Below are 57671 nucleotides of genomic sequence, written 5' to 3' on the forward strand. Positions count from 1 at the left end.
ATTCGTGTTGCGGAGGAATGTTAGAAAATCCTATTCCCTAACCTTTATTCACGTATCCCGCACCTTTAAAAAACATATGGAAAACCAATAAGTCATTTATTGTTAAATATTGAATGGCGGAGAGAGAGGGATTCGAACCCTCGATATGGTTTCCCATATACACGCGTTCCAGGCGTGCGCCTTCAACCACTCGGCCACCTCTCCAGAAGCTTGCACTATACCCAGAAAGAAATAACGTGCAAGCTTAAACTCATACTCAAAATTCAAAAAACAACTTTATTTATCAAAACGAGGCAAGATAATTACTAAATAACAGGTAATTTCTCTACTTTTAAAAAGTAACTTTTTCGTGGATAGGCAACATACCACGAACCTCTATCCATATTTATATCTAATAATCGGCAGGATAAGCAATTACATGAGCCTTTTGGTCAACCAACATTACACCATATTTCACGAGGATAATAAAATTGATGTTAACAAAATTATTTATAATGTGATTTCTCTTTAGCAAATTACAGAATGTAATCATTATCCTTGCCTTAAAGTTTCTACATCATTTTATATCATTGCTAAGAGCGCGGACAGCTCGTGCAGTTTCACACTGTAATGCCTTTCTTGCTAAAATTTTCATATCTGCAAAACTATGAGTTTGCAAACGTGCTTTTACTGAAGAAATATCACTGGAGATCATAGAAAGTTCGTTAATTCCCAAACCAGTTAAAATCATCGCTGCAAAAGGATCTCCAGCCATATCACCACACACACTAACCCAACAATTATGTTTTTCTGCACCCTGGATAGTATAATGAATCATGCGTAAAATTGCTGGATCAAGACTATCAGCTTCAGAGACAAGATAAGGATTTTGGCGATCAACAGCCATTGTATACTGCGTTAAGTCGTTCGTTCCAATCGAGAAAAAATCAACATAAGCACTCAAAATATCTGCCATAATAGCGGCAGCTGGGACCTCTACCATAATCCCAAGCTTTAATTTTGGTGCACTAATATCATTGCGAATTTCTTCCATGATTTTTTTCATAGCAAAAATCTCTGAAACAGACATAACCATCGGAAACAGAATCCATAAATCTCCGCCTTCTTTTGCGGCTCGATACAAAGCACGTAATTGAGGAACCAAAAGATCTCGCCGACGTAATAAAAGCCGCATTCCTCGAACACCTAAAAAAGGATTGTTCTCTTTAGATAAATGTAAATGTGTAACCTGTTTATCTCCACCAATATCCAGCGCACGGATAATCAATGGCTTATCCCCAACCGCTGCAATCATTGCTCTATAAACATTAAATTGTGCTTCTTCACTTGGAATATGTGGACTATCTAAAAATAAAAATTCTGTACGCATAAGGCCAACACCTTCAGCCCCCAAATCTAAGGCAGCAGAAACTTGATTTGTATCATTGACATTAGCCATGATGCGAATCCTTTGGCCATCTGTCGTTTGCACTGGTAATCTAAATACACGTATTTCGCTGTCACGCTTTTGCGTGACAACACTTATCTGCCTTTGCACATCTTCAACATCTTCAGGAACAGGATCAAGGTAAATGAACCCATTATCACCATCAATAATAGCTTGGACATCACATTCAATTGCTAAAACATCAGTCCCCATAGCAACAATCATTGGAATACCAAGAGTACGCGCTAAAATAGCTGTATGAGACAGTGGCCCTCCCCATGCTGTTGCTAATCCTTGCACCTTTGTACAATCAAGCTGAGCTATATCAGAAGGAGATAAATCATCTGTAACAAGAATAATACCACGCGGGATATCATTTAAAAAGAATGATCTATAGGATGGATTGATTTCACCTAGAACACGACGACCAACGTCAATTAAATTTACAGCACGCGCCGCTAATAAAGGATTATCTACCTTAGAAAACATATCTGCAAATTGCCGAACTGCTCTATCCCAAGACCACGCGACACCATGACCTTCTGCAATAAAACGAAAAGCTTGCGCTATCAAATTGTCATCTTCAAGAAAAACCATTTGTGCAGAAAAAATCGCAGCTGAATCTGCCCCCATACGCGCTGTAATCTCAGCAACAACTGATGCCATCTTATGTTTGGTTTTTGTAAGAGCATTTTCAAGACATGCAGTGCCAATTGCAAAATCAATTGGCTGATCCGTTATGGAAATATTATTTTGCTTTAAAACAAAAATCTTACCAAGAGCTAACCCTGAACTTGCTCCAACACCAGAAATACCTCTTTGCCCAGAGCGTGGATACCAACTATGAAAAGCTTTAGAGTGAGATTCTATTTCTCTCATCATACATTTTTCACTTATGCTCACTTTTTTCGCAACAGAAATTGCATCCTTAAGAAGTTGTACACCCTCTGCAGCATCCGTCGAAAAAATCAGAACATCACCGTTTTTTGCTCCTAATTGCAACAAACCAACTAAATTTTTCATTTCAACAGCATACTGACCATGGCGAATTCTGATAGAACTCTGAGCTTTTTTTGCAAAGTCAACCCAAAGAGAAGCTGGTCGCGCATGAAGACCACTTGGATAATCTAAAGTCCATTCTTGGTAAACTGACAGATCACCAATCAAATTCTTCCCCATTTTTATATCCTGACCAAATAGAGTTGTAACAATTTGTTGTTTATCTGTCGTTATTGAAAGAGCTTCAAGCCGTTCCTTATCAAATAAAAGAGGCGTTAATTGTCTGCAAATCTCTCGATATCGATCTGGACAAGCAGCAATGGCAATAACTAAATGTGCCTTCTTTCCCTGCCGCCACTCAACACCAGCAGGAACCTGTATAACAGCAACAGCATCTCTAATAATCAAATGACGACTTTCAACCATTCCATGAGGAATTGCTATACCATTCCCAAGCCACGTATTCGTGATTGCCTCACGTTGGAGTACGCTTGCCAGATAACATTTGTCAACCGCACCAACCTGTACAAGCAATTCAACAGCAGCACGAATCGCATCATTTTTATGATCAAAAGCAGCAGCAAGTTGTACAGACCTTATAGATAAAATTTCACCCTCGTTAAAATCTGTATTCAGTGCTTCTACTTTCTCACATCTCATGATGAATTTAAACTCCCTCATATTTGAGCATGAATATTTCTGATAAATTTTATTTCAAAGCCGTATTTTCCAACATACAAAACATAAATAATACCGCAATTTTCCTTGGTTGTACGGAATATAATTGAACGGTAAATTTCCTCCACCGTGATCCCTCAACCAACTGGCATCACTCGCACTCTTTATTGCACAAAGAAAAACACCCCAATCTTTGCACACCAAATCAATTGAAAAACTATTGTGTTACCCTCTCAAGTTATTCGACATAACCTGTTATTACTCCTCATATAAAAAACAGAATATCCCCAATCTCAGCACCTTTAGCTAATTTTAATTCCCTCAAAATTGAGCAACCTGTTGTTCCTTCTCTCTCACCTTATTAAATGATCAAAAACGAACAAACGTAACCTCTCTCATTAAGATTACATTGTAATAAATATCTCACAGCACAAAATCCTCAAGAGACAACCTTGACTACATTACAGAATTCTCTTTTTCAAATAACCATTCAAACCATAAAACCCTCTTCATTGGATCACTCACCCCAAGATGCATATCCAAAAAATAAACAAATCCCTAAACACAACCCTAATTTCTAAATATTTTAAAAAGCAAAATAATAACGCTGCAAAATGAAAAGTGCTTTTAGCTTAACAAACCTTTGATTTTATACTTATAAGTTTGTTTTCATAATGTTTTATAACAGATAGATAAAAACACTTTTAAAGTCTCTTCTCGCATATCAATCGCTTCTCTCTTATCACGCTTAAATTCCCTTAATAGCATAACTTCACCCTAGAGACTGAAATCCTCCAACATACAGACTTCAAAATAGCTTTGATGAATACTACCACAATCTTTTTATCTGTTCTCTCTCTTCTAAACCGATAGCCTTACTCATCTCATAACTCTTTAAAGAATATTATAACTATCAAAAATAACCACAAACTCATCATCTTTTGCAACATGAGCGGAAAATTTCATCATAACGTTCATGCTTTCAGTATAAATGGAATATAACATCAATTTTTTGGTTATTTAAGAGGAAGATTTTCCTAGATTTCGTTTTTTGATTTCCTGTACATCACAAAATTAGACTATATCATCAACGCAAAAGAGGAAAGATAGCACCTCTATCTTTCCTCTTTAAGAGCCCTAATCTCACAATGGAAATTCAACAAAACAACGGTTTATTGGTAAAGAATACTAAAAATTACTTTTGTGCTTCTACCATGGGAATAACCGAAACATATGAACGGTTATTTGCTTTCCGTTGAAAAGAAACAGTCCCATTTGATAGCGCAAAAAGAGTATGATCTTTTCCAATACCGACATTGTTACCAGCATGCCAACGTGTACCGCGCTGACGAACAATAATATTTCCAGCAATAACGGCTTCACCACCAAATTTTTTAACGCCAAGACGTTTCGATTCTGAATCGCGACCATTACGCGATGAACCACCAGCTTTTTTATGTGCCATGGACGTTCTCCTTTAATCTTTTTTACTCTCTGCTGCTACAGCCGCTTTCTTCTGCGGTGCAGTCTTTTTTTCAGCAGTTTTTTTAGCTGTTTTCTTAACAGAAGCAGCTGCTTCTGTTTCTTTTGTTTGCTCTTTTAATGCAGTGGCTTCCTCTTTAATTGGTTTTGCAACTGTTTTTTTAGGCTTTGAGCCACCCATTAAAATTTCTAATATACGAACTGTTGTCAACTCTTGACGATGACCACGTGTGCGTTTCGAATTTTGACGACGACGCTTTTTAAATGCGATAACCTTACGCCCACGAACTTGCTCTATAATCTCAGCAGTAACCAAAGCATCGGCAATAACAGGCGCACCAATAACCGCATTACCCTCTTGCTCAATCATCAATATATCTTTGAATTCAACAACATCACCCGCATTGCCAATAATTTTTTCAACTTTCACCACTTGGTTAGCAATAACGCGGTATTGCTTACCACCGGTTTTAATGACTGCGAACATTTTTCATCCTTCCGTTCATTCCAGCTCTTATTTAATTTATGCCTCATCAATAAGGGAAAATAGGCTGCTTTTTATCAGTCGTAATCGATTTGAAAAGAAGGATAAACATCCTCCTCAACACAAATATGCGCAGATCTCTCCACGCTTACGTTTTCATATATGACGGAATTTCTATTCTCTGTCAATAAAGTCCTATAAAAAAACAAAAAAGGGTTGTACTAAAAACAATTGAAGGTTATCTACCCGCTATATAGCTTAAAGAATATGAAATTTTATTGCACTTTATATATGGAGAGATGGCTGAGCGGTTGAAAGCACCGCACTCGAAATGCGGCATAGGGGCAACTCTATCGGGGGTTCAAATCCCTCTCTCTCCGCCAAATTATCTTCAAGTAATCTTCATGAGAACAATTTATTCTACACGTTTGGCTTGAATATGTGCCAATAACCCTAATGTTGAGCTATCACGCTTGTTAGCTTTTTTTTCTCCACGCAGTATTGGTAACAATTCATTGGCTAATTCTTTACCAAGCTCCACACCCCATTGATCAAATGAATTAATGTTCATCAAAATACCTTCGACAAAAATACGATGCTCATAAAGTGCAATAAGGCGACCGAGCGCAAAAGGTGTTAGTAAATCCTGAACCACCATAATACTAGGGCGGTTTCCCTTAAAACTTCTATGACGTGCTAAATTATCTGCTTCACATTCATCAATTCCACTTTTTACAAGGATACGCCAAGCATCTTCAACACTGCGTCCTTTCATTAAGGCTTTTGATTGTGCCAAACAATTCGCCACCAACATGTCATGCATATGATGTAAATTGTGTTCATGTCCTTTTACAAATAAAATAAATTCCACGGGAATAACATCTGTTCCTTGGTGCAAAAGCTGAAAAAAAGCATGTTGACCATTTGTCCCTGAATCACCCCAAATAACTGGACCACTTGAAAAAGTTAAGGGTTTTCCAGTCAAAGAAACCTGCTTACCATTCGATTCCATATCAAGTTGTTGCAAATAAGCTGGAAATCGCGCTAAACGCTGTTCATAAGGAATAATAGCACGTGATGAATAACCACAAATGACGCGATGCCAAAACCCTAAAAGAGCAAATCGAATAGGAATATTCTTATGCAAAGGTGCTGCTCTAAAATGTTGGTCCATCTGCTGAGCCCCTTGAAGAAACTGACGAAAATTCTGACCACCTATTGCCAACATAACAACAAGACCAATAGCAGACCAAATCGAATAGCGCCCTCCAACCCAATTCCAAAATCCAAAAACCCTTGAAAAATCTATGCCAAATTCTGCTACTTTATCAAGCGCACTAGAAACAGCAATGAAATGTGTGCGAACAGCTTCCTCCCCTAAATGTGAACAAATCCATTGATGTGCAACTTGAGCATTTGCCATTGTTTCAGCCGTTTTAAAAGTTTTAGAGGCAATAACAAACAGCGTCGTTGCTGGATTCAAAACAGAGAGAATATCGGAAATATGTGCACTGTCAGCATTAGAAACAAAATGGCAATGCGGACCATCATGATAAGGTTTTAAAGCATGCGTGACCATTGCAGGTCCAAGATCAGAACCTCCAATACCAATATTGACAATATCGGTTATCTTCTCACCATTATTTCCCTTATAGCTACCATCACGCACACTTTCAGAAAATCTTTCCATGTTGTTAAGAACAACCTGAATATCCCGAACAATATCATGGCCATCTAACATAAAAACTTCGTCAGCAGACAAACGTAATGCAATATGCAAAACAGAGCGCTTTTCAGTTGTATTAATGGCCTGACCTAAAAACATTGCTTCACGCCTGCCTAATACATCTGCTGCAATTGCTAAATCATCTAAGAGTTGCAATGTTTTAAATGTCACACCACATTTTGAAAAATCAAAAAGAAGATCATCAAGCCTCAAAGAGAAATGGCAAAAACGCTGTTCATCTCCTTCGAAATGTCGACAGATATCATGGACCCCATCCTTGGTAGCATGTCTTCTTAAAGCTTTTAAAATTCCCTCAAAAGCTTTTTCGTTTCGAAGCGGCAAACTCTCTTCCATGAACTTAACTCGTACAATTATTGATAATGAAATCTGTTCAACAAACAGTAATGAAACAGAGAAAATCTCTTTATTACTAACCTATTTTTACTGTTCATATACAAAATAAAAGGGTATGAAAGCGTAAGGGTAAAACCTGAAAACGGCATTTTTAAAACAAAAATAAAAAAACTTCCAAACCTTTCTCTACCAAATACATCATTCAACTTGGCTGAGTTCCTTTATTAAGCGCATAGATTCTTCTGCTTTTGGTCTTACAAAACGTCCCAAAAATAGATAAACAACTGGTGTGACATAAAGCGTAAAAATAGTTGCTAAACCCAAACCACCAACAATAACCCAACCTAAAGCTACACGTGCTTCTGCTCCAGCACCTTTAGCTAAAACCAAAGGAATTCCTCCTAATATAGCACAAATCATCGTCATACAAACTGGGCGAAGACGAATATTCGCCGCTTCTTCAATAGCGTCACGCACGCTTTTTCCTTGATCTCGTAATTGATCTGCAAACTCAACAATAAGAATCCCATTTTTGGCCATAACACCAACTAACAAAATTAAACCAATTTGACTGTAAATATTTAGACTAACTCCACTCAACAGCATAGCAATAACCGCACAACCAATCCCTAATGGTACAGTCGCCATGATGATAAATCCTGAGATAAAACTTTCAAACTGTGCAGCCAAAACTAATAAAATAATCACAAAGGCGATTCCAAAAACAATCATAAAATTGGAAGATGTTTCACCAAGAGTGGCGGCTTCTCCTAAAGGAACAATATAATTCCCCCCTGATAATAAAGGAGCAGCAATTTTCTGTACAGTCTGATAAGCGTTCCCTAAAACGACTCCTGGAGCAAGATTTGCGCTTAAAACAATAGCACTCATGCGCTTCTCTCGTTTTAATTGAGGCGCAATGGCTTTTTCATGCAAGCTTGCAATAACCGATAAAGGAACATATTTATTGCTCTTGGTTTTTAAAAAAATATTTTCCAAATCGTGAGGATTGTTAAGTGGATTGTGACGCGAAGTTAGTTTTACATCATAAGAATGGTCATCGACATAAACGGAACCAATTTTTTTACCATCCAACATTGCTTGCAATGTATTCCCCAAATTGGTGATATCAACCCCTAATTCAGAGGCTTTTTCCCGATTAATTTCAATAAAAAACTGTGGTTGCGTTGCATCAACAGTAAGCCGTGGACGAATGAAATGAGGATCAGCTTGCAAAGCAGTAACAAGTTTATCAGCAATTGGTTGTAATTTTGTATAGTCATTGCCAAGAATTGCAAATTGCAACCCTTGTCCAGTTCCTCTCACACCTAAAGAATTTCCCTGTGCAGCAAACACGAAAACCGCTGGAAACTGCCTAACCTTAGCATTAACATCTTCTACGATCTCTTGTTGAGAGCGCACACGCTTATCCCAAGAGGAAAGCAACAAAATCAAAAAAGCAGTATTCGATGAACCACCGATGCCAGCAATGGAATAACTATTAGCAATCTCTCCAGAGTCACGCAATGGCTGTAAACTCGTTTCAATCTGCTCCACTTGCTCATTCAGATATTGTGTTGAAATCCCCTGTGGTCCATTAATGACCAAAAATATAAGCGCTCTATCTTCTGCTGGCGTCAACTCCTGTTGTAATTTCGTATAGCCTCCAACACAAAGACAGGCAAAAATAAACGAAGCAAAAATAACAGTCCAAGGTCTTTGCAAACATTTATGCAAACTATAAGCATATCCTCTGTTAAAAAAAGAACCTAACTTATGTAAAAAAGTAAGATGACGCGCCGCTTGCTCATCGCTTTCAGCGTATCCTTTGAGAAGACGTGAAGCCAACATAGGGCAAAGTGTTAAGGCAACAATCGAAGAAAGAAGAATAGAAATTGCTAATACAAAACCAAACTCTCTAAAAAGTCCTCCTACTTGCCCAGGAAGAAAAGAAATAGGCACAAACACAGCAACTAACGTTAATGTTGTTGCTAAAACAGCAAAAAATACTTCTCGTGTTCCTAGTACCGCCGCTGCCCTAGGACCTAATCCCATATTACGCCTCCGAACAATATTTTCAAGAACAACAATCGCGTCATCCACCACAAGCCCTGTTGCCAAAACAAGCCCCAAAAATGTGAGAATATTTAAAGAAAATCCGACAAGGTAAATAGCAGCAATTGTACCAATCAAAGCGACAGGAATAGATAATGCGGGGATAAGCGTTACACGAATATCTCTTAGAAAAAGAAAAATCACCAAAATAACACTGAGAACAGCAATGACCAATGCTACCTCAACCTCATGAAGGGCACTTTTAATAAAAAGTGCATCATCACTAATGATGTCCATATGTACAGAAGAAGGAACAACACTTTTGAGATGATTCAAAACCTCTCGAACATCTTGAGAAATATTAAGGGTGTTCGATTGTGCTTTACGCACAATCCCCAGCCCAATTCCTGTCTTCCCATTGACACGAAGAATAACCGTCTCTACATCAGGCGATAAAGTAACATGCGCAACATCACCAAGATGCACATGAGGTTTTAAGACAACCTGTTCAAAAGCTTCTGGTGTTGTTAAACGTGCAGTAGCACGGACAATTAAAGTTTGCTTAGAATTGCGTAATGACCCTACTGGTACATCCGTTGTCATATCAGCAAGAACACGTGAAATATCTGCTACAGTCAATCCATAACTCGCAAGCTTTGCGTGATCGACATCAATTTGAAAAATCTTCGTCCGTGCACTATCAACCTGCACATCACCAACGCCATCAACGGCGGAAAGCGCATCAACAATTTGATCATTTACAACTGCTGTTAAATCATCAATACTCATCGTTGGTGAAGTTACAACTAAATACATCATTGCAGCAGCATTCGAATCTGCTTTAATAATCAAAGGTGTATCAGCATTTCTGGGTAAAGAATACGCAATGCGAGAAAGAGCATCGCGAATGTCAGATGCGGCAACATTCAAATCAACACCAACATTAAAATTAATCTCTACACGGGAACGGCCAAAAGAAGAACTTGAAGAGATTGTTTTAACACCTGACACACGAGAAACAGCATCTTCTATAGGTTTCGTAACTTCACGATCAATTGTTTCCGCTGATGCCCCGGCAAAAGCTGTCACAATTGTTGTTACAGGAGTATCAACATCTGGCAGTTCGCGTACATCAACATTCAACCAAGCAGCAAACCCTGCAATCATGATCATGGCATTTATAACAAAGGTAAAAACAGGTCTGCGAATAAATAAGGCAATGAGACCGCCTTGTTCTCCCTGTGCCATAGGTTGCTTCGTGCTAAATTCCTGACTCATTATACATCCTGCTCATGAGGCACTAATAATTGCTGTTGATGCAGCTTTAAATCATCAAAAGTAATCCTACTTCCTGAATGGAGCATCTGTACTCCTTGAATAACAACTCGATCACCGTTCTTTAAGGGTGCTTCTACAAATATCTGATCTGCTTTATGCTGAATAATTGATACGGGAATCGGCTCTACTTTATCCTCCTTTACACGCCAAACGAATGACCCTTTACTGTTCCACTGAACCGCAAGAGGGTTAACGACAGGGAAAGCGCCATCATGGAATTGAAATGCAACAGAAAAAGACATACCAGAAAGGAGCATATCTTTTTCATTCTTGATTTCAACCTGAACATGAAGTGTGCGGCTTTCTGGATCAATGACATTATCAATCGCATAAATATGACCAACAAAAGTTTTATCCGACTGTGCCGTTAATGTTGCAGTTACTTCATCTCCTTTATGAATATGCGATGTGTACCGTTCAGGTACCCATATATCAACTAAAATACGTTCTCTGTTCTCAATACTACCTATTATAGTGTTAGGAGTAACAGCATGACCTACATTAACCGGCAAAATACCAACAACTCCGTTTATTGGTGCACGAATTGTTCGCCGATCAAGTGCTAAAGTAGCATCACGCAAAACCAAATTTGCATTATCCAACTCCAAACGTGCCGTAATTTCCTGAACTTCTGTTGCTGTATTGCTGGAACGCAATTTAAGAATACGCGAAAGCGTTAATGCACTATTATCACGTTGAACTTTTGCTTTTTCAGCCGTTATTTCCTCCTTTTGAGAATCAAGTTTTGCAATTGCATCACCCACTTTTACTTTTGTGCCCGCTGATACAAAAAGCTTATCAACAACACCTGATGACCAAGGAGTTAACTCTACCGCAGAAAATGCTTTTCCACTTCCAAGTGCATTCAACTGTTCATAAAAATCTTGAACTTTTACAAAATCAACAACAACATTCGTTGGCGGACTTCCCTTCGATGCCTTTAAACTTTTATTCGATGCATTTGTTGTTTTATCCACTATAGAAATGGGTTGCTTTGAACTCTGCTTTCCAGCCCAATAAGTAACCATCAAAACGACAATGAAAAACATAAGTGGAAAAATCTTTTTTGATAACTCCATACATCTACCTTTGCTCTGTCACTATAATACGCAATAATCTGAAAATTTGTTTGAAACAGTTTTCAACAGTCACATCCGAGTTTCGAAAAAATCAAATTGCAGGTAGTATCTCTTGCTCCCCACCGCGAAAAACATATCTCATCCTTACTCTAAATATCTTGCGTAGTTTAAAGCGTCAAGTTAACTATCGTTCATATTGAATTATACTGTTCACAGTAAAAAGCGCCATGCACAAACCAACTGAAACCAGCAATAAACTGTAGACTTTTTTTAAGTGTATAATAAAGAGTAAAAGACAAAATTTCTATTTTCACCAAGTTTCACTTGCAATTCCTTAAGGAAAAGATTAGGAAACCCCTTATCTTAATGATATGGAAATTTGAAAATATGCACCCGTAGCTCAGCTGGATAGAGCACCAGACTACGAATCTGGGGGTCAGGAGTTCGAATCTCTTCGGGTGCGCCATATATCAGTAAAGTAAATAGGTTATATAAAAGTTCGGAGATTTTGAATCATTTGATTCTTTTAACTTATTTTTTTATCTATAATGGACTTTTTGTGGTTTTTTGATTCCTTATTTCCAATATAATTTTCTTGGAGTGTTCTGGTAATTGTTTAACGATTTAGGTGTTTTTAATAATTCTAATAAGAATTTTTGAACGGCATGTAGGAAATATTATCTCGTTTTTTGTTTAATGATAATAACTGCGTGTTAACAGGTGTTTCTACCTTTTCTAAATTGTCAGTAGTCCTTGAGCAAAATAGTATAGAGAAATCTATATTATAATAAATATTGAATGAATTAATAATTATATCAATTAATGTAGAAAATAAAATTGCTTTAATGAAACACATATGTTCCATAATATTAGCGATCTCTTTTTCGTTTATTTGAACGAAGTGACCAGTGCATGGAAAACCTTGATGACTGTTCTTAAGAAAAGGGAGATGAGTTTCAGTATGCTTTTCATTTGAAGGGAAGCACGCGAGATCAGCATATATAATATATTCAAGGACTGAATTAACAGCTTGGTTATTGTATAAAGTGGAAATTTTTCTATTACTTTATTAACAAACCAACCATCTAAAAAACTATGATGAAAATGTAGTTTTAGCTAATTTTCCTTCTAACTCTTCATCAATACAAGCAACAAACAGTAAATTTTCAGTCATATCAAAAAAATTTTCATTTGTTCAAATTGGATCTATAATCGATGCTTTTTTGAAACAATTCTATTTGCAATAACTGATTTTAGCTTTTCTATATCCGTATTAAAGGGGATTGGCCAAAATTCCTTAATTGTATAGATTGGTTGACTATATTTGAGTTCTGCTGAAAATAATAAATTTTCTTGTCAATTAGAAAAAAAGAGTTCATAGTTAAACCACTATGTGTTTATTGGAATAAACTTTGAATTCACCAAAGTTTATAAAACCCAATTTCTTATAAATGCCAATTCCCTCGTGAGAGGCTTGCATACCAATAACATGACATTTCTTTCTTTTTAAATGCTCAATAGCAACTTTTGTCATTAATGTTCTAACACCTCTTTTCTGAAAATCTGGATTGGTGACAATATCATACACCCCACCAACTCCATCCGCTTTAATACAAAAACATATTGCCACAGGATTATTATTTATATAACCAACGAACATATCTACATTAGGATCTTTTTTATAACAGCCACCTATTGTTTCATAAAATATTATCGCCTCCTCATCAAAAGACTCAAATACTGATGCCATAACATTTCCATAATCTATAAAATCTTGAAGTGATTCAACTTCCTTAATTTTGAAATTATCCAGCATAAAAGTAACATGGGAGTCTATATCTTGTGCTAAAGCCGCCATTCCTACCTCTGTTTCGACATGCTCTAAGCCTATAGATAAGAGAACTTTATCGACGTTATAATGAGACGAATGAGGTCCAACCCACCAAGCTAAAGGTAATTTCTGTACATTAAAGGAATCAATTATGGACTTTGCTTGGTCTACAGGTATAGTTTCTTGTAAATTTTTAGCAGATATAATATTGAATGTGTCTGAAGCAAATGTCGAATTAACAGAAGACACCCCATTTGAAAAATCAACAACCTTCATTTTGGAACACAGTTTTGGTAAAAAACACACCTTTGAAAAAAATTATTCTCTAACGATAAGTCAATTTTTGATTTATTTAACATTTATTTTTCCTTGTCATTGCTCATCATTTTAAATTGATCTTTTAATACTGAGCCTGTAAAAAATTTATCAGTTCAAAAATAATACAAATTTTTTTTAAATAAGCCTCTATAATTTGCAAGGCTGCAAAAAATCCGCCGCCAATACTAAAAAATTATCCTCTGGGACTTTATTGTTTCTCCCCAATCTCTTGAACCTTATTAAAAATCCTTAACCATTAAAAAATATCAATAAATCAATTTATTATGAAGTAACCTACGACCAGAAATTCTTCTGATATACCATTTTATATGCTTTGTAGCGTTGCTAGATGGCACCATGCCTGCTTTTCCTGATTACAAATCAGAACTTTCTTCCAAGATATTTTGAGATGCATCTGGTATCTTAGGCGTGCTCATTCCTTTAAAAGATCAATCTTTGAAGATCTTTTTCACCTCTTTAAAATGCAAAAAATATTTCATTCTCTTTTAAAAAATCTTTTCCTATAAAATTGCTAGAACTCTAACATTCTTTCTTAGCAAAATATAAAAAATATCAATAAAATAAACTGCTTATAGAATCAAAAAGTTCAGTGTAACACTCCCTCTTGCACAGTCTGTCAACTTTTATAATGCCCTATCTTCTCTCTATATGCTATAAGCTTTTTCATCCGCTTATAATACAAACCTTGATGTCAAAAAACTAAGTAAAGAATTTTCCCATGCTCAAAACAGATATTGAAATTGCTCGCACTGCCCAGAAACAACACATTACAGAAATTGCACAAAAAATTGGTATCACACATGAAAATCTCATTCCTTATGGACATGACAAAGCTAAAATTTCTTCTACATATATAAAATCGCTCAATAAAAATCCGGATGGTAAACTTATTCTCGTCACGGCTATCAATCCAACACCTGCTGGAGAAGGAAAAACAACAACAACCGTTGGACTTAATGATGCCCTCAATCTCATTGGAAAAAAAACAATAGCTGCCTTAAGAGAACCGTCTTTAGGCCCCTGCTTTGGTATAAAAGGTGGTGCTGCTGGAGGTGGTTATGCTCAAGTTGTACCGATGGATGACTTGAATTTACATTTTACGGGCGATTTTCACGCCATTACAGCTGCCCATAATCTTCTTGCTGCAATAATCGATAATCATATCTACTGGGGAAATACTCTGAATATTGATCCACGTCGCATTGTTTGGAAGCGCATTCTCGATATGAATGATCGTGCGTTACGCGATATTGTTATTTCATTAGGTGGAATAACCAATGGTTTTCCACGCCAAACAGGTTTTGATATTACTGTTGCATCAGAAATTATGGCTATTTTTTGTCTTGCTAAAAATTTGGAGGATCTTTCGCAAAGACTTAAAAAAATTATTGTTGCCTATCGTTATGATAAAACACCTGTAACAGCTGCTGATCTCAATGCGGTAGGTGCAATGACAGTTCTTTTAAAAGATGCCATGCAACCTAATCTTGTACAAACAATTGAAAATAACCCAGTTTTTGTTCACGGAGGGCCTTTTGCCAACATTGCTCATGGTTGCAATTCAGTTATAGCAACAAAAACTGCTTTAAAACTCGCAGATTATGTTGTCACAGAAGCAGGATTTGGAGCCGATCTTGGAGCAGAAAAATTCTTCAATATTAAATGTCGACAAGCAGATATTATACCGGATGCTACAGTAATTGTCGCAACAATTCGCGCATTAAAAATGAATGGTGGTGTGGATAAAAATAATCTGTCAGAAGAAAATGTCCCTGCTTTACAAAAGGGAGCAGCTAATCTTTTACGACATATCAAAAACATGGAACACTACGGTATTCCTTGTATTGTTGCCCTTAATCATTTTGACACCGATAGTGATGCTGAAATAAGGACGTTACAAAAAATAGTTGCGACAACCGGACACAAAGCTATTGTCTGCACACATTGGAAACAAGGGGGAAGGGGCGCAATAGAACTTGCACGAGAACTTATTACCTTGATTGAAGAAAAAAATTCCCATTTCAAAGTTCTGTATCAAAATGACCTCCCACTCGTTCAGAAAATTAATTGCATCATAACAAACCTCTATGGTGGACGTGGAGCCATCATCCCAGCTCCTCTTCTCAAACAATTAGAATCTTGGGAAAAAGAAGGTTATGGCACTTACCCTATTTGTATGGCAAAAACACCCTATTCCTTTTCTTCTGATCCCACTCAGTACGGTGCTCCTGTTGATTTTGAAATTCCTGTACGTGAAGTTCGCCTCTCGGCAGGGGCTGGCTTTATTGTCGTTATTTGCGGAGATGTCATGACCATGCCAGGCTTACCACATTATCCTGCCGCTGAAAAAATTCATCTTGACAAGAATGATCAGATACAGGGACTTTCATAAGCCTCTCTTCGTAAACTTAATCATGCGTTATGAAAAGCACTTTATAGCGAAAAGAATAGAATTATAAAAAGCGATCTAGACAAGTGCTTTATTTATATGATATATGTCCCTTAGCGTATGTCCTTTTAAATGCAACTTAAAAAGGGCGGGGCTTTTTGCCTATTATTTATGACACTGAAACAAAGCAGGATAGATCGTGCAAGTACTCGTTCGTGATAACAATGTTGATCAAGCGCTGCGTGCGCTGAAGAAGAAGATGCAACGTGAAGGCATTTTCCGAGAAATGAAGATGCGTGGATATTATGAAAAACCATCTGAAAAACGTGCTCGTGAAAAAGCTGAAGCTATTCGTCGTACACGTAAACTTGCCCGTAAACGTGCACAAAGAGAAGGCCTTGTTACTAATGGCCGGACTGCTGCAATAAAATAATATATTCTTTAAAGTGTTCTTAGAGTTGCGACTACGATGGTGTAAGTGCAATATTAAGGGGCATCTTTGTGATGCTTTTCTCTCTGTTTTTTGTTCTAATGGTTTTCTGAACAGAAGTTGACTCAAAGAGAGTATTTTGTAGTATCTTTGCCCTCTTTTTAACTCTTATCTTTTTAAGTGATAGGAATGCAAATTATCACTTAGAATTTTTAAAGATATCCGTTGTTATACGAAAATTTATCGGATGCGTTTTTTTGTTATCGCTCAATGTAATTTTTCTTGACACACAAATCTTGTAAGATTTTTTTATTGATATCAAACATTCCGCATCTTTTACATCTCTTGAATCCATTAAGCTGCTAACTGTAAATTACTATCACAGTACCATGATTGCATGATAAATGATATAATATAAAATAAGTGATTTCTCTCCTTCACTTAATTTAATGAAGCGGTGGAATTTGTAGCTTTTATTTTAACAATAACATTTTGATTTATAATGATAACTCACAACTTGAGTTTGTCCCCCCCTCGAATATTGAAGATTTCCTCATTTCAAATCTGTTTTTGTTGAATCAAAAAAATCATTCCTTTCCAGAAGTATAAGAGGATTTGCGTGTGGATAAAACTATGAAGAGAGGAATAAAAATATCTCTGATAAACCATCTAAATGCAAGACTTGTCACACCACTGGGAGCTAGAAAATATCATGATAGTTCCAGCTTGTTATGTCCTTCCCCTTCTCAAAGGACAAAGGCTCCTGACCTCTACCAGCCTGATTAAAAGATTAGTTTTTTTCAAAAATAACTTTTTCTGCTGATTACTTCTGTAATTCATTTTATAGATTACACAAGCGAATTCTGCATTAAATCTTCCGTCAAATTTTACACCTCTATACTTGATTTGATACAAAAAAAGCTGAAATGAGACATAAACGATCATTGTATTTTTAATATGCCCACATGTGCATCACATCACCGTACTGCAAAACAATGTCGTCCGCTTCTACCAAGAATGATCTGAAATTGATATAGGCGTACATAGTCTTATCTGTCTTAATCTATCGGTTTAGCATATTACAGCATTCCCAATTAATCAGATCATAACGCTACCCAAACCTATACAAAGCTTGCAAAAAACATTGAGATTGAGAAGCACTCTTTTTACGATCTACAAAATTTAAACTCGCTTATTATATCTTGGCTTGCTCTCAATAAGCATGTTTTTTCACTTAAATGCCTCATGAAATGTATGTTGCAACCTATTCCAAAACTGCTTTTTAAAATCCTATGTCTCTTTTTTATTAACCTATCATTAAGCAGTTTTTTGATCATATCATAATATGTAATGTGTATATGGCTGCCGTTTAAAAAATAAACCCTGTAGATAGCTACACATTTTAATCCTTTCTGTTATACAAAAAGTGACGTAATTTACAACACATTCAATCGTTGTAAGATTTATCTCAAGCATACGACCGCATGAGGATCGAATATCGATTTACTAATCCCCTACAAATAACAAAATAGACATTAAGAAAAGCAAGCTTTTGTGTTATTTATTGCATTTTTCGTAAAAATTTTCTCATTGTTTAGATCTCTTTAACTAGAGGTATGCCATAGCTTTAATTTATTTTTCAATTCTATTTTCCAGATCTTAGATTGCAATATAGAGAAGAGATAAAAGGTTTCAGTGTGCAAAGTCCTCGTTGGTTTCGCTTTTTAACACTCGCATTAAGCATCCTAATGGTAGAAGTCTTTGGATTTAATTCTCCTCGCTTTTTGCACGCCCAAACAATCAATCAAAATTTAGGGCAAAATTTAGGTCCAAGTGGTTTACCGCTTCCGCGGTTTGCTTCCATTAAACCGACCCGTGTTAATGTACGCATCGGACCGGGAAGCAATTACTCTATCATCTTTACCTATAGAAAACAGGGGTTGCCGATTGAAATCATCCAAGAATATGATCAATGGCGTAAAATTCGTGATGCCGAAGGTGACGAGGGTTGGATATACCAATCACTTTTATCAGGAAAACGAACCGCTATAACTGTCCCATGGCAAAAAGATAAAACTAAAAGACTGATGCTCCGCAAAAAACCAACAGATGACGCAGAACTTGTGGCAGAAGTAGAACCTAATGTTATCGCTAACATTCGCCAATGCGATGGACATTGGTGTGAACTAAGTATTAATAACATCCGCGGATGGCTTCCTCAACCCCAATTATGGGGAATCTACCCTGATGAAAAAATTAAAGGTTAGTGAATTTCCAAACAAAACACATTGAAATTTTACGGCTTGCTGAATTTTTCCTGTTCTATACTCAATCAGGTTAATTTTTCGGCTTTAACCGAACTATCAAATCAACATGTGAAATTTCCATACCTTCTGGTGGTTGAGGCAAATTTGCAATGATTGGAGTTTCCTCCAAGTTGCAAGGAATATCGAGAATACGATTTTCGCCTTCTATATAAAAATGATAATGATCAGATGTATTGGTATCAAACCAAGTTTTCGAACCCTCTACTGCAATAATCCGTAATAACCCTGCCTCTGTAAATTGATGAAGCGTATTATAAACAGTGGCTAAAGATACAGGTACACCCAATGCTATTGCTTCTTCATAGAGCTCTTCAGCAGCAATATGACGATTCCCTTGAGAAAAAATCATATTAGCAAGTTGTAACCGCTGGCGTGTTGGCCGTAAACCATTTTGACGCAAACACTTTTCCAACATAGGCATAGAACAATAACGCACAACCTTCTCACAATCTTTTGCAGGCTGTTGCTTTTCATTCAAACTTAAATTATCTGCGCTCACTGTCATTTTAAAACCACACTGTATTTTTATTCGAAGGAGGTTAAAATACAAGAAATAGAAACAATATGGTATAATTTTTTACCCATTTTTAAATAACACCCGCGCAGGATACATAAAAAAGGGCTTTTGTCATTAAAAATGATATAAAATCATTTCCCTCTCCTTAAAATTTGCTCTAAAAGTAGGTTGAGAAAAGCGCAGAAGTAAAAATATATGCAAATAAATGGAGTAACAATGACTGAACAAAAGTCTCGCTACACTTATGAAGAGCTTCTAAGCTGCGCTCGCGGCGAAATGTTTGGTAAGGGTAATGCACAGTTACCTGCACCGCCTATGTTAATGATTCATCGAATCACTCAAATTAGTGAAACTGGAGGTGAATACAATAAGGGGATGGTTCGTGCCGAATTTGACATTACTTCAGACCTATGGTTCTTTAACTGTCACTTTATAGGTGACCCAGTTATGCCAGGATGTCTTGGTTTAGATGGTTTGTGGCAATTAACAGGTTTTTTTCTCGGTTGGTTAGGGGAACCAGGGAAGGGAAGAGCTATCTCAACAGGGGAAGTAAAATTATCAGGCATGGTAACTCCTCAAACAAAACTCCTTGAATATGGGATAGATTTTAAACGTATCCGGCGTGGAAATTTAGTCCTAGGAATAGCAGACGGATGGGTGAAAGCAGATGGAGAAGCCATCTATAAAGCGAGTGATTTACGGGTTGCTTTATTTAAAGAAGACTGAAATTATTTCCATGAGAAGAGACATAAACAAGGAGGTATGAATGCGTCGCGTTGTTGTAACCGGAATGGGAATTGTCTCCGCAATTGGAAATAACCCTAAAGCTGTTTTAACCAGTTTGTATGAGGCAAAATCTGGGATTTCTTATGCACCCCAATATGCCGAATTAGGCTTCCGTAGCAGAGTTTATGGCAAACCTGATATTGATATAGAGGAATTGGTTGATCGGCGTGCTTTGCGCTTTCACGGACGTGGTACTGCTTGGAATCACATTGCCATGGATCAAGCAATCGTTGATTCGGGTTTAGAGCTTCATGAAATATCCAATGAGCGCACTGGTATCATTATGGGTTCTGGAGGACCTTCGACTCAATCAATCGTTGCAGCCGCTGATATTACACGCCAAAAAGGCCCGAAGCGCGTTGGTCCTTTTGTTGTACCTAAAGCAATGAGTTCTACCGCATCAGCGACGCTTGCAACTTTTTTTAAAATCAAAGGCGTGAACTATTCAATCTCTTCGGCGTGTGCCACCTCTAACCATTGTATTGGCAATGCTTACGAATTGATACAATATGGCAAGCAAGATCGTATCTTTGCTGGAGGCTGCGAAGATCTAGACTGGACGTTATCTGTTTTATTTGATGCTATGGGTGCCATGTCGAGTAAATATAATGACACACCCCAAAAAGCTTCACGTGCCTATGATATCAATCGTGATGGATTTGTTATTGCTGGTGGAGCGGGTGTTTTGATTCTTGAGGAGCTAGAACTTGCTAAAGCACGCGGTGCAAAAATCTATGGAGAGATTGTGGGATATGGTGCAACATCCGATGGACACGACATGGTTTCTCCATCTGGTGAAGGAGCAGAACGATGCATGCGCATGGCACTTGAAACGGTAAAGAATAAAATTGATTATATAAACCCCCATGCAACAGCAACACCCGTTGGTGACCCTCCTGAAATAGAAGCGATCCGTCGTATTTTCGGGGAAGGTGATCAATGTCCACCAATTTCCGCTACAAAATCTCTGACTGGTCATTCTTTGGGGGCGGCAGGTGTTCAAGAAGCAATCTATACACTGTTAATGATGAATCATAATTTTATTTGCGAGAGTGCCCATATTGAAGAGCTTGATCCAGCTTTTAGCAATATGCCTATTGTTCGTGAACGTCGTGATCACCAACAACTTAATACTGTATTATCAAATACTTTTGGCTTTGGTGGTACCAATGCAACGCTCGTTTTCCAACGCTATGTGTAAAACAAAAGTTTTTAGCGGATCGAAAAAAAGCATAGTCTTATGGAGAATAATATGAAAGGTTTGATGGAGGGCAAACGTGGCCTTATTATGGGGGTTGCAAATGACCATTCAATTGCTTGGGGGATTGCCTGTCAACTAGCACAAGAAGGAGCTGAATTAGCTTTTACCTATCAAGGAAATGCTTTCGGAAAGCGGGTTCAACCACTAGCAGAAAAACTCGGTTGCAAATTGTTGCTTGAATGCGATGTAGAAAAAATTGAAAATGTTGATTATGTCTTTGAATATCTTGAAAAAGAATGGGGAACTATCGATTTCATTGTTCATGCCATTGGTTTTTCAGATAAAAATCAACTAAAAGGGCGTTACGTTGATGTAACAACACGCGAAAATTTTAAACGCACAATGGTTATTTCAGCCTATTCCTTTACTGAAATTGCCCAACGTGCTGGTAAACTTATGCCCAATGGAGGCGCGCTTTTAACGCTCACTTATGGAGCGTCACAGCAAGTTGTTCCTAATTACAATATTATGGGTGTTGCTAAAGCTGCTTTAGAAGCTATGGTACGCTATTTAGCAGCAGATTTTGGCCCTCAAAATATTCGCGTGAATGCAATTTCTGCTGGACCTGTTAGGACATTAGCAGGAAACGGTATTGCATCTGCGCGTGCAATCTTCTCATATCAACGCCGTAATGCGCCACTACGGCGTACCGTAAACATCCATGAAATTGGAAAATCTGCTCTTTATCTGCTTTCTGATTTATCGTCAGGCGTTACTGGTGAAATTCATTATGTTGATTCAGGCTATAACATTATGTCTATGCCAACACTTGAAGAACTAAAACAAAGTGAAGAATCTCAAGGAGAATAACTATCCATAATACTGTTGAAAAATGTAAAAAGTAATCATCGTAACGTTTTAAAAGTGTATTGCGTGCTTTTTCGAACGTAAATGCTATAGATAATTAAAAAATATCTCTTCTCTTTAGAAGATATGACTTAGAAAACAGCTCAAATTATACTGCATAAACAACTGCCTCATAGAAACCCATCATTGGTTAAAGTGATGGTTTTGTTAATGATCAAGACAACTCGTTATTAAGTTTTTGTTGTAACTACATCATATCTCTTATCTATTTCAATAATTAAAAATTTACTGTCTCATCACTCTCATTTTTAAGTGTCCGGCTCAGTAATGCATTGGCTGCTTCAACTACGCTTTTATCACAAAAGAGAACTTGATAAATTTGTTCTGTAATTGGCATTTCCACCCCGATACGTTGCGCTAATGTACGTACTTCTTTAGTATTTAAATAACCTTCAACAACTTGACCAACTTGTTTTTCTGCTTCTTCTCTCTTTATTCCTTTTCCAAGCAGCATTCCAAAACGACGATTACGCGACTGGTTATCAGTACATGTCAAAACTAGATCACCTAAGCCCGTCATACCCATAAATGTGGAAAGTTCAGCGCCCATAGCAATGCCTAAACGACTAATTTCAGCTAATCCTCGTGTAATAAGAGCTATGCGAGCATTTGCTCCAAATCCCATACCGTCCGATATACCTGCACCAATAGCAATAACATTTTTAACTGCTCCACCTAATTGGACACCGATCATATCTGAATTTTTATAAACTCTGAAATTTTTGCTACAATGAAAAAGTTGCTGGAGTTCTTCACTAAATTCAGCATCAGAAGCCGCTACTGTAACTGCTGTAGGCAAGCCAATAGCAAGCTCTTTAGCAAACGTTGGTCCAGAAAAGACAGCTAAAGGAATTTTATCACCTAAAATCTCACAAGCAACTTCTTGTAAAAGACGTCCCGTACCATGTTCTAAACCTTTGGTTGCCCAAATAATACGTGAGTGCTGATCCAAATAAGGATGGATATTACACAATACCTGACGAAATACATGACTTGGAACAACAATCAATATATTGTGACTTGCCCTTATTGCGATCTCAAGAGAATCTTCTAGCGATAGATTTTCAGGAAATTGAATATCAGGCAAAAAAGCCCGATTACAGCGATATTTCTGTAATTCTTTGATATGATGAGGATTATATCCCCAAAGTAAAACACGACGGCCGTTACGGGCAAGAGCAATAGCCAAAGCAGTGCCAAAAGAACCGGCACCAATAACTGTTATCGAAATTGCTTTCATTAAATTTTCTAATTATTCTCCAAACCTTTAATTCGCATTGTAAGCTATTATTGTAAATAGATTCAAATAAGATATTTTTAATATAAATTCACCGAATTTGAAAACTCTCTTTTTTTGGCTTCACCTCACACGACATAAATTTTTTTTAATTCCTCATATTTTCTGTACTGAATTGTATCAATGTTATTTTTGTACAATCTATAATCAACACGTTTATCAAAAAATTAAGGTAACAGTACATTATCTATGGATTTTCTCATTTCAGAATAAAAATGTATTCAAAATTCTGGATTCTATACCCCTGTTTTTATCATCTTTCTATTACCCATTTTATATCCTAAAAACTGTTTTGTAACTCACACATATACAAAAAGAGCCAATGCTTTCAGCACTGGCCCCACGAATTTTTTACTCTTTGTCACTACTCTACGGGAGTGGCATATTTGGTGCCTGCTCCACAGGCATTTCAACACCTGGTGCTTGTTCCACAGGTGTTTGCCCCACAGGCATCTCAACACCTGGTGCCTGCTCCATAGGTGTTTGCCCTACAGGCATTTCAACACCTGGTGCCTGCTCCATAGGTGTTTGCCCTACAGGCATTTCAACACCTGGCGCCTGCTCCACAGGTGTTTGTCCCACAGGCATCTCAACACCTGGTGCCTGCTCCATAGGTGTTTGCCCTACAGGCATTTCAACACCTGGTGCCTGCTCCATAGGCGTTTGTCCCACAGGCATCTCAACACCTGGTGCCTGCTCCACAGATGTTTGTCCCACGGGCACTTCAACACCTGGTGCTTGTTCCATAGGCATTTTCACTCCCGACGCTTGCTCTATAGAAGTTTGCGTATTTGATAATTGCTCTGACACTGATGCAGAACTACCTAATATTTTTGGCTCAATAACACGCCCTGAACCACCCATCATATTATAATTCAAATGAGAAATAGCCCACCACGTGCCTCCAATAATAATAAAAACGCAAATAGCTGCAAACCACAAAGCACTTAAATTCCATTTGGCATCTGGACCAGAATTCAAGTGCAAAAAGAAAACAATTTGCACTATAATCTGAATAATCGCCATCCCAATAAGGTACATTACCTTTGTGCTAATTGCCCAACTGTCCATCATTCCATACATTACAGGAATAAAAGAACCCATTGTAAAAAATACAGCTAAAATAAAACCGATTAAATAAGAACCAGTACTGGGTCCATGTGTTTCGTTATGCACGCTCATTACAATGCTCCTAATAGATATACCATAGTGAAAACACCAACCCATACAATATCAAGCAAATGCCAGAAAATTGAAAGGCACACCAAACGCGTTTTATTGTCCTGATCCAAGCCATTACGACGAAGATGAAAAAACATAACGACCATCCACAGGAGACCAACACTTACATGAAGACCATGGGTTCCAACCAAAGCAAAAAATGCTGACCAGTAAGCGGATAGAACCTCTCGTCCAAAAAGCTGTAAACCTGTTGTAGGATCAATACCAGCATAAGCACCAGGATCGTAATAAAATACCTCACCTAAAAGCTCATGAAACTCGTAAATTTCCATTCCAATAAAGCAACATCCAAGGACAAAGGTGATAGCCATCCACAACCGCACACCACTGAGATTACGTTTATACGCTTGCACCATTGCAAACCCATAAGTAATTGATGAGAATAATAAAATAGCAGTTTCAACTAAAACAAACTTTAAATCAATAAATTCATTACCGGGTTTTCCTCCACCATAAGAAGCAGAAAAAACAGCAAAGCTTGAAAAAAGTGTCGAGAACAGTATCAAATCCGAAAGAATATAGACCCAAAAACCAAATGTCATTATTGAGCTACTGTCGTGATGATGTTCATCAATATGAGCATTATTCATTGTCATCGTATTCATACTGTTGCTCCTTGTTTTTTAAGAACAGCTGTAAAAACATCCTCAGTTTTTTGCACTTCTTCAACTGGAATATAGTAACCATGATGATCACCGGTTAACGAATGACACACAAGCGTTGCCACGAAACCAATTAATCCGATCGCAACAAGCCACCAAATATGCCAAACGAGAGCAAAACCAACGATTAAAGAAAAGAAGCCTGCAATAATCCCTGCTGATGTATTTGAAGGCATATGGATTTTTGAAAACCCATTTGTTGGACGCTGATAACCATTTTTTTTCATATTCCAATAAGCATCGTCCGTCTGTACTTCTGGAATTATTGCAAAATTGTAAGCAGGAGGAGGTGAAGAAATAGACCACTCAAGCGTACGTCCATCACCCCAAGAATCATTTAATGTTACCGGTAAGTGTCCCTTATGCTTGATACCATACCAAATTGCCAAAACAACCTGCAGCACAAAACAAAGAATACCAAGCAAAATAATGAATGCACCCAACGCAGCAATTATAAACATGGGCTGCCAGCTAGGTTCCATGTAATGTTGGAGACGACGTGTAGCTCCCATTAAACCAAGTGCATAAACTGGAAAAAAAGCAAGGTAAAAACCAATGAACCAACACCAGAAAGACGCAATACCCAATATTCGATTTGGTTTATAACCAAAAACTTTTGGAAACCAAAAAGCAAGTCCTGCTAAATAAGCAAAAACAACACCACCAATAATTGTATGGTGAAAATGCGCCACTAAAAAGAGCGAATTATGAAACTGCCAATCAGCAGGCACGATAGACATCAAAACGCCGGTTAATCCACCACCAACGAACGTAAAGATCATTCCCATACACCAAAGCATTGGAGGCTCAAAACGAATTCGACCTTTATACATAGTCAGCAACCAATTAAAAACTTTAACTCCTGTTGGAACCGCAATGATCATCGTTGCAATACCAAAGAAAGTATTTACAGCCTCTCCTCCACCCATTGTAAAGAAATGATGTCCCCAAACAACAAGGGAAAGAATTAAAATAACCAACATTGCCCATACCATTGAAGTATAACCGAAGAGGCGCTTTGAAGAAAAAGTCGATACAACCTCAGAAACAATCCCAAAAGCAGGAACAACCAAAACATAAACTTCAGGATGACCAAAAATCCAAACATAGTTAATCCATACCATTGGATTTCCGCCACCAACATTGGTAAAAAAATTCATACCCAAATAACGATCGCATGCCAAAAGTGCAAAAGCTACAGTCAAAACAGGATAAATAACTAAAATAAGGACATTGCTAACAAAAGCGCTCCAACAAAAAACAGGCATTTTCATCATTGTCATCCCAGGAGCACGCATTTTAATAATGGTTGCAACAAAATTGATTGCCCCCATCGTCGTTGCAATACCAGAAAGCTGAAGTGACCATAAATAATAATCTACCCCTGTATCTGGACTCCCTTGCAACTCAGAAAAAGGTGGGTACATCAACCAACCACCGCGACCAAAATTACCAACACCTAGGGATATGTTAATCAATATTGCTCCTGCAGCTGTAATCCAAAATCCTAAATTATTAGCAAAGGGAAAGGCAACATCACGAGCACCAATTTGAAGCGGTATAAGATAATTGAAAAGACCAAATAAAATCGGCGTCGCCATGAAGAAAATCATAATCGTGCCATGAGCCGAAAAAATCTGATCAAAATGATCAGGTGGTAAATATCCCGCCGCTTCACTCCCAAGTGCCATAGCCTGATGTGTCCGCATCATAATTGCATCGGCAAAACCACGAACAAGCATGATAATACCAAGAACGATATACATAATACCGATGCGTTTATGGTCAACTGTTGTAATCCAATTTCGCCATAAAACTCCCCACCACCCAAGTACTGTTAAAGCAATAACTGCAATTAAACCAACCAAAACAATCGCAATACATGTGTATAAAACGATCGGCTCATGTGCAAGTGCATGAAAAGCACCTGCCGTAGGATCTGTAAGTCTTCCAAACATTTCTCAACCCATATCAAATGAATTTCAGTTAAAAGAAACCTTCTTTTCAAAGGTCGCTTTCTCTATTGATGCTCTAAATGGCACCAGGATCAAAAACAGAACAAAGTGCACCCCAAAGTGTCTGAGCCGCAGCACGCTTCATTAAGTCTTCATTACATACGGTATTTTCATCAACGCATCGATTTACAATCCGGTAATAAAGCCGTTCTTCAATGGGCGCAAAATAACGGACTTCAGCATCTTTTTCTTTCGCAGCAATATCACCCATACGAGGCGCAATAGAAAGCTGACGATAAGATGCACGATCAAGAGCTCGTCCATGAGACCGAGCTTTAGCAATCCAGTTATCAAAATCTTGCGGAGACACAGAATACCATTTAAAGCGCATCTTCGCAAAACCATCACCACTATAATTCGCAGAGGTTCCTTTGAATATTCCTTGCTCATCCGCCACCAGATGCAACTTAGAATTCATCTGCGGCATAGCGTAAAGAACCGTCCCTAGCTTTGGTACCCAAAAGGCATTTACAGAATTTTCTGATGTCAACTGCAACAAAACTTGACGACCTTTAGGAGCGTAAATTTCATTGATCGAAGCAATATTATATTCAGGGTAAATAAAAAGCCATTTCCAATCAAGAGCTACCACATCTACTTGTAACGGCTTCCCTTCACCAACAACCTCAACTGGAAGCGGATTCTCTGGTTCAAGCTCATAGGTGTAATAGGCTGTCAAAGAACCTAAAACCATTACAATAGCAATTGGAATGCCCCACATAAATGCTTCAATTTTATTCGAATGCCCCCACTCAGGTAAATATTCTGCTGCACTGTTCGATGCACGGTACTTAATGGCCAAATATACCACACTTGCCATCACTGGAATCACAACGCAAAGCATAACAGCAACACAAATAACAATCAAAATAAGCTGTTGCCGTGCAACATATCCTGCTGGATGAATAACGTCAAATCTACAACCAGATAAAAGCAACGCCACCCCTAAAATTACGAGCATCTTTATTTGTTTAACAAAGTTTCTCATTTCACCTGCCCCATCTTTACATATCAGAAGTTAGCATCAAAAACGACGCAACCTCAATGATATGCTTACCTATTTAAAAACAATTATCAAGTAAATTCAAATGGCCTCATCAATATTATACAATTTTTGACCCCTTTAAAAAGGATTTAAGTCTCTTAACAATATATTCAAGCGCAAACCAATATCCATCACTCCCACAACCAGCAATGACCGCATCTACAGCCGTAGACGTATAGGAATGCTGGCGAAAAGACTCACGGTGATAAATATTAGACAAATGAACCTCTACTTTGGGACCTGAAAATATTTTTAATGCATCAAGAAGCGCAACAGATGTATGACTATAAGCAGCTGGATTGATGATCAAACCAGCGCTCATCCCAATCGCTGCCTGTATCCATTCTACCAATTGGCCTTCACAGTTACTTTGATGAAAATGAACTATTACACCAGTCCTTATTGCCCATTCTTTGCAAAATTGTTCAATATCCTCTAGAGTTTCAGTTCCGTAAATTTCTGGCTCTCGTCTCCCAAGAAAATTTAAATTAGGACCATTTAAAATCGTTATAATTGTAGACATAATAAGCCTCTTCCGTTCAACCATTACTTTATAAAAAATTCAGCATGTCTTTTAGTTCAATAAAGCTCCATCCTTAATCTCAAAAAACTCTGCTCGTCCTTTTAAGGCATCAAATAAAAGACGGTCTGTTCCTGTCATAAATGTTTGCCCACCTAAATCATCAAGAATATCAAATAAAGCAGCACGGCGATGAAGATCAAGGTGTGCTGCCATTTCATCAAGAAGAAGAATGGGGGCTCTCTCTGAGATCTCGCCTGTTAAACGCGCATGACACAAAACCAAACCTGTTAAAAGGGCTTTTTGCTCTCCTGTTGAACAAGATGTTGCAGCCATATTTTTATCAGCATAAAAAACCTGCAAATCTGTGCGATGTGGCCCTTCCAATGTCCGCCCAGCAGCACGATCTATTGCCCGATTATGCTGTAATCGATTATAAAATTGCTCTTCAACCTCAACCGCGGATATCTTACTAAGAGCTGTTTCTAAGAAACCATCAATTTGCAAAAAAGCACGCGGAAAAGGTATCTGTGATGGTGTTTGTGCAAACATGTCATTTAAAAGACGAACAACATCAATACGCGCCGCAGCAATAGCTGTTGCCAATTCTGCCATTTGTTTTTCTAAAGCAGCAAACCAAGCATAATCTTCATTTCCATCTAAGAACAAACGGTTACGTGCCCGCATAACCCTATCATAATCTGCTATGCGGCGGCTATGTAAAGGATCAATAGCCAAAACCATACGATCCAAAAAACGTCGACGCTCAAGTGAAGGACCTGTAAAAAGCCCATCCATAGAAGGTGTCAGAATACTAATATGACAATAATCTGTTAAGCAATCACCTGTCTCATTCACACCATTAATATGAACCTTTCGACTGCTCTCACCAACTTCCAAAGATGTCCCGATCTTTACTTCCCCATAAAGAGCACATTCAAGACGTGCAAAAACAACAAATCCTCCACCCCTGCCATCTGCAAAACTAATATCAGAATAAGCGGCACGTCGTAAACCACGACCAGGTGAGAGAAAAGATAAAGCCTCTAAAAGGTTCGTCTTACCAGCACCATTATGGCCGGTAAAAACCACATGCTGACCTGAAAAATGAATATTAAAGGAAGCATAATTGCGATAACGTACAAGCTTTAGCTGCCTCACTGCCACTTTGTGCACATGACCAGCTATGTATTGCAAAATAACTGTCCCTAAACGCGGATCGGCATCAACACGTAAAGTGCATCTGCATTATCATTATCACGAATTAGAGCTGGAGCTACAGCATCGGACAACATAAAAACCATTTCATCATTCGAAAGTTGTCCAGCAATATCCAAAAGATAACGTGAATTAAAACCTATCTCAAGCGGAGCAGATGTATAAGCCGCTGATAACTGGTCTTCCGCACTTCCTGAATCGGGACTATTAACAATAAGCTTCAATTGTCCATGTTCAATCGTTAACTTCACCGCACGCCCACGATCATTTGAAATTGTTGAAACACGATCAACCGCAGAAGAAAAATCCTGCCTATTAACAACCAACTTTTTATCATTTCCAAGAGGAATAACACGTTGATAATCTGGAAAGGTTCCATCAATTAACTTTGATATCAAAATCACAGAACCTACAGAAAAACGAATCTTTGTCTCTGAAAGCTCTACAGACACATCACCATCAATTTCTTCCGAAAGAAGCTTTTGCAATTCTCCCACAGTTTTACGAGGAATAATAACACCCGGCATTCCATCAACACCTGAAGGAGCTTCCATCTCAACTTGCGCCAAACGATGACCATCAGTCGCAACTAAACGCAACTTTAAAACACCATCATCAATAACATGGAAATAAATACCATTAAGATAATAACGGGTTTCTTCAGTAGAAATAGCAAATTGCGTACAATCAAGTAAACGCTTTAACCCTGAAGCCGGTAGAGAAAAATGATAACCAAACTGCCCTGGAAGTGACTCTGGAAAATCTACTTTGGGAAGGCACTGTAGATGAAAATGCGCACACCCTGAAACAACAGACATTGTACGCGCTTGATTCTCATCAACTGATAATATGATTTCACTGCCATCAGGAAGCTTTCGAACTATGTCATACAACAAATGTGCCGGAACAGTTATTGCACCACTCTGTTCAACATTGACTTTAAAAGATTCCGTAATCTCTAAATCAAGATCCGTTGCTTTTAATTGCACACTACCGTTGTCTGCATCAATCAATACATTCGATAGAATAGGAACAGTATTACGACGTTCCACCACACGATGAATACGCCCTAGAGATTTAAGAAATTGACTGCGATCAACTGTAATACGCATAAAATCCCCGTTACAAATTTACAAAAAACCACAAAAACTCTCTAGATTAAAAATAACCTATCCCCTTAAGAATCACCTACCAAATTTTATTCTTCCTCTTTTAAAATAGCAAGTAACTGCTGGATAAGAAAAGACAGTTATTGTTACTAATTCTCTATGAAAGTGCATTTAAAGAGAGGTAAAATATTATACTGCCTGCTCTCCAATCAACCGCTTAAGCAATTCAAGCTCTTTGGCCAATGTTTGGTCACCACAAACCAAATCTTCAATTTTGCGTACGGCATGTAAAACTGTTGTATGATCACGTCCACCAAAACGACGTCCAATTTCTGGTAATGAGCGAGGCGTTAATACTTTGGCTAAATACATTGCAACTTGTCGCGGTTTCACAACTGTACGCGTTCGACGGTTAGATAACAAATCCTGTTTAGAAACATTATAATGACGCGCAACCGTACGTTGAATTTCTTCAATGCGAATGCGTTTAGGTTCGCCAGAACGTGTCAAATGACCTAATAATTCATCAATTCGTTCTAAAGATAAATCAGATTCAAAAGACTGACGAAACAATAACTGATTAAATGCCCCTTCAATATCACGTCCCGATCCTAAAACTGTTCTAGCAATATACTCCAGAATATCATCAGAAATTGAAATCATACCATCATCTTGTTGCGCCACCTTTAACCGCTGATGCAGCATTTTTAAACGCATTTCATAATCTGGTGCTTCAATTTCAAGAGCTACTCCTCCCTGAAGACGAGACCGAACCCGAAGATCTAGCGATTCTAACTCCGCTGGTGGACGATCCGCCGCAACAACAACTTGTTTTGCACTATCAAGCAACATATTAAGCAAATGGCAAAATTCATGCTGTATCGACTTTCCTTGCAAAAATTGCATATCATCAATAATAAGAAGATCAATATCACGAAGCTGCTCTTTAAAAGAAAGAGCATCATTATCACGAATAGCTGTCGCAAAACGCCACATAAAATACTCAGCGGTCAAATAAATAACCCGCGCAGACGTTAAACGCTTCAACGCTGCTGCCGCAATAGCTTGAAGTAAATGTGTTTTTCCCAAACCAACAGATGCATGAATAAAAAGAGGATTAAACCTTAAAGCACTCTTGTGCCCTTCAGCAATCGAACGAGCAGCCGCTAAAGCAACACGATTAGAAGAACCCTCCACAAAACTCTCAAAAGTATAACGAGAATCAAGGGGTGAACCTAAAACACCAGTTTGAAGACTCTTAACTGGATGTTCAGAGCAACTTTCAACAAAAGGTAGCTCCACATGCTCTTCCAAAATAACAGGAGCTGTACTTGTTCTACAAACGACACCTTTTGAAACACGCTTCATACCGCGAACGATAACTTCAACACGAAGAATCGCTGAATTCTCTTGCTTCCATAAATTGGTCAAAAGAGAGCCATAATGATTGGTAATCCATGATCGCAAAAACGCTGTAGGAACAGAAAGCTTTACAAGATTACGGCTATATTCAGCAAGCTTCACACGTCCAAACCAACTTGTATAAGCCTCAATACCAACCTGCACCTTTAATTGCGCCATCACACGCGCAAAAGCCGCTGCTCCCGCCTCTTCTGATATAATAGGATACTCTAAAGAGGCATTTATATCAGCTGCCCCACTCCTATCCGTCATATTACTCTTGATTATTTTCTCTGCCGACAGGATATTCACCGAAACCCTTTTAAAGGAACTAGCTCTAGAGTTCAACTTATCCACCATCTTTCATCCTGATAAAAATAAAAAAATTGTTCTACCAAACAGCTAACATTCAAATTAGCAAAGGCAAAACGCCCTACCCCAATAAGATTACTTACCCTCCCCTAGGATAGCCTCATTACAATCCCACCAACAAAGATGACTAATTAAGATTTACTTGTACTCACAATGCGACCCACTCTTCTAAAATGGCAAATAGACTAATAGAAAACTCAAAAAACATGCCGTCCCCCATGAAAGCCTATATAGCTTAACTCAAAGCATCTTACATTTAGCATAGAACAAGATAACAAGCTGATGTAACCCCTATATGTTTTTAGTCTCCACAAGAACCATACAAAACAGCAGAGGTAGAATGCAAGAGGTCAAAATGAAATCAAAAGGCCCTAAAAAACGCCATAAAGCTGATCATAAAAATAAGAAATGAGAAAAATTATTGATTCAATTCATTTTTTTTCTCTAAATTTACCAATAATTAAAGAATCTTTTCAGATAAAAAAAAAAAAATAAAAATACTTGACAAAAAAGACTCTGTAAAAATCCACAGAGCTTGTGGATAACCATACAAAATCTACGCATTTTCTCTCCTTTTAAGAAGGAGAATCGTTACCGATTTCTCTCCCTAAAAAGGTTGGTTTTTTAAAAAAATAAGCAAAAAAAACCAGCACCCACGCGGATGCTGGTTCTTTTAGTAAGAATGGAAAAGTCTAAACGCTAAGAGCTTTTAAACGTTTTGCCAAACGTGATACTTTTCGTGCAGCAGCATTTTTATGAAAAACCCCTTTGGAAACTGCACGCATAATTTCAGGTTCAAAATTCTTAAACGCTATTTCTGCAGAAGCCCTATCGCCACCAGCTAAAGCATCATCAAACTTACGCATAAAAGTACGAACGCGCGAACGACGGGCCTTATTAACCTGTGTGCGTGCTGCAACTTTGCGCACGGCCTTTCGCGCAGAAGGTGTATTCGCCATAAATATCTCTCTCTTTCAAAGCATCAGATAGGATTAGTCCAAACAAAATCTCTACCAATCTAAATAAAGCTAAGCAATAAAATTATAAAGCAGCTGATAACCGTATGGTTTATAACGCAATCCTCAAGCTAACGTCAATCAAATTTTCAAAGATAAGCATAAAAAGATAAAGCCAAATTTCTGAACACTTCCTTTAAAGGTTTAAAGATCTTCTGAACAAATGTGATTTAAACTGCTAGATTTCGCAAAACATATTGCAAGATTCCACCATGATGCAAATAATCTAACTCATCTTCCGTATCAACACGGCATAATAATGGAACAATTTTTATGGTTCCATCAGGAAAAGTAATGGTAGCTATCGTTTTCTGACGAGGCTTCAAATTGTGAATCTCTTCTATCGTTACCTTCTCATCCCCCTTTAAACCTAAAGATTGCCAGCTTGTACCCGCTTCAAAAACAAAGGGAACAATTCCCATACCAACAAGATTAGAACGATGAATCCGCTCAAAAGACTGAGCAATCACGGCTTTTACACCAAGAAGATTGGTGCCCTTTGCTGCCCAATCACGCGATGACCCATTCCCATATTCAATACCGGCAAAAACAACAAGTGGAATACCTTCCTGCTTATAGGCCATTGCCGCATCATAAATTGCTTGCTCTACCCGCGATGGATAATGAATTGTATACCCTCCTTCACGACCATTTTCTCCCAGCATGAAATTGCGAATGCGAATATTGGCAAAAGTTCCACGCATCATCACTTCATGATTCCCACGACGTGTTCCATATTGGTTAAAATCAGCAACTTTAACACCATGATTCGTCAAATATTTTCCTGCAGGAGAATCAATTTTAATGGAACCAGCCGGAGAAATATGATCTGTCGTGATTTTATCACCAAACAGACCTAAAATTCGCGCCTCCTTAATATCTGACAACATATTAGGAATTTTCTGCATATTCTCAAAATATGGGGGATTACGTACATATGTTGATTGCTCATCCCAAGAATAGGTAGCACCCGTTGGAACCTGAACTTTTTGCCAATATTCATCTCCCTTAAATACATCCGCATATTTTTCGACAAAAATCTTACGTGTGACATTTTCTTCGATAAATTCTTGTATTTCTTTAGAAGTTGGCCAAATGTCTCTCAAGTAGACAGGTTGACCATCTGAACCTATCCCAAGGGGTTCCTTGGTTAAATCTTTACGCACTGTTCCTGCCAAAGCATGTGCAACAACCAATGGTGGCGAAGCTAAATAATTCGCTTGCACATCAGGGGATACACGCCCTTCAAAATTACGATTTCCTGAAAGAACCGCAGCTGCAATTAAACTATTATTATTAATTGTTTTGGAAACAGCTGGGGACAAAGGACCAGAATTCCCAATACATGTTGTGCACCCAAAACCTACTAAGTTAAACCCTAGTATATTTAAATCTTTTTGCAAACCGGAATTGATAAGATAAGCCTCAACAACTTGAGAACCAGGTGCAAGAGAAGTCTTAACCCATGGTTTGCTCTTAAGACCTTTCGCTACAGCATTACGGGCTAGAAGACCTGCAGCAATAAGAACACTTGGATTTGATGTATTCGTGCAAGAAGTAATCGCAGCAATTACGACATCGCCATGACCAAGCGTGTATTCCTCACCCTCAACCCCATAACGGTCATCTTGCCCAACAATTTTTTTATAATCCTCGACCAATGCTCCCTCAAAACCCTGTCCAACATTTTCTAATGCAATACGTCCTTCAGGACGTTTAGGACCGGCCATAGAAGGCACAACACTTTCCATATCGAGTTCAATTGTATCACTAAAAACGGGATTGGCTACTGCTTCATCATGCCACATCCCTTGTGCTTTGGAATAAGCTTCTACTAGAGCAATCCGACTTTCATCACGCCCTGTCATATTGAGATAACGCACCGTTTCTTTGTCAATTGGAAAAAAACCACAAGTTGCGCCATATTCAGGTGCCATATTTGCAATTGTGGCCCGATCAGCAAGTGTCATGTGTTCCAGACCTGGGCCAAAAAATTCAACAAATTTACCAACCACGCCCTTCTTGCGTAGCATTTGTGTTACCATCAACACTAAATCAGTAGCAGTCACACCTTCTTTAAGTTTACCTGTTAAACGGAAACCTATCACTTCAGGTAACAACATAGAAATGGGCTGACCTAACATTGCTGCTTCTGCTTCAATACCCCCAACACCCCAACCCAAAACACCCAAACCATTCACCATAGTTGTATGCGAATCAGTCCCTACACAGGTATCAGGATAAACTGTCTGATGGGCCTCATCATTCTTCATCCACACACATTGCGCTAAATATTCCAGATTAACTTGATGGCAAATCCCCGTTCCTGGAGGAACAACACGAAAATTTTGAAAAGCTTGCTGTCCCCACTTAAGGAAACGATAACGTTCACCATTGCGTTCATATTCACACTCAACATTTTCTTTAAAGGCCATAGGATTGCCAAAATAATCAACGATAATTGAATGGTCGATGACAAGATCAACAGGAATGAGAGGATTGATTTTTTCAGCGCTCCCTCCAAGTTTAACCATGGCATCGCGCATCGCAGAAAGGTCGACAACTGCAGGGACACCTGTGAAATCTTGCATAAGAACACGCGCTGGACGATAGGCAATTTCCGCACCAGCACTCCCTTTGTCGCTTAACCACTTAGCAACATTTAGAATATCTTCCTTTTTGACCGAACGCCCGTCTTCAAAACGTAATAAATTTTCGAGAATGACTTTCATTGAAAACGGCAAATGAGAAACACCATCGAGCCCATTCTTTTCCGCTTCAATCAAACTGTAATAAATATATTGCTTGCCCTCAACATCTAAAATTCTACGGCAATTAAAGCTATCAATTTGAGTCATGACTGTCCACCCTCATACTACAAACCATCCAATTTCCCGGAATGAACAACACAAACTACGAATCAAGGTCGCAGCCTGAGCGCAGACGCAATCACCTCCGCTATCCATTTCCCCCTCCGCCTTTCCACAGGCAAATTCGGAAATCAGCGCCAAAAACTATTCTACACCAGATATTAATGTAACACAGAGCTTATAGAACTATTTCTAGAACTATTCTAGATATAATCGCATAAAAAACGTGTTTTTTGTGCGATAATGCAATTTTTTATCTTATGATGCAATCAATGTTCTAAAAAATAAAAGCAAAGCAAGAAATTACATGGTATTATCAGGTAAAGATTTAGCAGCTCACAGAAACCAAGAAATTCTGTTCGAAAATCTTTCTTTTTGCTTATTTCCCAAGCAACTTATGATAATTACAGGCCCAAACGGAGTTGGAAAATCTACCTTATTGCGAATCATAGTTGGTCTTCTTAAAGCTGCTGAGGGCAACATTATTCTTAAAGAGTATGAACAAACATATCCTGTAGGGACGGCATGTCATTATCTTGGTCCACAAAATGCCATGAAGCCTTCTTTATCCGTCATCGATAATCTAAAATTTTGGTCAGCATTTTATGGACAACATTTGCTTTATCCGCAGGAAGCTCTTGCCGAGATCGGTCTTTCTGATCTTCAACACTTACCCTTCAACGTTTTATCAACTGGGCAAAAAAGGCGTGTAGCCATTGCTCGTCTTTTGCTCTCCCATCGTCCTATTTGGATTTTAGATGAACCAATATCAGGAATTGATAATCATGCTCAAATGCTTGTTGCAAATATTTTTCAGCGTCATCTCAATCAAGGAGGTATGATTATCGCTGCAACCCATCATCCCCTAGGTATTCCAGAAAACCTTAAAATCGCGCTGGAAGAATTCTTACCTCCCCAAGAGAGAAGAAAATGAAAGCATTATTCTGGCATGATCTTAAATTAGCCTTAGCTCCACAAGCCTCTTCGTTAACAGGGCTTTTGTTTTTCATCGCTGTTGTTTTGATAACGCCCTTCGCCATTGGACCAGATCCTAAAGTCCTTGCACAAATAGGACCAGGCATATTATGGTTTGGAGCTCTTCTCGCAGGACTTCTTAATCTGAATAAACTTTTTCAGACTGATCACGATGATGGAACTCTCGACCAATTTATTCTCTCGGAACAAAGACAAAGTTTCACATTGATTATATTTACTAAATGCCTTGCCCATTGGGTAGGAACAATGTTTCCTCTTATTTTTGCTACGCCTATTTTAGCATTCATGCTCCATTTAGACGCTACAATAACTTTTACAACAATACTTACCCTCTTATGCGGAACACCAGCCATTATTTTTATCGGCGCTATAGGAGCAGCCCTTGCAACGTCATTGCTACATAGTACTCTTCTCATTTTTATCATCATCTTACCGTGGATTATTCCAATTATGATTTTCGGTGTTTCAGCTGCTATAGCGCCAATAAACCCAAATGTTTCTTTTCTCACTTCTTTGGCTCTTCTTATCGCTTTTTCACTTCTTTTGAGTCTTTTTAGCTGTTTTATTACAACCATAACGTTCAAGCTTTTATCAGAATAGTAAAAGGAATTGCCGCACAGTAAAACTGTGCCTATTATAAACCTCATGAATGAAACATCTCACATCTATAAAACGAGGACGCTTCCTACAAGTTTAACTCGTTTTATGAAAATAAGCAGAGCCATTTTACCTTGGTTAACTGGTATAATATTCTGTCTTCTTATCTTAGGGCTTATTCTGATTATGCATTCTCCTGATGACTATCAGCAAGGTATCACCGTCAAGATTATGTATATCCATGTGCCATTTGCGTGGCTCTCTACAGTTTGTTATATAATAATGAGTATTGCTGCTTTAGAAAGCTTGATTTGGAAACATCATCTTGCTGATGTAACGCTTAAATGTGGTGCGCCAATTGGAGCAATTTTTACAGCTTTGGCTCTGATGACAGGTGCGCTTTGGGGACGCCCGACATGGGGAACGTGGTGGGTATGGGATGCACGACTCACATCGGTTTTAATTCTGCTTTTTATCTACCTTGCCATTATCATGCTGGCTCGCGCTTTTGATAACCAAACAAAAGCTACACGCGCTACAGCAATTCTCACCCTCGTTGGACTCGTGAATATCCCCATTATCAAATTTTCCGTTAACTGGTGGAATACACTCCATCAATCAGCATCCCTTCTACGTTCAGGAGGACCAACAATCGAGCATGCTATGTTATGGCCCCTCATAACAATGATATTTTGTTTCAGCTTGATGTTTATTTTACTCTATTTGATGGCTATGCGAAACGAAATCAATCGTCGTCATATCCAAATACTCCAGTTTAAAAAAGCCCGTCATGCACAACATAAGGACTCTTCATCATGCTCAACCTAAACAATATTCATAATGGACTTTTAGGGAGTCTCTCTCAAAAAATTGACGGGTTTCTTGGTACCCTTCACCATGAGCAAATTGTGGTTCTAAGCTATATGCTTTCTGCAATCTTTCTTTTATGTTTTATTGGATACATTCTCTACAAAGGTAACGATCAAAAAAAAATCTTAAAACAGTTGAACCAAAAAGAGTTATTTCGAAAAGAAAAATAGAATGAAAAACATCTCTCAAAAACCTAAAAATAGTGGATCTTTATTCGTTTTATTTGGTCTCTTTGGACCATTTGTGTTTGTACTTCTTTTCATTATGCTTTTTTTTTACTTTATGAGCAGTAAACATCCCAATGATACTTCTCTTCTCCCCAACACATTATCTGCAAAACCCGCCCCCAAAACCAGTCTTCCCCTTCTTGATAAGGAAAATCATCTTCTTAATTTAGAACAATTTAAAGGACACGTAACATTGGTCAATTTTTGGGGATCTTGGTGCTTATCTTGTCGTGAAGAGCATGCACTCCTCATGAAGCTTGCACAAGATCAACGTTTTGATATTATTGGCATTAATTATAAGGATAGCAAAGAGAATGCACAACGCTTTCTGAGAAATTTTGGTAATCCTTTTAAAGCCATTGGCTTTGATGCCTCAGGGCATATAGCCATTAACTGGGGCGTATATGGACCACCAGAGACCTTTCTTTTGAATAAGGAAGGCACTATTATTGCCAAACATATTGGTCCTTTAACATGGCAAATTTATCAGAAAAAAATCCTGCCAGAAATTGAAAAAGCGATAATGACAGAAGAGCTCTCTAACAACAATACATTGCTTCATAAAAAAATTCGTTTTCTTTCTCCTCTTGAGGAGAGAAAATAGTTAAATTTCCTTGCTTCAACTCCTCCTATAATGAAGCCTCCAAAGCTTACTTGCATACCACAAAGAAGATAAATGTATGATAAAAATTATTTGAAAAAAATAATATATTTCTTATGCACTCTTTTAGTACAAAAGAAGGCATAACATTGGAAGCTGAGAAAGAATATAAAAGTACTGTGATTGCCCCCTTCACAAGCTTAAAAATCATAGTACTTAATGTAATTTCGCACGACACATAAATGATCGAATTGAAAGGGAAAAACGATATTTTTTAACATAAGTATGAAAATGAATAAGTGAGTTGTCGTTCTTTGTAAAAGGTGAAATTTTATTCAAGAACATGAAAAACAAAAACATGAGATTTTTACTAATCCCTCTTATTAAAAAATATCGCTGTTGATACCTTTAAAATCGCAAAGCTGAATTCAACAAGATGATAAAGATGGAAATGACTAATACATAATTACACAATGAGGTGTAAAAATGAAACTTGAATCCCCCTGAGGAAAGCGTTTCCCTCTTGATTAAAATCCTCACCTGTGCAATTTTCTCTTCTAGAATATTATAGATTGAAACAACAACTGAATGAGAAAGCATAAATATAATATTCGTTACATTGCCAATATTATACTCTTATCCGTCGTCTTTCAGAGATTGGCTGAAATGCTATCTTGGCATGAAAAGCACAATAAGGACCATTTTCACCAGAATCCGCACCACAAAAATGGAAATCTGATGATAAAGGATCTCCAACTGGCCATCTACATGTATTTTCACTCAATTGTAAAAGATTAAGCTGGCGTGATATAGGCACAACGACATTTGATTGTGAGGGTACCTCCGTTTCTATTACAGCTTCCGCTACACGTTCCACCTTTAAATCTGTTACGCCAACACTGCTAGAGGCAGTATTTTTTGGCAATCCAGCTGATGGAGTACGACGCATACGCGGAGATGATGGATCAGTAGGTGCCTTTTGTGCACGGGCCCCGCCTGGTGCTGTCTTACCGCGTCCTGGTAACTTTAATCGGTGTACTTTACCAATCACTGCATTCCTGCTAACCCCACCTAACTGAGCTGCAATCTGACTTGCACTTAACCCTTCACTCCAAAACTTCTTAAGAAGTTCAACACGTTCATATGTCCAACCCATATCAGCACTCCATTCTGATCACTTCATTGAGATGCATCTCGTTGCATCTTCAAATGCTTAAATAAAAAATCTTATACTCCAACACGAGCATAAAAAAATTTACTCAACCTATGGAACTTACAAACTGAAACACAACCTTACTTCTGATTTAAACTACAATAGGCACTAACTCTCTGACAAGTACCTTTCCCTCTTGAAGAGTTTATTTAGAATGTTTTCCCCAACTTGCAAATAAAGAGAGAAAAAACCTCATATTTACTTAAGATTTTTCCCTAATAAATGCTTCTTACAAAATTTTATTTTTTTTGCCAAAATGAAACTCTGATTGCACCGTATCTAAAACGACAACACTGCTTTATTTGCGTCGTCGTTTTGTTTATTATATGGCAAAATGTAGAACATAAAGGAAATAATGATGGGCGATAGCGTTATACAGTCACTTTATACATGCTTTGCTCGACGTAATTTGCATTTCAAAAAAGGTGAGGGTGTATGGCTTATTTCCGATAAAGGTGAGCGTTATCTCGATTTGGCATCTGGCATCGCTGTTAATGCATTAGGATATGCACATCCAAAATTGGTTGAGACCCTCAAAAAACAGGCTGAAAAACTTTGGCATATTTCCAATCTTTTTCAATCACCTGAACAAGAGGCTCTTGCTAAACGACTTTGTGCAAACAGTTTTGCTGATAAGGTTTTTTTCTGTAATTCTGGTGCTGAAGCACTTGAATGCGCCTTCAAAACTGCTCGTCACGCACATTATACCTCTGGCCATCCAACACGCATTGAAATTATTACTTTTGAAGGAGCATTTCATGGGCGCACACTTGCAACGCTTGCCGCTACTGGGCACGAAAAATATCTTGAAGGCTTTGGACCAAAAGCTGGTGGATTTATTCAAATTCCTTTTTGTGATGAAAATGCTTTGCGGAACGCTATCAATAAGAATACCGCTGCTATCCTGATTGAACCTATTCAAGGCGAAGGTGGAATACGAACAGTCTCTCACGAAACTTTAAAGTTTTTGCGCAAAATCTGTGATGATAATAATCTGTTACTCATTCTGGATGAAGTTCAAACAGGGATTGGACGAACAGGAAAACTTTTTGCTTATGAATGGAGTGATATTACACCTGATATTCTTACTCTCGCAAAAGGACTTGGTGGTGGATTTCCGTTGGGAGCTTGTCTTGCAACAGATCAAGCTGCAAAAAGTATGACACCAGGAACCCATGGCTCAACTTTTGGCGGAAATCTTCTTGGGATGGCTGTAGGAAACAGTGTTCTTGATATCATATTAGAACCAGATTTTCTTCCCCATGTTCAGCAAATGGGCAATAAGCTAAAAAGTGGACTTTCAAACATTCTCAATATCTATCCTGATATTATCTGCGCAATTCAAGGTGTTGGCCTTATGCTAGGTATCCAATGTGTTGTTCCTGCAAATGTTGTCGTCACTGCTTTAGAAAAGCAATATGTTCTAGGTGTTGCTGCTAACAACAATGTAGTGCGTTTATTACCTCCCCTTATTATAAAAGAAGAAGAAGTAGACGAAAGCCTATATCGTATTGAAAAAGCAATTGCTTCTCTTTCACAAACAAATAAAAAAAGGCAAGTACCATAAACATGACAAATGCTCTTCGCCATTTCACCGATTTATCGGTTTTACCCCCTCAGACAGCACGTACTCTTATCGATTATGCGAAAAGTCTTAAAGCATCCTTTAAAGCAGGGAAAGGTGCAAAACCTTTTATTGGTAAAACATTAGCAATGATTTTTGAAAAACCGTCCACACGAACTCGTCTTTCATTCGATATTAGCATGCGCCAACTGGGTGGTGATACAATCATGCTAACCGGTTCAGAGATGCAGCTTGGTCAGAGTGAAACTATCGCTGACACAGCACGTGTTTTATCGCGTTTTGTGGATATCGTTACCTTACGAACAACACGCCATGACCGAATGCTCGAATTGGCACAATACGCACAAATTCCTGTTATCAATGCTCTTACCGATGATACACACCCTTGCCAAATTCTTGCAGATATACTGACTTATGAAGAACACCGTGGGCCTGTTGCGAACAAAATATTTGCGTGGATGGGAGATGGTAACAATGTGCTTCATTCCTTGATCGAAGCCACTGCTCTTTTTGATTTTCATCTACGGATTGCTACTCCCAAAGGCAATGAACCACAAGAAAAATTTGTCAACTGGGCACGTGAACGGGGGGCGCATATTACACTGACCAACGATCCTCAAAAAGCAGCTAAAGATGCTGACTGTATTATGACTGATACATGGGTTTCCATGGGACAAGAATTTCGTGCTCGCAGTCATTCTATTTTTCAGCCTTATCAAGTTAACGACGCTTTAATGAAACGAGCTAAACCTGACGCCCTTTTCATGCATTGCCTTCCTGCTCATCGTGGCGAAGAAGTTGTCGATGCTGTAATAGATGGAGCGCATTCCGTTGTTTTTGATGAAGCTGAAAATCGCCTTCATGCCCAAAAAGCAATTCTTTTTTGGTGCTTACAAGAACCATTTTTCTCTCCACAATAGCCTACCAAAACAAATCATATAAAAGGCAAAGATATGATGCATGAACAATCCACAGAGACATTCTCTCTCAATAATATCCATTCAAGTGAAGATGATACTGTTCTTCCCTTTCAAGTCGAAGAACTTGATATTCGTGGGCGTGCTGTACAAATTGGAGAGACTTTAAATTCTATTCTCACAAGACACCAATATCCCGAACCGGTTTCTTATCTTCTCGCAGAAGCTTTAGTTTTGACCGTTCTGCTTGGAACCTCCCTAAAACTTAAGGGAAAATTTATTTTACAGACCCATTCCGATGGACCGGTTAATATGGTGGTGTGTGATTTCTCTCCTCCGTCCAGTCTCCGCGGTTATGCGCGTTTTGATAAAGAAAAGTTAAAACAAGCAATAGCCAATGAGCAAATATCTTCAGAAACACTTTTGGGAAAAGGGACTTTAGCTTTCACTATCTACCAAGGCACCCATACGCAACCTTATCAGGGAATAGTGGCATTAGATGGAACAAATTTACAAGAAGCTTCCCATACCTATTTTAATCAGTCAGAACAAATTCCCACCGATATACGTTTAGCAGTCGCTATACTAATCAACCGAGATCAACAAGGAAAACCACAGAAAAACTGGAGAGCAGGAGGAATTTTGACTCAACTCTTGCCCAAAGCATCATCTCATCATCAAATATATGAACCAAATAAAAATCCAGAAGAAACGAAAACCCGCACACAACTTGAAAATCAATGGCAAGAAGCCAAAGCATTGACAGCAACCATTGAAAGTGCAGAATTGACAGATCCCCAAGTTGGCAGTAAACGGCTGTTGTTTCGTCTTTTCCATGAACAAGGTGTTAGAGTTTTTAATCCCTTTTTTCTCATCGATCAATGCTCTTGTTCGCGTGAAAAGATTAAAGAAATGCTGGAAGGTTTTCCTATTGAGGAACGCAATGAAATGGTTAAAAATGAATATATTTCAGTTACATGTGAGTTTTGCTCAACAACTTATCGTTTTAAACCACAAGAATTTTCTGAAAATAAAACATAACAAATATTCTTCACAAAGAGGAACATATTGGCTACAGCTAAAATCAATCTTTAGAATATATGGTGTATCTTGTTCCCTTAGAATTAATAGTTCTTTCATTCATTGCTTACATAATCACGCTCCTTATTCAAATTAACACACACGCCATGTACTTTTTATTTTATAAAAAAGATCCTTCTTGTTGATATGTTTCTTGCTCTCTGAAAAAACCTCTCCTTTACTCGTAACATATCAACAAGAAGGATCTTTTAACACAATCAAGTTTTTGAAGCCTTTTATAAGCGCATCAAGTTCTTGATTTTAAATATAAATAATCTTTATAAATTGAATGAGATTCATGAATAAAGTTATATTTTTTATTCGAGTTCTCTTAATTTAAGAATCAAAAAATGTCGTTGTAAGAAAAGCAATTATCATGAATATAAAATGGGGATTTTATGCATTATCCTCATACAAAAACAAAAACCCTATGGGGATAGCGTATAATAACAGTCTTAGTCTGTGTCATACACCAATCCAAACCTATTATACTAATCTCAATAATCAAGAACAAAGTCAGTCAATAAACATCTCATTGCTTAAGAAAAATTTGAACATCTTAAAAATTATGGAATGTTTTGGATATTCTTTAGACAGATCACTTCATTCAACAAATATTTTTTTGGATAACGATCATCAACTTATAAAAAATAGTTTCAGCAGAATCACGATTTGTAAAGGTTAGACGTAATGGTACGGACCTCACAATAAAATTTTACACTCATACCTTTTCCCAAAAATATAGCTTGTAAAATACTATAACTGATAAAATCAATATTGACTTGAAAAAAATCTGAACAACATCATAGCTCTTTGCTTGGCACAAAACGGCGTAACCAAACATAAAGCGCACCTCCACCACCATGTTGATGAGCTGCACGCTCAAATGCATGAACATAATATCGAAAAGCTGATGTTGATAACCAATGAGGAACAAATTTATACAAAGCACCATCACTTCCGGCTGATCGACCTTTCCCTGTAATCACAAGCACATAACGCAATCCACGTTGCTGAGATGATTGTAGAAATTCTTTTAAGAAAAAATACGCTTCTTCCTGTATACAACCATGAAGATCAAGACGAGCTTCAAGTGGATAATGGCCTTTTGCAATTTTACGATGAATAGCATGATCGAAGAAATGGACCTTATGTGCTTTGGCAATCGCCATCTTTTCTCTTTTAACCACTGTTGGTTTCTGCTGTTTTCCCTGAGATAATGAAAGGATTGATGGTCCATGCTGTTTTTTATGATAGATATTTGTAATATTTTTTTCGATAGAAAAATGGAGTTTATCATGAAGAGGAACTATTGTACGACACACACTCTCCCATAGAAGACGATCTTTTGAAGTTAATAAATCCTTCTTCTCTCTCCATGCATTCGTGGGCATTTCAATCTTCAATCTCTTCTAAAGCTTCTTTCTACGACCTTATGAACCAAAGAGATTTTAATTTTCATCTTCTGTTGCAAAAAGTTTCCAATTTGGATCTGACGATAGGCTATTGCGAACAAAAGTCCAAATATCCCTAATTTCTACAATCGCATCAGGATCACCATCTATACGCTCTCCCTGCTCATTATAGGTTACAGAAATCATTTCGCTAATAATTCGTACAGTTAAAAATTGTTCCTTTTCTTGCATTTCTGCTGCGACAAACTCAATTTTATTAATTCCAACAAAAGTAAACTCGACTTTTTCATTGTTTTTTTCGCGTTGCTCAATAGCAGCACTAAAGCTCTCAAAAACATTCTGAGAAAGTAATTTCTTAAGCTGATCACAATCCCCTTTAGCAAAAGCTGTTACAATCATTTCATAAGCAACTTGAGCACCTTTTATAAAAAATTGAGGAGAAAACTGAGGATCGCTCTGACGAAGTGCGCGTAAACCTTTATTCAGTGCACTTCCCTCTGGTGAAATCGCATCAATTTCATTAAAATCGCTCTTTTGTGAATTATCCTGATGAGGGAACGAAACAACATGGTCTGTCGTTTCTGATTCAATCTGTTTTTTAGAATGACGTGAATAAGGGTCGAAGGGAGGCTTTTCAAAACCAATCCGTTTTCCTAATACATTACGTAGTTGTACAAAAACGACAACCATAATAACAAGAGCTATGACAAGTATAACGTCAAATTCCATGGGCGCTGTTAATCTCCAAATCTAAGATGATCTGTAATAAACATTGCAGTCAATATCATTTATAAATAAAGATGTAAAATAAGGAATCTACTATTTAAATATTTTTATAGCCTCTCATGCATTTTCATAGCCTTTATTCCTTCGTGTTTATACAAAAATAGCTCTGTCGTTTTCTATCACAAAACTTGGGAAGGAAATTTTTGTGTGATAAAGTCTTACTCTTTAAACCCTCGCTTTTTTATCGTTCTCTTCCTCAGCGCTCTCTTGATTGAAATCGCCGGCTTTATCGTTGTTGGAAAAGAAATTGGAATTTTAGCAACTTTAAGTTTGGTTGTTCTCACAACAATAGCAGGAATTATTTTGTTGAGAATTCAAGGATTTAGCCTTTTAAAAAACATACAACGTGAATTTATCCAAGGGCAAACATTAAAAAATTATATGGTTGATGATGTTTTCATCATTCTTGGCGCAATTTTACTTATTCTGCCAGGTTTTGTAAGTGATCTTTTGGGAATATTACTGCTTATTAAACCAGTCCGTTCTGTTGTTTGGCGTTTTTTATCATCCCTTAGCAAAAAAATGAATTCCCATCCTAAGCACAAGACCAACGCGCAAAATACATCTGAAAAAATAATTGATCTTAACGAAGAAGACTATCAAGTCCATAATTCCACAGATTCTCCATGGCGTAAAGGTGATGATAATCATTAAAATGCCCAAAAAATCTACAAGCGACCTAAAAAACAATCAAGACAAGACAGAGGGTTCCTTGCAACCTTTTGCGAAGCGTGTTAACCAGCTTGATCTTTAGATCCAAAACAGAAATATACACAATAATGATGAGAGGTTGCTAATATGGCCGAAAGTGAAATGAACAATAACGGTGGAGAGCCCGTTTTTGCTGTATTAACTCAATATTTAAAAGATTTATCATTCGAAAATCCAAGTGCTCCTCGCTCACTGCGTCTACGTGAAAAGGCACCACAAATCGATATCAACATTAATGTTAACGCCAACCCGATTGGTGATGATAATTATGATGTCATCTTAACCCTCTCTGTCAAAGCGAATGATGACACTGAAACATTGTTTCATGTAGAACTCATTTACGGTGGCGTTTTCCATATTGAAAATATTCCACAAGAACATGTGATGCCTCTCGTTTTTATTGAATGTCCTCGTCTTTTATTTCCATTTGCTCGGCAAATTATCTCTGACGCCACGCAAAATGGTGGTTTTCCGCCTTTATGGATTGACCCAATTGATTTTGCTGCTCTGTTCCAAAAACGACTTGCTGAAGAACAAAAAGACAATCAAAGTGAGAGACAACCCTCTTAAAGGATTATTTTTTATTTTCAAAAAGGCCCTGAAATATCAGAGGCCTTTCTTTTTTACAATTTTTTCGCATGATAAGCGGCTAGCATTGCAATATTAACAACATCGGTATCGCTTCCACTAAACGGTACAATTTGGACAGATTTTTCTAATCCAATCAAAATAGGACCAATAATTGTTGCTTCACCAAGCTCTTGTAACATTTTGCTCGCAATAGAAGATGCATGGTATCCTGGCATCACTAAAATATTAGCAGGGTCTTTTAATCCCATAAAAGGATATTGCTGCATCAATTTCGAATTAAGTGCCACATCAGCACTCATTTCTCCATCAAATTCAAAGCTAACTTTGCGTTCATGTAAAATATGAACGGCATCTTGAATATGTTGTGTAATCTGTCCTTTCATATAACCAAAAGTAGAAAATGCTACAAACGCTACCCGTGGTTGATATCCTAATCCACAAACAAAAGAGGCTGTTTGTTCTGCTATATCAGCAAGTTCTTCAGCGTTGGGGTTTTCATAAATAGCTGTATCGGCAATAAAAACAGTGCGCCCACGACAAATAGCCATGGAGATACCAATCAAACGTTCTTTTTGTTTCTCACCAATCACACGACGTATATCAATCAATGCTGTTTCATAATTACGTGTTACTCCTGTAACCATCGCATCAGCATCACCCAATGCCACCATGCAAGCAGCAAAATAATTGCGATCATTATTGATACGGCGGTGACAATCACGCAATAACCAACCTTGTCGTTGCATTTTTTTATAAAGATAATTTGCATAAGCATCAGTGCAACAAGAGAGTTTAGCATTCGTAACAGAAATGCCTTCACGTTCAAGATCAATTCCAGCAAGAGAAGCTGTTTCCTTCACTTGTTCTTCACGACCAATTAGAATCGCCTGTCCTAGTTTTTGGTGAACATAGGAAACAGCAGCCCGCATTACTTGCTCTTCTTCACCCTCTGCAAAGACAATTTGTTTTGGCGCTTGACGAACATGATTGTAAACACCACGCATAATGGAGGAAATGGGATCACGTCTCGCATTTAAATCACGTTCATAAGCTTCTAAGTCATCAATATGCTTTTGTGCAACACCACTTTCCATTGCCGCTTTTGCAACCGCCATTGAAACAACGGTAAACAAACGCGGATCAAAGGGAACAGGAATGATATAATCCGGACCAAATTTTAAGCGCTTTCCATGATAAGCTTCCGCAACACTGTCAGGTACATCCTCATGAGCCAAACGAGCAAGAGCCTTTGCCGCAGCAATTTTCATATCCTCATTGATGACCGTTGCACGCACATCAAGCGCACCACGAAAGATATAAGGAAAACAAAGGACATTGTTAATCTGATTTGGATAATCGGAACGGCCTGTTGCTACAATGGCATCATCACGCACTTGCATAACCTCTTCCGGTGTAATTTCCGGATCTGGGTTGGCCATAGCAAAAATAATTGGTTGAGGTGCCATAGACTTTACCATTTCAGGAGTAATTGCCCCTTTAGCAGAAACTCCGAAAAACATATCAGCGCCTTCCATTGCTTCAGCAAGAGTGCGTTTATCCGTTCGCACCGCATGCGCAGATTTCCACTGATTCATCCCCTCCGTGCGTTCTTCATAGACAACACCCTTCGTATCACATAATATGATATTTTCAGAACGAAACCCCATTGCCTTAATCAATTCAATGCAAGCAATTCCGGCAGAACCAGCGCCATTACAAACTAACCGCGTATTTTGCATATCGCGCCCCGTTAAATACAATGCATTAATGACACCAGCAGCGACAATGATTGCCGTACCGTGTTGATCATCATGAAAAACAGGAATATTCATGATCTCACGTAAGCGACTTTCAATTATAAAACATTCGGGCGCTTTAATATCTTCAAGATTGATGCCACCAAAAGAAGGTTCCAAATGACGCACCAGATTGATAAAACTTTCCGTATCGTTTGTATCAATTTCCAGATCGATTGAATCAATATCCGCAAAGCGCTTAAAAAGGACTGCTTTGCCTTCCATCACCGGCTTAGATGCAAGTGCCCCTAAATTGCCCAAACCTAAGATCGCTGTTCCATTGGATATAACAGCAACAAGATTGCCCTTTGCTGTATAGTCATAAGCCAATGCTGGATTTTCAGCAATCGCTTTAACGGGAACAGCAACACCTGGTGAATAAGCAAGTGCTAAATCATGCTGTGTTGCCATAGACTTTGTTGCAACAATTTCAAGCTTTCCAGGCCGACCACGACTATGAAAATCAAGGGCTTCCCTCTCACTAGCACTGTAAATCGTTTGAGGTATTTTCTGATCCTGATCACTTTTTTTCATTTCATTTAACTTTCCAAAAACAGTGTAAATTCTGCTCTATAATGTGCGTAATTACCCGATTTTAAAATTTGATTCCTATGTTATAAACCGTTATGCTTTCTTTAACAGAGCCGGTCTGTGTTTCAATTTAGGGATAATGAAGATAAACATTGAAGTAAACAAAAAAGGGTGTCAAAGCCTCACTTGAAGGAAACAGGCGCATAAAAATGGATAAAAAAAACGATCATAAAAATAATTTAATTCCACAGTCTACCCCCTCATCTGCTCTTCCTCAACAGCGCCTCACACCTATGATGGAGCAATATATAGAAATCAAAGCAGTTAATAATGACTCTCTTCTCTTTTATAGAATGGGTGATTTTTATGAATTATTTTTTAATGATGCAGTTGAAGCCGCCCAAGCATTAGGTATTACACTCACAACACGCGGAAAACATTTAGGTGAAGATATTCCTATGTGTGGTGTTCCCGTTCATACTGCTGATGATTATTTGCAAAGACTTATTGCCTGCGGCTATCGTGTTGCTGTTTGTGAACAAACAGAAGATCCTGCAGAAGCCAAAAAACGTGGATCAAAATCGGTTGTTCAGCGCGATGTTGTTCGTCTTGTCACACCTGGAACCATAACAGAAGAAAAGCTCCTCGATCCAACGCGCGCAAATTACCTGATGACACTTGCCCGTATAAAAACTAGCGACGGAGAGGAATTTGCCCTTTCTTGGATTGATATCTCAACAGGCATATTTCGTGTAACAGAAAGCCGCAATGAAAAACTGTTGGCGGATATTATGCGCGTGGATCCACAAGAAATCATTGTTGCTGATTCTTTCTTTCATGATAAATCCTACAAATCGCTTTTTGATGTTCTTGGTCGCATCATTTCGCCTCAACCTATTAGTCTCTTTGATGTCATCACCGCTGAACGCGATATTTGCAGTTATTTTAAACTCTCAACTCTTGAAGGTGTTGCCGATTATTCACGCCCCGAACTTTCCGCAATCGCTGCTGCCATTCGTTATATTGAAAAAACGCAAATCACGCATCGCCCTCCTCTCATGCGCCCTGAACGTCAAAATGAAAGCGCTACCCTTTTCATTGATGCTGCAACCAGAATGAATCTTGAGCTCATCCGAACGACATCTGGTCAACGCGATGGTAGTTTATTAAAAGCTATTGATCGTACCGTAACAGGAGGAGGATCACGTCTTCTCGTCGATCGTCTCATTGCTCCTCTCACCACACCGGCTGCTATTGACAAACGTCTTGATTCAATTGACTTTTTTCTACGAAACCCATCCCTTGCAGAAGCCATACAGCTGATTTTAAAAGGGGGACCAGATATGCCACGCGCAGTTTCTCGGTTGGCTCTTGGCAGAGGGGGGCCCCGTGATATGGCTACAATCCAACGTGGCTTTGAAATTATTCGTGAACTTCATCAGCTTTTTAACAATGAATTGCTTCCTCAGGAAATAAGTGATGTACAACAGACTTTTTCAAATGTACCTACTGCTTTACATTTTCATCTAGAACAAGCGTTAGCGGATGACCTTCCTCTCCTTAAACGTGATGGTGGTTTTATTCGCCCTCAATACCATAAAGAGCTTGATGAAATGCGCGCTCTGCGCGATGAATCTCGCCGTGTTATTGCTGAACTTCAAGCACAATATGCTCAAGAAACAGATATTAAGACACTCAAAATAAAGCATAACAATATTCTAGGTTATTTCATTGAAGTCACTAATGTACAAGCGTCTGCTCTCACAAATAGCCCTCAAGCTAAAGCCCGTTTTATCCATAGGCAAACAATGGCAAATGCTATGCGCTTTACCACAACAGAACTTGCTGACCTTGAAAGCCGTATTGCTCATGCCGCAAACCATGCACTCACACTCGAATTGGAAATTTTTGAGACTCTTGTTCATGAAATTACCGAACAAGTTGATTTCATCCGTAAAGCCTCTGAAGCACTTGCTGTTTTAGATGTCACCGTTGCGTTAGCACATCTTGCTGAAGAACAAGGATATTGTCGTCCTAAAATTGATCAATCCCTTACCTTCCATATTACAGCAGGGCGCCATCCTGTCGTAGAGCAAGCACTACGAAAACAAGCAGCAGAACCATTTGTTGCTAATCACTGTGATCTTTCTGAGCAAGAAAATCATCAATATGCAGCAATTTGGCTTTTGACAGGTCCTAATATGGGGGGAAAATCAACTTTTTTGCGGCAAAATGCTCTTATTGCTATTATGGCACAAATGGGGTCTTTTGTTCCAGCTACGGCAGCTCATATTGGTGTTGTTGATCGCTTGTTTAGTCGTGTTGGTGCTTCTGATGATCTTGCACGCGGACGTTCAACTTTTATGATGGAAATGGTTGAAACAGCAACGATTCTTAATCATGCTAGTAGTCATTCCCTTGTTATCCTGGATGAAATCGGACGAGGCACATCAACTTTTGATGGGCTTTCTATTGCTTGGGCCGCTGTTGAATATCTTCATGAGGTTAATCACTGTCGTGCTATTCTTGCTACGCATTTTCATGAAATGACAGCTCTTACCCAGAAACTGGATCGCCTCCATAATGTAACAATGAAAGTAAAAAATTGGGAGGGTGATGTGGTTTTTCTTCATGAAGTTACAAAAGGAGCTGCTGATAGATCCTATGGCGTACAAGTCGCAAAACTAGCTGGACTTCCCGAAGCAGTTATTACACGTGCTACGGATGTACTTCATCAATTAGAACAAGGTGAAATGGCTGGAAAAGGACATAAATTAATTGATGATCTTCCACTCTTTTCCCTTAAAGCGACATCTCCCGTAAATGACAAAACAAATAAACATTCTGTACTTCATGAAGCTTTAAAAAATATCCATCCCGATGAACTCTCTCCTAAACAAGCTTTAGAGGCACTCTATCGCCTCAAACAACTTGAAAAAAATCATCCCTTATGACGAAATTAAGTGATGTGCTTTTTCATGATCCCTCTTGATACGAAGTGAATTATTTCTTCATATTATTACTGCTTTTTAGCGCAATGTATATTGATCAGAGGAATGTATAGAGAGGAAAAGCCTGCGCGTAATCTTTCTTAAGATTCAATCTCTTATATGAAAAGAAACAATCTCCGGTGCGATTTTCAAATCATAGTCACAATGGCTTGAAATACTCCATCAAGCTCATTGAGTAGCCTGCTTGCAATATCCCCCAAGAGATGCACAAATCTCTAAAAAACTCTCTTTCACAAGATGAATTTTACCATAGTCAAATGCTACGAACCGCTCCTTTAGCAGCTGAAGTTGTCATTGCTGCATAAGCTTTGAGAGCCTTTGAGACCTTACGTTTACGCTCTTCAATGGGTTGCCAAGCTGTTTTTCCTTTCGCTTCCATTTTAGCACGACGATGCACCATCTCAACATCATCAACCAACATATTAATGGTACGATTAGGAATATTTATTTCTATAATATCCCCCTCTTCCACCAAAGCAATTGCTCCTCCTTCAGCCGCTTCTGGTGAAATATGCCCAATAGAAAGCCCTGAACTTCCCCCTGAAAAACGACCATCTGTTATAAGCGCACAAACTTTTCCTAATCCTTTAGATTTGAGATAGCTTGTTGGATAGAGCATTTCTTGCATCCCAGGTCCACCACGTGGACCTTCATAACGGATTAAAACAATATCACCTGATTGAATTTTATCGTTCAAGATTGCCGCAACAGCTGAATCTTGGCTCTCAAAAATCCTTGCTGGGCCTTTAAAAGTTAAAATCGACTGATCAACACCTGCTGTTTTTACAATACAGCCATCTTCTGCAAGGTTTCCATAAAGGACTGCCAATCCTCCATCTTGCGAATAAGCATGTTCACACTCCCGAATCACACCATTTTTACGATCCAGATCGAGGGTATCATAGCGACAAAATTGACTAAAAGCTGTTTGAGTTGGAACGCCTCCTGGAGCTGCACGATAAAATTCATGAACAGCTGCCTCATGTGACTGCTTCACATCCCAGTGTCCAAGAGCTTCTTTCATTGTTTTCGCATGAACTGTATACGTAGATGTATCAATGAGTCCCGCGGCATCCAATTCTCCTAAAAGCCCCATAATACCACCAGCACGATGAACGTCCTCCATATGCACATTGGCAACAGCAGGAGCAACCTTGCATAAAACAGGGATACGACGCGAAAGGCGATCAATATCTGTCATGGTAAAATTGACCTCACCTTCTTGCGCCGCAGCCAAAAGATGTAAGACAGTATTGGTTGATCCTCCCATAGAAATATCTACAGTCATTGCATTTTCAAAAGCCTTGCGTGAAGCAATAGAACGCGGCAAAACTGTCTCATCGTCCTTTTCATAGTAACGCTTGACCAGCGCAACAATCTGTCGTCCAGCTTCTTCAAAAAGCATCCGTCTGTCTGCATGGGTCGCTAACATTGACCCGTTTCCAGGAAGAGAAAGCCCTAATGCTTCGGTCAAACAATTCATAGAATTGGCTGTAAACATTCCTGAACAAGAGCCACATGTAGGACAAGCAGCGCGTTCTATTTCCGCAACTTCTTCTTCTGAATTATACTCTGAAGCCGCAGCAATCATTGCATCAACTAAATCAACAGTAAGATTTTGACCTTTCCATTTAATCTTACCTGCTTCCATAGGGCCGCCTGAAACGAAAATTGTTGGAATATTCAACCGCAAAGAAGCCATTAACATACCAGGTGTAATTTTGTCACAATTGGAAATACAGACAAGCGCATCAGCACAATGAGCATTGACCATATATTCAACAGAATCAGCAATAATTTCACGCGAAGGTAAGGAATAAAGCATCCCATCATGCCCCATAGCAATTCCATCATCTACAGCAATTGTGTTAAACTCTTTCGCAACACCACCAGCAACAGCTATTTCGTGAGCTACAAGCTGCCCGAGATCTTTTAAATGGACATGTCCTGGTACAAATTGTGTAAAAGAATTCGCAATGGCAATAATGGGTTTACCAAAATCGGTATCTTTCATCCCCGTTGCACGCCAAAGACCGCGGGCCCCTGCCATATTGCGCCCATGAGTTGATATTCTTGAACGGTAAGAAGGCATTATTTTTTCCCCTCAAATAATTCCATTTTCTATGTTGTGCTGCAAGCCAACCTTAAATACAAGAGCTGGTGCATGAGAAAGAGAAAAATACCTCTTTTGAGACATTTAAACCACAAAATTCGAAGTTATTCATAAAACCCCATTCGACAGCACTTTTCATAATCTCATCAAGCTTTTTCTAAAGATTTTACCACTGTTACTTTTTACGAAGGGTATCATCAATGATAAACAACGTGCTTTTTATGCATCAGATGAATATCACTCACTTCTTTTTCGTTTTTATTACAGGAAAGCTCTATAAATAATAAAAAACACGACCAACAATCGCAAACAAACATTCTTCAAGAATCACTAAAAAATTACAAGGAAAAAATAGCACCAACGACCATCGATCCTCTTAAAATATGCAAAATCCTGTTATAAATGACGACGCTTTTCTAACAAAAATTAGTCTCTTTTTGGTGGAGCTAAGCGGGATCGAACCGCTGACCTCTTGCATGCCATGCAAGCGCTCTCCCAGCTGAGCTATAGCCCCACATTAAAGATAGACCCTCTTCAAAAAGGATAAAACACCTTTAAGAGGGGTTTTCTAGAACGAGAAAAATCGAAGATCAAGAAGAATTTGTATTCAAGAAAAAGAATACCCTTTTAACTTCTCTTAAAGATCGTCATCGTTAGAAACACCGCCTCCGATAATACCAGTAACGTCATCATCATTGTCGTCTTCATCGTGAGATAAAAACGCATCATCGTCATCGCCGAGATCCACATCACTATCTTCCAAATCAGGAAGATCATCATCTTTAGAATCGTCATCATCCTCTTCGAGAAGCATAAAGGCAGACTTTTCAAGCGCTGTATCAAGCTCTTCTGCATCAACTTCTTCTTCACTACTTGCTTCAGCTGCCACAACCTCAAAATAAGAGCGCGGGTAAGAAATTCCTGTATAAGGTGATACAATAGGGTCGCGATTAAGATCATAAAACTTTTTTCCTGTTTCTGGATCGGTACGCTTCGTTCCAAGTTCTTGTTTTGCCATGAACCATCCCTCTTGATTAACTATAATTCCATTAAAATAAATTTTATGGTCCTTAATCGAAAAATAATGTCTTTGTCAAAGATAAATACCTCGTTCTACATAGATTTTCTCATGACGCCTGTCAAAGCATGTGCTAAAAGATGCTTAATTCAGTCAAATTTAGATAAAATTAAATAGAATTTCTATGCAAAAAGCAATACCTATAACCGCCTACAAGTCTACCAATCTCTCTGGTAAAATTAAAATACCAGGAGATAAATCAATCTCCCATAGATCCCTTATATTAGGAGGATTAGCAAGTGGTGAAACATATATCCACGGATTGCTAGAAAGCGATGACGTTCTCAATACAGCTAAGGCTATGCAAGCTATGGGCGCTTGCATTCAAAAGAAAAATGATCTCTGGATCATACGAGGAACAGGAAATGGTTGCCTTTTAACTGCACAAAACCCTTTAGATTTTGGCAATGCTGGAACA

At 38.3% G+C, this 57671-nt stretch carries 43 protein-coding genes and 4 tRNA genes (1 of these 47 running past the window's edge); 20 read left to right on the forward strand and 27 right to left on the reverse strand.

Annotated elements, in window-relative coordinates:
- Positions 1–114: 114 nt before the first annotated feature.
- From AC0QT1_RS00005 to rplU, 4 genes are all read right to left on the reverse strand, one after another.
- Positions 115–204 (reverse strand) — tRNA-Ser (locus AC0QT1_RS00005).
- Positions 205–556: 352 nt separating this feature from the next.
- The gene (ptsP, locus tag AC0QT1_RS00010; protein WP_473201372.1) at positions 557–3085 is read right to left on the reverse strand and encodes a phosphoenolpyruvate--protein phosphotransferase; all 2529 of its coding nucleotides are present in this window, start codon (positions 3083–3085) and stop codon (positions 557–559) included.
- Between the two features lie 1213 nt (positions 3086–4298).
- On the reverse strand, positions 4299–4568 hold the full coding sequence (gene rpmA / locus AC0QT1_RS00015; protein ID WP_473199996.1) for a 50S ribosomal protein L27: 270 nt from the start codon (positions 4566–4568) through the stop codon (positions 4299–4301).
- 12 nt (positions 4569–4580) lie between these two features.
- The gene (gene rplU / locus AC0QT1_RS00020; protein ID WP_473201373.1) at positions 4581–5072 is read right to left on the reverse strand and encodes a 50S ribosomal protein L21; all 492 of its coding nucleotides are present in this window, start codon (positions 5070–5072) and stop codon (positions 4581–4583) included.
- A gap of 290 nt (positions 5073–5362) precedes the next feature.
- On the opposite strand from rplU, the gene AC0QT1_RS00025 reads away from it, so the two are divergent.
- Positions 5363–5452, forward strand: a tRNA-Ser gene (locus AC0QT1_RS00025).
- 32 nt (positions 5453–5484) lie between these two features.
- Here the strand turns inward: AC0QT1_RS00025 and pgi are convergent.
- The 3 genes from pgi to AC0QT1_RS00040 form a co-directional block, all read right to left on the reverse strand.
- Entirely contained in the window at positions 5485–7149 is a 1665-nt protein-coding gene (pgi, locus tag AC0QT1_RS00030) for a glucose-6-phosphate isomerase (protein ID WP_473199994.1), read from the reverse strand.
- A 198-nt stretch (positions 7150–7347) separates the two neighbouring features.
- Positions 7348–10482 (reverse strand): efflux RND transporter permease subunit, encoded by a 3135-nt coding sequence (locus AC0QT1_RS00035; RefSeq protein ID WP_473201374.1) that lies wholly within the window; start codon positions 10480–10482, stop codon positions 7348–7350.
- The gene (locus AC0QT1_RS00040; RefSeq protein ID WP_473199992.1) at positions 10482–11621 is read right to left on the reverse strand and encodes an efflux RND transporter periplasmic adaptor subunit; all 1140 of its coding nucleotides are present in this window, start codon (positions 11619–11621) and stop codon (positions 10482–10484) included. Before AC0QT1_RS00040 ends, AC0QT1_RS00035 begins: the two co-directional genes overlap by 1 nt.
- A 389-nt stretch (positions 11622–12010) precedes the next feature.
- Here AC0QT1_RS00040 and AC0QT1_RS00045 point away from each other — a divergent pair.
- Positions 12011–12087: transfer RNA gene (locus tag AC0QT1_RS00045), tRNA-Arg, on the forward strand.
- Positions 12088–13002: 915 nt separating this feature from the next.
- Here AC0QT1_RS00045 and AC0QT1_RS00050 read toward each other — a convergent pair.
- Positions 13003–13728 (reverse strand): GNAT family N-acetyltransferase, encoded by a 726-nt coding sequence (locus AC0QT1_RS00050; protein WP_473201375.1) that lies wholly within the window; start codon positions 13726–13728, stop codon positions 13003–13005.
- Between the two features lie 781 nt (positions 13729–14509).
- On the opposite strand from AC0QT1_RS00050, the gene AC0QT1_RS00055 reads away from it, so the two are divergent.
- From AC0QT1_RS00055 to AC0QT1_RS00065, 3 genes are all read left to right on the forward strand, one after another.
- Entirely contained in the window at positions 14510–16183 is a 1674-nt protein-coding gene (locus AC0QT1_RS00055) for a formate--tetrahydrofolate ligase (protein ID WP_473201376.1), read from the forward strand.
- A 196-nt stretch (positions 16184–16379) separates the two neighbouring features.
- Positions 16380–16613: a 30S ribosomal protein S21 gene (gene rpsU / locus AC0QT1_RS00060; protein WP_473199989.1), complete on the forward strand. Its 234-nt coding sequence runs from the start codon at positions 16380–16382 to the stop codon at positions 16611–16613.
- 1694 nt (positions 16614–18307) lie between these two features.
- The gene (locus tag AC0QT1_RS00065; protein ID WP_473201377.1) at positions 18308–18877 is read left to right on the forward strand and encodes an SH3 domain-containing protein; all 570 of its coding nucleotides are present in this window, start codon (positions 18308–18310) and stop codon (positions 18875–18877) included.
- A gap of 70 nt (positions 18878–18947) precedes the next feature.
- Here the strand turns inward: AC0QT1_RS00065 and irrA are convergent, their stop codons facing one another.
- The gene (gene irrA, locus AC0QT1_RS00070) at positions 18948–19442 is read right to left on the reverse strand and encodes an iron response transcriptional regulator IrrA (RefSeq protein ID WP_473199987.1); all 495 of its coding nucleotides are present in this window, start codon (positions 19440–19442) and stop codon (positions 18948–18950) included.
- 228 nt (positions 19443–19670) lie between these two features.
- Here irrA and fabA point away from each other — a divergent pair, with 228 nt between their 5' ends.
- From fabA to fabI, 3 genes are read left to right on the forward strand one after another with little or no spacing between them, the layout of a single operon-like run.
- The gene (fabA, locus tag AC0QT1_RS00075) at positions 19671–20180 is read left to right on the forward strand and encodes a 3-hydroxyacyl-[acyl-carrier-protein] dehydratase FabA (protein ID WP_473199986.1); all 510 of its coding nucleotides are present in this window, start codon (positions 19671–19673) and stop codon (positions 20178–20180) included.
- 40 nt (positions 20181–20220) lie between these two features.
- The gene (gene fabB, locus AC0QT1_RS00080; RefSeq protein WP_473199985.1) at positions 20221–21441 is read left to right on the forward strand and encodes a beta-ketoacyl-ACP synthase I; all 1221 of its coding nucleotides are present in this window, start codon (positions 20221–20223) and stop codon (positions 21439–21441) included.
- Between the two features lie 51 nt (positions 21442–21492).
- Positions 21493–22311, forward strand: coding sequence for an enoyl-ACP reductase FabI (gene fabI / locus AC0QT1_RS00085; protein WP_473199984.1), 819 nt, complete (start codon positions 21493–21495; stop codon positions 22309–22311).
- A 274-nt stretch (positions 22312–22585) separates the two neighbouring features.
- Here the strand turns inward: fabI and gpsA are convergent, their stop codons facing one another.
- The 11 genes from gpsA to acnA all read right to left on the reverse strand — a co-directional run bounded on the left by gpsA (position 22586) and on the right by acnA (position 37123).
- Complete coding sequence (gene gpsA, locus AC0QT1_RS00090) at positions 22586–23608, reverse strand: NAD(P)H-dependent glycerol-3-phosphate dehydrogenase (RefSeq protein WP_473201378.1); 1023 nt, start codon at positions 23606–23608, stop codon at positions 22586–22588.
- A gap of 426 nt (positions 23609–24034) precedes the next feature.
- Positions 24035–24847 (reverse strand): cytochrome o ubiquinol oxidase subunit IV, encoded by an 813-nt coding sequence (gene cyoD, locus AC0QT1_RS00095; protein ID WP_473201379.1) that lies wholly within the window; start codon positions 24845–24847, stop codon positions 24035–24037.
- Positions 24847–25512: a cytochrome (ubi)quinol oxidase subunit III gene (locus AC0QT1_RS00100; RefSeq protein WP_473199981.1), complete on the reverse strand. Its 666-nt coding sequence runs from the start codon at positions 25510–25512 to the stop codon at positions 24847–24849. Before AC0QT1_RS00100 ends, cyoD begins: the two co-directional genes overlap by 1 nt.
- A complete protein-coding gene (cyoB, locus tag AC0QT1_RS00105) occupies positions 25509–27527 on the reverse strand; it encodes a cytochrome o ubiquinol oxidase subunit I (protein WP_473199980.1) in 2019 nt (672 codons plus the stop codon). Before cyoB ends, AC0QT1_RS00100 begins: the two co-directional genes overlap by 4 nt.
- A 73-nt stretch (positions 27528–27600) precedes the next feature.
- Entirely contained in the window at positions 27601–28572 is a 972-nt protein-coding gene (gene cyoA, locus AC0QT1_RS00110; RefSeq protein WP_473199979.1) for a ubiquinol oxidase subunit II, read from the reverse strand.
- A 115-nt stretch (positions 28573–28687) separates the two neighbouring features.
- Positions 28688–29152, reverse strand: coding sequence for a type II 3-dehydroquinate dehydratase (gene aroQ / locus AC0QT1_RS00115; protein WP_473199978.1), 465 nt, complete (start codon positions 29150–29152; stop codon positions 28688–28690).
- A 51-nt stretch (positions 29153–29203) separates the two neighbouring features.
- Positions 29204–30337, reverse strand: coding sequence for a DNA replication/repair protein RecF (gene recF, locus AC0QT1_RS00120; protein WP_473200033.1), 1134 nt, complete (start codon positions 30335–30337; stop codon positions 29204–29206).
- A gap of 20 nt (positions 30338–30357) precedes the next feature.
- Positions 30358–31479 carry a DNA polymerase III subunit beta gene (gene dnaN / locus AC0QT1_RS00125; protein ID WP_473199977.1) on the reverse strand — a complete coding sequence of 374 codons (1122 nt, stop codon included), beginning with the start codon at positions 31477–31479 and terminating at the stop codon, positions 30358–30360.
- Positions 31480–31665: 186 nt separating this feature from the next.
- Positions 31666–33237, reverse strand: coding sequence for a chromosomal replication initiator protein DnaA (gene dnaA, locus AC0QT1_RS00130; RefSeq protein WP_473199976.1), 1572 nt, complete (start codon positions 33235–33237; stop codon positions 31666–31668).
- A gap of 704 nt (positions 33238–33941) precedes the next feature.
- Positions 33942–34208: a 30S ribosomal protein S20 gene (gene rpsT / locus AC0QT1_RS00135; RefSeq protein ID WP_473199975.1), complete on the reverse strand. Its 267-nt coding sequence runs from the start codon at positions 34206–34208 to the stop codon at positions 33942–33944.
- 227 nt (positions 34209–34435) lie between these two features.
- The gene (acnA, locus tag AC0QT1_RS00140) at positions 34436–37123 is read right to left on the reverse strand and encodes an aconitate hydratase AcnA (RefSeq protein WP_473201380.1); all 2688 of its coding nucleotides are present in this window, start codon (positions 37121–37123) and stop codon (positions 34436–34438) included.
- A gap of 319 nt (positions 37124–37442) precedes the next feature.
- On the opposite strand from acnA, the gene ccmA reads away from it, so the two are divergent.
- From ccmA to AC0QT1_RS00165, 5 genes are read left to right on the forward strand one after another with little or no spacing between them, the layout of a single operon-like run.
- Positions 37443–38069: a heme ABC exporter ATP-binding protein CcmA gene (ccmA, locus tag AC0QT1_RS00145; RefSeq protein WP_473201381.1), complete on the forward strand. Its 627-nt coding sequence runs from the start codon at positions 37443–37445 to the stop codon at positions 38067–38069.
- Positions 38066–38731, forward strand: coding sequence for a heme exporter protein CcmB (gene ccmB / locus AC0QT1_RS00150; protein WP_473199972.1), 666 nt, complete (start codon positions 38066–38068; stop codon positions 38729–38731). Before ccmA ends, ccmB begins: the two co-directional genes overlap by 4 nt.
- A 45-nt stretch (positions 38732–38776) precedes the next feature.
- Entirely contained in the window at positions 38777–39556 is a 780-nt protein-coding gene (locus AC0QT1_RS00155) for a heme ABC transporter permease (protein ID WP_473201501.1), read from the forward strand.
- The gene (locus tag AC0QT1_RS00160; RefSeq protein ID WP_473199971.1) at positions 39544–39768 is read left to right on the forward strand and encodes a hypothetical protein; all 225 of its coding nucleotides are present in this window, start codon (positions 39544–39546) and stop codon (positions 39766–39768) included. Before AC0QT1_RS00155 ends, AC0QT1_RS00160 begins: the two co-directional genes overlap by 13 nt.
- A gap of 1 nt (position 39769) precedes the next feature.
- Positions 39770–40429: a DsbE family thiol:disulfide interchange protein gene (locus tag AC0QT1_RS00165; protein ID WP_473199970.1), complete on the forward strand. Its 660-nt coding sequence runs from the start codon at positions 39770–39772 to the stop codon at positions 40427–40429.
- 625 nt (positions 40430–41054) lie between these two features.
- Here the strand turns inward: AC0QT1_RS00165 and AC0QT1_RS00170 are convergent.
- Positions 41055–41582, reverse strand: coding sequence for a GcrA family cell cycle regulator (locus AC0QT1_RS00170; RefSeq protein WP_473199969.1), 528 nt, complete (start codon positions 41580–41582; stop codon positions 41055–41057).
- Between the two features lie 415 nt (positions 41583–41997).
- Here AC0QT1_RS00170 and AC0QT1_RS00175 point away from each other — a divergent pair, with 415 nt between their 5' ends.
- The 3 genes from AC0QT1_RS00175 to AC0QT1_RS00185 are packed head-to-tail and all read left to right on the forward strand — an operon-like array spanning position 41998 to position 45182.
- Complete coding sequence (locus AC0QT1_RS00175) at positions 41998–43206, forward strand: acetylornithine transaminase (RefSeq protein WP_473200031.1); 1209 nt, start codon at positions 41998–42000, stop codon at positions 43204–43206.
- A gap of 2 nt (positions 43207–43208) precedes the next feature.
- The gene (gene argF / locus AC0QT1_RS00180; protein WP_473199968.1) at positions 43209–44144 is read left to right on the forward strand and encodes an ornithine carbamoyltransferase; all 936 of its coding nucleotides are present in this window, start codon (positions 43209–43211) and stop codon (positions 44142–44144) included.
- Positions 44145–44180: 36 nt separating this feature from the next.
- Positions 44181–45182, forward strand: a complete 1002-nt coding sequence (locus tag AC0QT1_RS00185) for an Hsp33 family molecular chaperone (protein WP_473201502.1) — start codon at positions 44181–44183, stop codon at positions 45180–45182.
- 842 nt (positions 45183–46024) lie between these two features.
- Here the strand turns inward: AC0QT1_RS00185 and AC0QT1_RS00190 are convergent.
- Together AC0QT1_RS00190 and AC0QT1_RS00195 are read right to left on the reverse strand one after the other, a co-directional pair.
- A complete protein-coding gene (locus AC0QT1_RS00190; RefSeq protein ID WP_473201382.1) occupies positions 46025–46615 on the reverse strand; it encodes a Smr/MutS family protein in 591 nt (196 codons plus the stop codon).
- Between the two features lie 57 nt (positions 46616–46672).
- A complete protein-coding gene (locus AC0QT1_RS00195) occupies positions 46673–47365 on the reverse strand; it encodes a Tim44/TimA family putative adaptor protein (RefSeq protein WP_473199966.1) in 693 nt (230 codons plus the stop codon).
- Positions 47366–47569: 204 nt separating this feature from the next.
- On the opposite strand from AC0QT1_RS00195, the gene AC0QT1_RS00200 reads away from it, so the two are divergent.
- On the forward strand, positions 47570–48076 hold the full coding sequence (locus tag AC0QT1_RS00200) for an FxsA family protein (protein ID WP_473199965.1): 507 nt from the start codon (positions 47570–47572) through the stop codon (positions 48074–48076).
- A gap of 144 nt (positions 48077–48220) precedes the next feature.
- Positions 48221–48703, forward strand: a complete 483-nt coding sequence (gene secB / locus AC0QT1_RS00205; protein ID WP_473201383.1) for a protein-export chaperone SecB — start codon at positions 48221–48223, stop codon at positions 48701–48703.
- A gap of 53 nt (positions 48704–48756) precedes the next feature.
- Here secB and AC0QT1_RS00210 read toward each other — a convergent pair whose 3' ends face one another.
- On the reverse strand, positions 48757–51054 hold the full coding sequence (locus AC0QT1_RS00210) for an NADP-dependent malic enzyme (RefSeq protein ID WP_473201384.1): 2298 nt from the start codon (positions 51052–51054) through the stop codon (positions 48757–48759).
- Positions 51055–51260: 206 nt separating this feature from the next.
- On the opposite strand from AC0QT1_RS00210, the gene mutS reads away from it, so the two are divergent.
- Positions 51261–54005, forward strand: coding sequence for a DNA mismatch repair protein MutS (mutS, locus tag AC0QT1_RS00215; RefSeq protein WP_473201385.1), 2745 nt, complete (start codon positions 51261–51263; stop codon positions 54003–54005).
- Between the two features lie 310 nt (positions 54006–54315).
- On the opposite strand, the gene ilvD is transcribed toward mutS, so the two are convergent.
- From ilvD to AC0QT1_RS00230, 3 genes are all read right to left on the reverse strand, one after another.
- Complete coding sequence (gene ilvD, locus AC0QT1_RS00220; RefSeq protein ID WP_473201386.1) at positions 54316–56154, reverse strand: dihydroxy-acid dehydratase; 1839 nt, start codon at positions 56152–56154, stop codon at positions 54316–54318.
- A 459-nt stretch (positions 56155–56613) separates the two neighbouring features.
- Positions 56614–56689, reverse strand: a tRNA-Ala gene (locus AC0QT1_RS00225).
- A gap of 123 nt (positions 56690–56812) precedes the next feature.
- Positions 56813–57193 carry a TIGR02300 family protein gene (locus AC0QT1_RS00230; RefSeq protein WP_473199960.1) on the reverse strand — a complete coding sequence of 127 codons (381 nt, stop codon included), beginning with the start codon at positions 57191–57193 and terminating at the stop codon, positions 56813–56815.
- A gap of 184 nt (positions 57194–57377) precedes the next feature.
- Here AC0QT1_RS00230 and aroA point away from each other — a divergent pair, with 184 nt between their 5' ends.
- Positions 57378–57671: the start of a 3-phosphoshikimate 1-carboxyvinyltransferase gene (gene aroA / locus AC0QT1_RS00235; RefSeq protein ID WP_473201387.1), read on the forward strand. 1035 nt of this gene lie beyond the right edge of the window; 294 of the gene's 1329 nt are visible here — the first part of the coding sequence; it begins with the start codon at positions 57378–57380; the stop codon falls past the right edge of the window.

Source organism: Bartonella sp. P12B (genome assembly GCF_055796185.1).

What these genes read in the sequence shown, in the direction of transcription:
- ptsP (WP_473201372.1), bottom strand. Translation starts at nt 3,085, where the DNA reads ATGAGATGTGAGAAAGTAGAAGCACTGAATACAGATTTTAACGAGGGT.
- rpmA (WP_473199996.1), bottom strand. Translation starts at nt 4,568, where the DNA reads ATGGCACATAAAAAAGCTGGTGGTTCATCGCGTAATGGTCGCGATTCA.
- rplU (WP_473201373.1), bottom strand. Translation starts at nt 5,072, where the DNA reads ATGTTCGCAGTCATTAAAACCGGTGGTAAGCAATACCGCGTTATTGCT.
- pgi (WP_473199994.1), bottom strand. Translation starts at nt 7,149, where the DNA reads ATGGAAGAGAGTTTGCCGCTTCGAAACGAAAAAGCTTTTGAGGGAATT.
- AC0QT1_RS00035 (WP_473201374.1), bottom strand. Translation starts at nt 10,482, where the DNA reads ATGAGTCAGGAATTTAGCACGAAGCAACCTATGGCACAGGGAGAACAA.
- AC0QT1_RS00040 (WP_473199992.1), bottom strand. Translation starts at nt 11,621, where the DNA reads ATGGAGTTATCAAAAAAGATTTTTCCACTTATGTTTTTCATTGTCGTT.
- AC0QT1_RS00050 (WP_473201375.1), bottom strand. Translation starts at nt 13,728, where the DNA reads ATGAAGGTTGTTGATTTTTCAAATGGGGTGTCTTCTGTTAATTCGACA.
- AC0QT1_RS00055 (WP_473201376.1), top strand. Translation starts at nt 14,510, where the DNA reads ATGCTCAAAACAGATATTGAAATTGCTCGCACTGCCCAGAAACAACAC.
- irrA (WP_473199987.1), bottom strand. Translation starts at nt 19,442, where the DNA reads ATGACAGTGAGCGCAGATAATTTAAGTTTGAATGAAAAGCAACAGCCT.
- fabA (WP_473199986.1), top strand. Translation starts at nt 19,671, where the DNA reads ATGACTGAACAAAAGTCTCGCTACACTTATGAAGAGCTTCTAAGCTGC.
- fabB (WP_473199985.1), top strand. Translation starts at nt 20,221, where the DNA reads ATGCGTCGCGTTGTTGTAACCGGAATGGGAATTGTCTCCGCAATTGGA.
- fabI (WP_473199984.1), top strand. Translation starts at nt 21,493, where the DNA reads ATGAAAGGTTTGATGGAGGGCAAACGTGGCCTTATTATGGGGGTTGCA.
- gpsA (WP_473201378.1), bottom strand. Translation starts at nt 23,608, where the DNA reads ATGAAAGCAATTTCGATAACAGTTATTGGTGCCGGTTCTTTTGGCACT.
- cyoD (WP_473201379.1), bottom strand. Translation starts at nt 24,847, where the DNA reads ATGAGCGTGCATAACGAAACACATGGACCCAGTACTGGTTCTTATTTA.
- AC0QT1_RS00100 (WP_473199981.1), bottom strand. Translation starts at nt 25,512, where the DNA reads ATGAATACGATGACAATGAATAATGCTCATATTGATGAACATCATCAC.
- cyoB (WP_473199980.1), bottom strand. Translation starts at nt 27,527, where the DNA reads ATGTTTGGAAGACTTACAGATCCTACGGCAGGTGCTTTTCATGCACTT.
- cyoA (WP_473199979.1), bottom strand. Translation starts at nt 28,572, where the DNA reads ATGAGAAACTTTGTTAAACAAATAAAGATGCTCGTAATTTTAGGGGTG.
- aroQ (WP_473199978.1), bottom strand. Translation starts at nt 29,152, where the DNA reads ATGTCTACAATTATAACGATTTTAAATGGTCCTAATTTAAATTTTCTT.
- dnaN (WP_473199977.1), bottom strand. Translation starts at nt 31,479, where the DNA reads ATGCGTATTACAGTTGATCGCAGTCAATTTCTTAAATCTCTAGGGCGT.
- dnaA (WP_473199976.1), bottom strand. Translation starts at nt 33,237, where the DNA reads ATGGTGGATAAGTTGAACTCTAGAGCTAGTTCCTTTAAAAGGGTTTCG.
- rpsT (WP_473199975.1), bottom strand. Translation starts at nt 34,208, where the DNA reads ATGGCGAATACACCTTCTGCGCGAAAGGCCGTGCGCAAAGTTGCAGCA.
- acnA (WP_473201380.1), bottom strand. Translation starts at nt 37,123, where the DNA reads ATGACTCAAATTGATAGCTTTAATTGCCGTAGAATTTTAGATGTTGAG.
- ccmA (WP_473201381.1), top strand. Translation starts at nt 37,443, where the DNA reads ATGGTATTATCAGGTAAAGATTTAGCAGCTCACAGAAACCAAGAAATT.
- ccmB (WP_473199972.1), top strand. Translation starts at nt 38,066, where the DNA reads ATGAAAGCATTATTCTGGCATGATCTTAAATTAGCCTTAGCTCCACAA.
- AC0QT1_RS00155 (WP_473201501.1), top strand. Translation starts at nt 38,777, where the DNA reads ATGAATGAAACATCTCACATCTATAAAACGAGGACGCTTCCTACAAGT.
- AC0QT1_RS00160 (WP_473199971.1), top strand. Translation starts at nt 39,544, where the DNA reads ATGCTCAACCTAAACAATATTCATAATGGACTTTTAGGGAGTCTCTCT.
- AC0QT1_RS00165 (WP_473199970.1), top strand. Translation starts at nt 39,770, where the DNA reads ATGAAAAACATCTCTCAAAAACCTAAAAATAGTGGATCTTTATTCGTT.
- AC0QT1_RS00170 (WP_473199969.1), bottom strand. Translation starts at nt 41,582, where the DNA reads ATGGGTTGGACATATGAACGTGTTGAACTTCTTAAGAAGTTTTGGAGT.
- AC0QT1_RS00175 (WP_473200031.1), top strand. Translation starts at nt 41,998, where the DNA reads ATGGGCGATAGCGTTATACAGTCACTTTATACATGCTTTGCTCGACGT.
- argF (WP_473199968.1), top strand. Translation starts at nt 43,209, where the DNA reads ATGACAAATGCTCTTCGCCATTTCACCGATTTATCGGTTTTACCCCCT.
- AC0QT1_RS00185 (WP_473201502.1), top strand. Translation starts at nt 44,181, where the DNA reads ATGCATGAACAATCCACAGAGACATTCTCTCTCAATAATATCCATTCA.
- AC0QT1_RS00190 (WP_473201382.1), bottom strand. Translation starts at nt 46,615, where the DNA reads ATGCCCACGAATGCATGGAGAGAGAAGAAGGATTTATTAACTTCAAAA.
- AC0QT1_RS00195 (WP_473199966.1), bottom strand. Translation starts at nt 47,365, where the DNA reads ATGGAATTTGACGTTATACTTGTCATAGCTCTTGTTATTATGGTTGTC.
- secB (WP_473201383.1), top strand. Translation starts at nt 48,221, where the DNA reads ATGGCCGAAAGTGAAATGAACAATAACGGTGGAGAGCCCGTTTTTGCT.
- AC0QT1_RS00210 (WP_473201384.1), bottom strand. Translation starts at nt 51,054, where the DNA reads ATGAAAAAAAGTGATCAGGATCAGAAAATACCTCAAACGATTTACAGT.
- mutS (WP_473201385.1), top strand. Translation starts at nt 51,261, where the DNA reads ATGGATAAAAAAAACGATCATAAAAATAATTTAATTCCACAGTCTACC.
- ilvD (WP_473201386.1), bottom strand. Translation starts at nt 56,154, where the DNA reads ATGCCTTCTTACCGTTCAAGAATATCAACTCATGGGCGCAATATGGCA.
- AC0QT1_RS00230 (WP_473199960.1), bottom strand. Translation starts at nt 57,193, where the DNA reads ATGGCAAAACAAGAACTTGGAACGAAGCGTACCGATCCAGAAACAGGA.